Genomic DNA, 57,671 nt, shown 5'->3' on the forward strand with positions numbered 1-57,671 from the left:
GGCAGAATATAACTTGATGGTCGACCAGATGGTTCGTGAAAACATGCCGAGTAGTCAGGTAATTATCACCAAAAACCAAGTGTTCATTGCAGAACGTATTTTACGTTCGATCAACTCGGTATTGGTCGGTACGGACAACTCAAACGTGTCGGCGAATGACTTTGGTGCCGATATTGATACCTTTGGTGTGTATTTAAATGCACAGTTAAATGGTAGCTCAGAGCTTGGTGTAGACCGCATCAGTTCAGCAGCATTGCGCGAATCTGTAGACAGCATTAAATCTGATTATGACGCCGTATTGAAATCTGCGGCAGCAACGGTATTGCAAAACGCCAACCAGATTGTTCGTGTACGCCAGGCATCTTCACAAATTTTCTCTCAGTCCGATGCACTTTTAACTTCGCTCAACGATTTATCAAAGAAAGCCGAAGGCGGTTGGGATAACGTTGTTGCTGGTATTGTATTGATTGGTGCTTTGGGTTTACTTGTATTCTCAGCATTACAATTACTTGCATTACGTAGTAATACCGATAAAGAACGTGTAACGCGTCTACAAGACGAATATGACCGTAACCAAAATGCGATTTTACGTTTACTGGATGAGATCGCCGACTTAGCGGATGGTGACCTACGTTCTTATGCAACAGTATCGGAAGACTTTACCGGTGCGATTGCTGACTCGATTAACTTCGCGATTGACCAGTTACGTGACCTTGTATCTCGAATTACCGATACCTCGCAAGAAGTTGCACGTTATACCCAAGATACCCAGAGCATTACCAACCAGTTAGCAGAAGCTTCTGAACATCAGGCGCAAGAAATTGCAGGTGCATCAGCGGCGATGAACGAAATGGCATTGTCAATTGACCAAGTATCTGCCAACGCATCTGAATCTGCTGACGTAGCACAACGTTCGGTACAAATTGCAACCAATGGTGCGCAAGTGGTAAACCGTTCGATCGAAGGTATGGATCATATTCGTGAACAGATTCAAGAGACCTCAAAACGTATTAAACGTTTGGGTGAATCTTCTCAAGAGATTGGTAACATTGTCTCGTTGATTAACGATATTGCCGACCAAACTAACATCTTGGCATTAAACGCAGCGATCCAAGCATCGATGGCGGGTGAAGCAGGTCGTGGTTTCGCGGTCGTAGCCGATGAAGTACAGCGTCTTGCAGAACGTTCTGCATCAGCAACCAAGCAGATTGAAAGCTTAGTAAAAACCATTCAAACAGATACCAACGAAGCGGTAATTTCGATGGAACAAACCACGTCGGAAGTTGTACGTGGTGCGAACTTGGCAAAAGATGCGGGGATTGCACTGGATGAGATTCAAACTGTATCGGGCGATTTGGCAAAACTGATTGAAAGCATTTCGGATGCAGCAAAACTTCAGTCTGCATCTGCCAGTCATATTGCAACTACGATGAATGTCGTACAGGAAATTACTTCACAAACAACAACTGCAACGTTTGATACAGCGCGCTCAGTTTCTGAGTTGGCAAACATGGCTGAATCATTACGTGAATCGGTAACTGACTTTAAGTTACCTGAGTAAACCGAATTGGAAAGGCAGATGGGGGTGTCTGTCTTTCCATTTTTAGAGATGTTGGATATCTCAACAAGGTGATGGCGAAATGTAACTACATCTTGTGTGATAGATAGGCGTAATTTTTACCCACGTTGGTGGATAAAAACGAAAGAAGCAGCTATGAAACAAATATTAAAAACGTTAGTTGAAACGATGACGCTTCCTGAAGACAGTTATCTTGAACAAGATGCAGAGATTCTTGAAATTTTTATTGAAGAATTAGATGAGATCTTTGTTGAGTTAGAACCATTATTAGTTCAATGGACGGAACAACCACATCAGCAAGATGTGCTCACTGATATTCGTCGCCATTTCCATACGCTGAAAGGGTCTGGAAGAATGGTGGGGGCGAAGTCGTCTGGAGAGTTGGCATGGACGGTTGAAGATACTTTAAATCGTGTAATTGCAGGTACGATTAGCTTAAATACCGATATCCAACGCTATATACAAGCAGTTTTCAATCTTTACCGTTTTAAACTGATTCATGATTTTAAAGCAGTTCAAAGTCATCTCATCGATTTCAGACCACTGGTTTTATTGGGACAACAATTACAACAACAGCAAAGTCCTGAGCCAGCATTGGCTGAGTTATTTAAGCTTGCTACTGATCTGACGCATGATGATGTCGTGACGGGTCTTGAATGGGCAGATCTCGAAGCAGTTGAAGAAACTGTTCCTGAAACTATCGCAGTCGAATCTCTTTCAGCTGAGACAACAGTTCATACCGATGATGAGGTTCTGGCGAAGGAAACTTTGGCTATCTTCTTGGAAGAAGCAGAAGAGCATCTTGCCACGATTGATCAATTCTTGGTAAATGACCGTCCAAGTAATGATCACTATAATACGCTGATTCGAGCATTACATACCTTACGTGGTAGCTCTGCCATGGCGCAGGTTGACCATGTGTTTGAGGCTAGCTCAAAAGTTGAGAATCTGTTTAAAACATTATTACAAGAAGAGCTGGATTCAAGCTCAGATGAAACGGCTCTGCTGACACATTATGCTCAATTTGTACGTGATTATTTACATACTTTGAAACAGCAAGCTCCACAGCAGAAATTTGATGAAATCTACCAGACCTTCAATGTTGCTTGGGATAGCTACGATTTCCAACTTGAAGAAAAGAATGGGAACACCGTTCGACCACAAGGTTTAGTCTCTGAGTTACTTGAACTCAATATTAACGATCTATTAGACGTTGAGTTCGATTTTGAAAAACGTGCACGTCAGGAGTTCCCGCAGTATATTCAGTTACTCAGCCAGCAAGCTGAGACCTTGTTGCAGCATACTCATCACCATGCAACCATTGGGATGTATCAATACACCAGTCAGTTGCGTTCTAGCTATCAAGATATTCTTTTTAAACCAAGTCTACTTAATCTTGATTATGCATTTGAGCTTTATCACCAAGTCCATCAACAGTTTATCCAACTGTTTGATACTTTGGCTGCAGGACAGCGTGTTACCTTAAGCAAAGCGCATGAACTTGTTTTAAATGAATTAAGTTCCTTCACTCAGCAAAATGTTGAGTCTCTGGAAACACCTGTTGTTGAAGTGACTGAGGCAGTTGAAGAGACAAATACACTCGAACTCCAAGAGGCAACTACGCCTGTTATTGCGAGCACCGATTTAGCCGCTCAATTTGCTTTAGATAAGCAGCAATTACAGTCAGATGAAGCGAATCGAGATTTTGATCCTGACGTATTAGATATCTTCCTTGAAGAAGCTGACGAATTACTGGGTGGGATTGATACTGATCTGAATACATGGGCTGCGGACTATCAAAACGTCAATGCCTTAAAGAATTTGATGCGCTATTTGCACACCTTAAAAGGTGGTTCAAATATGATTCAAGCGCGTCATATTGGTTTGATTGCGCATGAATTAGAAACCATCTACGAGAAGTTGATCAACCAACAAATTCAAGTAACGCCACAGTTGATTACTGCGATTCGTTCAGTGCAAGATGATATTGCCGATCGTATTCAAACCATTCGTGATCAGCAGGTGGATTATCCATCGACACACACTCTAATTGTGCTCGCCGATTTATCGAAAACAGCTGCTGTGGCAGATCCAGTTGAAACTGAATTGGTACCAGCAACACTACAAGAACCATCCGCTGTAATTGAAGATGTTGCTGAGTCATCAGATTCAATTATGACGGTTGCGCCAGTCCAAACTGAATCTGTGTCAGCAACGATTGATGTCACCACATTCGCTGCTCAGTTGGCTCTGGATAAGCAACAGTTACAATCAAGTGATGCAAACCGCGACTTTGATCCTGACTTGTTGGATATCTTCCTTGAAGAAGCAGATGAGTTGATGGGTGGAATTGATGCAGATCTAAATACATGGACTGCCGATCACCAAAATATTAATGCTTTAAAGAACTTGATGCGTTATTTGCACACCTTAAAAGGTGGTTCAAATATGATTCAAGCGCGTCATATTGGTTTGATTGCGCATGAGTTAGAAACCATCTATGAAAAACTGATCAATCAACAGATTCAGGCAACGCCACAACTGATTGCGATCATTCGTTTAGTCCAAGATGATATTGCAGATCGTATTCAAACCATTCGTGATCAGCAAACAGATTATCCATCAACGCATGTGGTGCAGTTACTACAACAGGCAGATCAAACAGTTGCTCCGGCAACGCTTGAACCAGTTGTTGAGGCTATACCTGTAAGTGTAACTGAAACTGAGCGTGTTGATACTCAGGCAGAAGTATTTGAACTTGTCGAAGCTGAAGCTGAAATTGACCTGCAGCCGATGGCACTTGAAGAGCAAGTCGGCAGTGTTGAAGTCGAAGAAGAAGTGTTGGAAGATACTTCAGCAGCTCAAATCGTTGAGACTGAGACAGTATCGGCTGATGATGATGTTCGCTCTCTGGTTGAACAGACTTTCCTTGAAGAAGCTGAAGAGTTAATAGAGCAGGCACAGGGCTTATTAAAACAATGGTTTGATCAACGCAGTAACCGTAGTTTACTGTTGCAGTTACAGCGTAATGCCCACAGTCTTAAAGGTGGTGCACGTATGGCAGAAATGGATGCGATTGCCATTATTGCCTACCACTTAGAAAATGCATTTGAGCAATTTGGTGTACATCATTTCAACTCGAATGTGTATGACAACCTACTGAACACTGCATTTGCGTGGCTTGAAGATGCAATCTCTAAACGCCAATATGCAAACTTTGATGGCTTAAAACAAAGCTTGGAGAAGATGGAGTTTGTCGACGTTTCGGCGCAACTCCCACAGAAACTTTCTACCAAAGATATCTTTACTCCTGAATATACGATGGAGTTTGTTCAAGGGGATGGCACTGAGCCACCGTCAATGCTGGGTGAATGGGAAACCGCTGAACGCATTGAACAAAATAATGAAATGATCCGTGTTTCTGCTGACGTCATTGAGAAGATGATTGATTTGTCAGGGGAGAATGCGATCAACCGTTCACGTATCGAGATGGACTTAGGTCAGTTGGGCGGTACCTTGACGGAAATGGAACTGGCAATCAAACGTTTGGCGGATCAGTTGCGCCGAATGGAAGGTGAGTTAGAAAGTCAGATTATTGCACGACATGGTGGTGAAAACTCGCGTTATGCCGACTTCGACCCATTGGAAATGGACCAATATTCATCGTTGAACCAATTGTCCAAGTCTTTGGCAGAGTCTGCATCGGATTTGGTTGACTTCAAAACTACGCTGTCTGAAAAGATTCGTGATACCGAAGGTTTGCTGTTACAACAGTCTCGTATTCAAGCTGAAATTCAAGAAAGCTTGATGCGTACTCGCTTGGTACCATTCTCTCGTTTATTGCCGCGTTTACAACGTATTGTGCGTCAAACAGCATCGACCTTAAACCGCCCAACAGAACTGGTGGTGAATAATACAGAAGGTGAATTAGACCGCAGTATTCTTGAACGTTTGGTTGCGCCGTTTGAACATATGTTACGTAATGCGATTGACCACGGCATTGAAGACCGCGAACAGCGTTTACAAGCACAAAAGCCAGAAACTGGACATATTGTGCTGAACATTGGTCGTCAAGGCACAGATGTAGTGGTAACCTTTAGTGATGATGGTAAAGGCATTGATGTTCGTCGCATCAAGGAGAAAGCGTTACAAACAGGTCTGATGACCAAAGACCAGAAACTTGATCAGGAAGAAATTCTACAATTTATCTTCCATCCAGGCTTTAGTACCGCGGCTCAAGTCACTCAAATTTCTGGACGTGGTGTCGGTCTCGACGTTGTACAAAGTGATATTAAAGCCTTAGGTGGTCACGTTAGTGTCGATTCAAGCTTAGGTAAGGGCACAACCTTTACCATTCGCGTACCAACCACGGTGGCAGTGAGCGATGCCTTGATGGTAAAAGCAGGCGATCAACAGTTCGCCTTCCCATTGGCACAGATAGATCGTATTGTGCGTATCTCACCAATGGCCTTAGAACAGTACTTTGATAGTCAAGAAGATTACTTCAGCATTGACCAAGAGCGCTATCGTTTACGTTACTTGTCTGAGTTTGTTGCAGGACAGCCAATTCCACGATTGAGTGGTGTGGTTCATTCCTTACCTGTGCTGCTGATTAAAGGTGCTCAAGGTCAGACCACGGCATTATTGGTTGATCAGTTGATTGGCTCGCGTGGACAGATTGTGGTTAAACCAGTGGGACAACAGTTCTCAAGTATTGGCGTGATTGCAGGTGCAACGATTCTTGGTGATGGTCAGGTTTGTTTGATCTTGGATGGTCAAAACATTGCTCGACAAGCGCAATCAACTGCACGTAGTAAGCAGGCGGATGAGACCTATACTAAGCAGCGTTATGACGAACGTCGCTTGATTATGATTGTCGATGACTCGGTGACGGTACGTAAGGTGACTTCACGTCTATTAGAACGTCAAGGCTATGATGTTGTGACCGCGAAAGATGGTGTCGATGCAATTGAACAGCTTGAGACGGTTAAGCCAGACTTGATGTTGTTGGATATCGAGATGCCACGTATGGATGGTTTCGAGGTTTCGAATCTGGTACGACATCATGAAATTCACCGTGACTTGCCAATTATCATGATTACATCGCGTACTGGTGAGAAGCATCGTGAACGTGCATTATCATTGGGTGTAAACCAATATATGGGTAAACCATTCCAAGAAGAGGCGCTCTTGGAAAATATTGAAAGCTTACTTGCGGTGCGCTAAGAGGTGAAAAATAATGGCTAAGAAAAGCGCAAACTCAGCACTGGGACAGATTGACCAGCAAGAGTTACAACATTTAATTACGGTCTCAACCGGATTTATTGATGCATATATTATTCAATGTCATCAAAAAGTACCGATGCTGTTACCACAAAATATTGTGCTATCAGCAATGGATACTCAAACCAATGTTGATCATATTGAATGGCATGATCTAAAACTTCCAGTCTATGCCGTGAATGATCCAAAACAAAAACAAGGGGTTGCATTGGTGATTGAAGGTGATGACGTTTCTGAACGATTTGCCTTGGTCTGCGATGAAATGCCTGAATCGATTCGTGTGCGTATTTCAGAGATTGTGGATGAAGAGCGCGAAACCGATGACGACAAAGTCTTTAAATATGTAAAAATGGGAGAGCATGAATTCTATGTTCCTCATTTGCAAAATATACAAACCCAGCTCGGGTTGTAATAAAAAAAGGAACTCAGATGAGTTCCTTTTTTATTGATCTCTTTTTATTTTTTAGGCAAGCAGCTCGATTAAGATTTGCTCATAAATTTCAGCCAATGGCTCAAGCTCAGCGACATTGACATGCTCATTAATCTGATGAATCGTGGCATTCAACACACCGAGTTCAAGTACTTGCGCACCTGTAGGGGCAATAAAGCGACCATCCGAAGTTCCGCCACTGGTTGAAAGCACAGTATCGACGCCCGTGACATTCTTAATCGCGGTTTTTGCAGCATTCACCAATTCACCGACAGGAGTCAGGAATGGCAAACCAGATAAAGTCCACTGGATGTCGTAATTGAGTTTATGCTGATCTAAGGTCTCAAGTACACGCTGCTTTAGGATGTCCGCAGTCACTTCAGTCGAGTAACGGAAGTTAAAGGTGACTTTTAATGTCCCTGGAATGACGTTGGTTGCGCCAGTGCCTGCTTGGATATTTGAAATCTGGAATGAGGTTGCAGGAAAATATTCATTGCCGTTGTCCCAAACTGTTTCACACAATTCATTGATGGCTTTAGACGCAGAATGAATTGGGTTCTCAGCGAGATGTGGATAGGCAACATGACCTTGCTTGCCGTGAACAGTGAGTACCGCATTTAGAGAGCCACGACGGCCATTTTTAACGATATCACCCAGTTGATTGGTGCTTGATGGTTCGCCAACCAAGCACCATGTCATTTTTTCATTACGCGCTTCTAATGTTTCAACGACCTTAACTGTACCGTTAATCGATGGACCTTCTTCGTCCGAGGTAATCAGGTAGGCGATTGAACCCTTATGATTAGGATGTTTTGCGACAAAACGTTCAGATGCAACCACCATTGCAGCCAAAGCGGTCTTCATATCTGCAGAACCACGACCATACAACTTACCATCGCGAATACTTGGTAAAAATGGATCAGAATTCCATGCGTCTAAATGGCCAGTGGGTACAACATCGGTATGTCCTGCAAAGCAGAATACTGGATTTTCAGTACCGCGGCGTGCCCATAAATTATCAACATCTTCAAAACGCATGTGTTCGATATTAAAGCCAATCTTTGCCAAGCGTTCTGCCATGATGTTTTGACAATCATGATCTACAGGCGTTACAGAAGGTTGGCGAAGGAGTTGTAAACTAAGTTCAAGCGTATCGGAATGGTTCATGCGAGATGTAGCTAAATCTGGTGAAATGTGAACCGATATAATAGGGGAATATGCAGCAGAAAGGTATGGGAAAATAAACCTTATCTAGGTTTAGATAAGGTTTTGGTAAGTTGCTTTCAGGGATTACATTTTATCTTGTGTTTTCTCCGCAGTTTGTGTGACTTTATCACCTGCCTTAGACACATCTTTACCAATACCTTTAAATGTATTACAGCCAGTTAAAACAAAAGCAGTCATGATTGAAGCAACTAAAATTTTTTTCATCATCGTCTCCATTTCAATTTAATTATGATGTACTTAAGAGGCTAAAAAAGTTAACAGAAAATGACTATGTGGGTTTGATGGTAGATGTGTTATAAAATGTTAATTTGTAGAATAATAATTCACTTTATTTCATAAATAAAAGTGAAGGCTGGCGAAACATATAATAAGAAGATGTTGGCTGGTCCTGATAATACAAACCATTGCTCCACCAGACTGCGGTTTGTGATGAGGGCTTTAGATCAGGGCAGAGCCATTCATGCCGTTGTAGGCGGTAATAAGGTGTTTGTGGGATGTGCGTCCCCCAATGTCCTAAACGTCGTGATGTATTGATCCAAGACGGTAGATTTAAGTTGTTTCGCTCTTGGGGTAGATAGAGTTGGCCTTTCATTACTGCAAACTTTCTTTGAATTTGATGATGATTGGCTTCTGAAAACTGAAATTGCCGTTCAGTAAAATGTTTTAACTTTCGCTGTAAAGTATCTTCTCGGTTTAGGCCATACCATTGCGCTAAATCTAATTCATTTTCACCCAGATAATATTTTAGTGCGACTTCCCAATGTTCAATTTCATTTGTTCGTGTATGGAGTACAACAAAATCGAGTTCACCTAAGGTGACAGCACCTGCAATTTTTTGAATACTATGTCCCAACAGTTGGTAGGGATGATAGTCATCATCCAATAACCAGAACCAGAGTAAATTCTCAAAACGCAAACCGAGACGGGTACTTTTGAGTTGTGCCAGAAAATCAATCAGTGGCTGAGGCTGTTGATCGAGCTGCTTTAATCGCTGTTCATAGTTTTGATAATGAGTGTGCCAAATCGAATCGTGATGAAGCTCAAAATGATGTTTTACATTAAGTTCATTGGGAATTTCAGCCAATATACTCGGGCTGGCAATACAAAATGCTAAATGTCGTACGATTGGGTTATTAAACTGTAACCACGGTTCAAAATAACTGGAAGTGGCAATCAGGTTAGACATGAATTAACTCAATCATTGAAATAATAAGTGAAGTTTAAGAAAGAACGATAAAAACACTTTATACTAGCACGGTTGTAAATCGGTGTTGGTTAATTGCTCAATGAAAACATTATTCTGGCGTAGTTTAGTCGTGATTTTTATTACGTTAGGAATTATTGGGGCAATTCTGCCGGGGATGCCAACCACTGTATTTCTGATTCTTGCGGCATGGGCTGCATCGAAAGGCTGGCCTGAAATGGATGCATGGTTGTTGAATCATCCCAAATATGGACCGACCTTACGCAATTGGCGTGAGCATGGCACTGTTCCCCGCAAGGCAAAATGGATTGCCAGTATCATGATGCTGATCAGTGGTATTTTGATGCTATTTACCAATGCGCCATTTTGGGTAAAAGTTTTTACCGATGTCACCATGTTTATCGTGGCTGTGTGGTTGTGGTTACGCCCCGAGCCTGAGCAGCGTTAAGAAAAGCAACGCTCTTGCGGAATATATTCCTCATGCGCAAGACGAGCGGCTATGCCGCGAGTGGCGAGTTAAGAAAAGCAACGCTCTTGCGAAATGTATTTCTCATGCGCAAAACGAGAACTATATTCGAGTGAAAGTGCTAAGAAAAGCAACGCTTTGCTCGAAGCGCAAGACCTTGCGCCAAATATGGCTCATATGCTGTGAGTGGCAAGGATAAATAAACTTAAAGCACTGCTTTTAGCTTAATCTCAAAGATAAATCATGCTGTTTTGTTTTTTATATTTAAAATCAATGAACAATTAAAACTACTGAAAAGTACAAGAAAAAGATTACGGTCTATGTTGAAATAAAAGTGTTCTATCATCTATCGAGATAAAAATGAGCTATACCCTAGATCAGGCAGATATCGTCATTGATTTAGCAAAACAAACCTTACATTTGCCAAAACATAATAAATTCTATGTGATCTCTTCAGGTAAAAACGGTATTGGCGAACAAGAGAATAGTGGCAAGACTCCACGAGGTTGGCATCAGGTTGCGCAAAAGATTGGTGGTGATGCGCCTAAAAATGCTGTCTTTATTGCTCGCCAACCCACAGGTGAAGTGTATGACCAACAATTAGCCCAACAATTTCCACAACGAGATTGGATATTGTCACGAATTTTATGGTTGGATGGCTTGGAGGAAGGCTTTAATCACGGGGAAGGGCGCGATACCTTTAAGCGCTATATCTATATTCATGGCACACCAGATACCGAACCGATGGGTATTCCAATGTCACATGGGTGTGTTCGTATGAAAAATGATGAAATTCTTGAGCTGTTTGAGCTCGTTTCTGAACAAGCTTTGGTTTATATTTCTGAACAAGCCTTAGAAAATAAAGCGTGAAAATGCAAATAAGTGCTTAAATAAAATACGAAAATATCATTTTTTTGATGGAATGACTTATTTTTTAATCATTCGTACGGTTTTTTCGGAAAAGAGTGGCAAAAGCGTTTGACAGGCTGTAAAGATTCTCTATAATGCACCTCACAAACGATGAAGACGTTAAGGGCGCTTAGCTCAGTTGGTAGAGCGTCTGCCTTACAAGCAGAATGTCGGCGGTTCGATCCCGTCAGCGCCCACCAAGCCTTTACGTTAAAACTCAAGTGCAGCGGTAGTTCAGTTGGTTAGAATATCGGCCTGTCACGCCGAGGGTCGCGGGTTCGAGCCCCGTCCGCTGCGCCACTTAAGTTTTAATAATTGTTTGTCATGATTGCAAAATTATCGTGCAGCGGTAGTTCAGTTGGTTAGAATATCGGCCTGTCACGCCGAGGGTCGCGGGTTCGAGCCCCGTCCGCTGCGCCACTTAAATTTGCAAGAATGAACACCTTGGGATACAAGATGATAATTTTTATCTTGCGTCATAAAGATTGATGGTTAATCAGTTTTTATTCCTTAGGGCGCTTAGCTCAGTTGGTAGAGCGTCTGCCTTACAAGCAGAATGTCGGCGGTTCGATCCCGTCAGCGCCCACCATAATTTGTGACATTTACTTCTTAATAGAAGTAGTACAGTGCAGCGGTAGTTCAGTTGGTTAGAATATCGGCCTGTCACGCCGAGGGTCGCGGGTTCGAGCCCCGTCCGCTGCGCCATTCTCTTGATATCAGTTTAAGAGAATGTTAGTTTTAACAAGTATTTTTATACTTGATCTCTGATTCGAGATGCCATTAGAAAAATCAAAGATTTTTCTCTTGCGCTCAGACAAAGCTTCGCTTTGTTTATCCTCGCTCAGGGCGCTTAGCTCAGTTGGTAGAGCGTCTGCCTTACAAGCAGAATGTCGGCGGTTCGATCCCGTCAGCGCCCACCATATATCTCCCCAAATCTCATATCATTGTAATCCATACAAAGTTATTCTATGATTAGCGTCAATAATGATTCTAATATTGAAGTACTTTATGAGAAACCCTTATCAACGCAAGGCTGCGTCGAAATCTCAAACTACACCTTCTGGTTCTTCACTCAAAGACGCTTACCGTCAGTTCATTCAAAATATTGTTATGCAACGCCACGTGATTGCACTGTATCACGATGGTTGGGCCTTATGCTCAACACCCTCTGGGCAGCATGCGTTATCGGTTTGGCAAAATAAAAGTTTGGCCAAACTATTAATTAAAGACAATTGGGCGCAATACGAAATTCAGGAAATAACTTTACTGGCTTTTATTGAAAAAATGATTCCATTTTTAAAAGAAAATAATACGATCTTATCTCTAGATTTAACCCCAGAGGGAAACAATTTATTGGTTTCCCCTGATTCTTTGTTATTGGATATTAAGAATTTTTTATACCAAATATATTTACAACGTCCAGATGTCTTTGCTGAGTTAAAACTTCCTTTACCACGTGATATTCGTTTGCATAACTCAGCTTCATCCTAGTATTGAAGGGGGAGACCCTCAATCAATATTCATTCAAGATCCAGCCACTCGCATAGGCGAAATATTCTCTTAGCCATGCATTGTAGCGTGTGCTAAGAGGTGTGGTAGCACCGAGCAGGGTAATATCAGTATAGCCCTGTTTCTTGGCAATGGCAGCAGCACGCAAGGTATGAAAATCACTGGTTACGATTGCAATTGGTTGTTGAATGCTAATCTGTTGTGCCTGCAAGAGCTGTTGGCTATTTTTAAGATTCAGCTCGGTGCTGGTGCTTTTATCTTCCAAAATGATTTGTGATGCAGGAACGTGATAGTGTTGTTGTACGTAACGTGACATCACGATAGCTTCGCTGTCTGTTTCACCAAAATCAATCCCTCCTGTCATGACCAATTTGGCTTGTGGTTGAGCCAAAGCAATTGGGGCAGCGCGGTCTAAACGTTTGGCTAGCGTTGCAGATGGTTGTCCTTTCTCCACACCACTACCGAGTACAATAATCGCCCTAACCGCAGGAATGTGCTGAGTTTTGGCATTATTGTCTGATAGATAATCAAAGAAATAGCCTAAGCTCACTAACCAGATCCAGAAACAGAGCCAGCCAAAGCGCCAAATTGAATGCAGGCGGAAATGATAGAAAAAGAAACGTTCAATATGATAGTAGAAATAAGCATAGAGACAGAAAAATAGCCCAAGGAGGAGAGGGAGTACTGTTCCGATGTGAATCTTTTTAAAGGCGATCAGAATTGCGCCATCTAAGAACAGAACTGAACCGATAAGGGCTAAAATAATACGAACCCATGAACTTATTTGCATAATCTTAATTGTGTCGATTTGAACCGTGCTAAGTGTATGCAAAATTCAGAGAAAGGCAAATCCTCTTAATGTCTTATAAAAAAACGAGTGGTTGGCACTCGTTTTTTATAGAAAAGAATTAATAAACGTCTCGGCGATAACGACCAGCTTGTCTTAACTCATCCAGTTTTTCTTCGCTGAGAATATCTGTCAAAGCTTGATCAACACCTGAGGCCATGCCTTCGATACTACCACAGACATAAATCACAGCCCCTTGCTCAATCCACTTGATCAGTTCATCAGCATTGTTGCGTAATATATCCTGAACGTAGATACGCTGTTGTTGATCGCGAGAAAAAGCCAAATCCAGACGTTGTAGTGTCCCCATGTTTAACCAAGCTTGAATGGTTTCTTGGTAGAAGAAATCATGTTCGCGTTGGCGCTCACCAAAGATCAGCCAGTTTGCCGTGTAATTTTGTCGATTACGCTGTTGTAACAGGCTCATCAAACCAGCAATACCTGTACCATTACCAATACAGATAATCGGGCGGTTATCGTCAATTAAATGAAAGGATTCATTGGTCCGAATACGTAAAGCAACCGTTTGCTTAAGCTCTGCAAATTCGGTTAACCAACCAGAACCAAGGCCGAGTTGATCATTTTCATCGCGTTTTTGACGAACAACCAGACGCAGTATTTGTTGCGATGGAATACTGGCAATCGAATATTCACGCGTAGGTAAAGTCGGCAACTGTTCCAGTAAATCTTCAAGCGAACTGAAAGGCTTGATTTCAACCCGCAAATTTTTATCCCAAAGTGCTTGTTCAATATTTTGGTTCAATGATTTAACGATACTGTGGGCTGGGGTTTGGTACTTGATCAAGAAGTTTTGAATTTCAGCAAGGCTATTGGCTGGTTGAATCTCAGCAATATCGCCTGCATGCCATGTCATATCAGAAGCCGAACGCAGTTCGATATTGTAGGCTGCTTGCCCGAGGCTGTCTGGATTGAGCAGGGAGCGTTCGCTTAAGGTCCATTGATCAAATACTTTCTCAATATTCATTGCATGTAGCTCATGCTGGGTTACCACAGACAAGCCCTGATTCCAACGCTGAATATCGTTGGCATTGGCATTATCCACTTCGATCAAATCGAACAATGGTTGTGCTTTGCATTGTTTTAACCATGCATCGACTGCATAGCCGAAGCTGCAATAACTATCAGAGTATTCTTTTGAACCCAGCGCGAGTACAGCATATTGCATTTGGCTAAGATCAAGCTTTTGTTGCATCAGTTTCTTGCTAAAACTTGCGGCCAGATCAGGTGCCTCACCTGTGCCATAGGTACTGATCACAAATAAAACCTGTACTGCTTGTTGCAGGTCTTGCTCAGTCAATTGCTGGATCGGTTTAACCATCGTTGGTTGTTGCGCTTCCTGCAAGCTGGTCGCAGTACGCCATGCCAGTTGTTCAGCTACACCAGTTTGCGTCGCATAAGTGATTAGCCAAGGCTTGGCATTTGGATCAATTTGTTGTGCACTAAGAGACTGACGTGCAGCTAGGGTCAGCTTTTTCTGTTTGCGACGTTTTAGATACAACATCCAACCAGTCACGAAGAATAAAGGCATGGCCAGTGAAGCCAGCATGGCAATAAATTGATAGGTCGAACCAAAAAAGCTGCCGCGATGCACAGGCAACATGCTGCTCATGATTTTTTCGTTGAGCTGCTTGTCTTCATACAATTCAAATTTTTCGAATTTATTGTCTTGATAATTATAGACTGCTTGGTTACGCGCACGTTCATGTTGAGGAATGGCATCGACAAACGAGAGTTCAACTTTTGCATCCGCATTTTTTGGAATATTCAGGGTTAAGCTTGAGTATTCACGGCCAATCTGCGCATTTACCCCAGTCCATGTCTGCGTCAGGATGCTGTTAAGTTGTGCTTTTTCCAGCTCAGGCTGTTTATTTTTGCCACGTTCATTGTTTTGTTGATTACGTTGTGGTTGTTCAACACCCATGACTTTGAACATACCTGCACGCCACCAGTCATAAGACCAATATAAGCCGGTGCATGCAAACAATAGATAGAACACCACCACCCAGGTTCCAACCACTGCATGTAGATCCCAAATAAAATTACGACCTTTCAGTTTTGGCTTAATAAATAACCATTGTTTGATGCTATGTTTCTTTGGAAAGCGCAGATAGATGCCACTCAATACAAAGAAAATCAACATCAGCGTAGATGCCCCAGTAATCTGTGCCCCAAATTCTCCCGCGGTTAAATTACGGTGCAACCGCTGAATAAATTGCAGCGTGTCACGACCTTTAATATCAGGTAGGACCTCAGCGGTATAAGGATTCACCATCATATTATAGCCACGACGTGCACCTTCTTTTTTGATATTGACGGTCGAAGATGCAGTTGGGTCAGAAGCAATGGTAATGCTGTTAATTTCAATCTCGGGTTGCTGCTGATTGAAATGTTGATACAGCTGAGCAGGCGTGAGTTTTGGGGTTTGAGCAACCTCAACAACATAGCTGTCTTGGTTGATCCATTTTAGAATCTGTGGTTCGTATGAGTAGATTGCACCTGTTACCCCCATCAAAGAGAGAATAAGCCCCGCGGTAATCCCTAAAAACCAATGAATTTGGAAGAATGCTTTTTTAAACATGGTCAAAAAATGGAAAGATAATGAAGTTCATGTAAGAAATTATAACCTAAGAATAAGTACATAATATGGATTTTGTAGGTAATGTTGATTTTGATTCTCATTTCTTTCAGTGCAATCTGAATTTTCTTTAAAGCTGTAGAGGTTTACTTAATTTTACCAATAAAACGGACTGGTCTGTATACAGGTGGCTTTTATTGTTTATAATTTAGTTAAATTAAAAATAATGATAAGGATATCTATATGGCTCTAGCTATAATTGTGCAAGGTTGCAAGACAGATCATGGTGGTGTGGTTATACAAGGACACTCAAGTATTTCAATTAATGGTATCGGCATGGCGGGCAAGGGCTATATGGTCGCTTGCCCTAAATGTAAAGGTGTGTTCCCAATTTCTGAAGGCGCAGAAAATTTTATCCTACCTGATGGTAATCCTGTCGCTTTGGCTACGATGAAAACGGCATGTGGTGCAACCCTCCTTCCAAGTTCATTTTTGGTGGTTGTTGACCCAAGCTCACCCTTTGGTTCTCAACTGACGGGGAACCCTAATGATGAAGGTGAAGATACCGTACCACCACCTGAAGATCATACAGGGCGGTTTCAATTGGTTGATCAAAATACAGGACAACCAATTACGAATCGTCGTGTAAGAGTCACTTTAGCTGATGGTACCAGTACGATGTATACAAGTGATGATCAAGGCTTTACTGATTGGATTTATACGCCTTCTGAGCAAGAAATTCATCTCAATTTAGTGGATGAATTGGACAATGGCTGAACAAGGAAAACCTCTTGGAACATTAAAAACGGCACCTGCTCAACTTCAAACAATTAAAGTTGTTGCTATTGGAAATGATCAACTGGACCCACAAGACAAAGAAGTGATCTGTAAGGCAATTTGCTATTGTGATGCCAGACCCAATAAAGGTAAGGCAGGGCATAATCAGTACCAATCATGTGTATCTGAGCGTTTAAAGGAACTAGATCGCTTCTTGGGGCATCATAGCCCTTATAAGCCCGAAGTAAACTATGACATGCATAAAAATCCTCCTGAACCCATCATGGACAAAGGAATTTTAACTAAGGCTCATGACTATCTTCCAGGATGGATTAAAAAATACTGGGAAAAGGACAAAGGCTATCCTTATGAGGCTGGCGAAGGTATGATTCGACGTCCTGATGTTATCATTGTCAAAGACCCGACCAAACCGCCCACACAAGACAATATTAAACAGGTGGTTGAAGTTAAATTTGGCAATGATGTATTTACTGAAAGGCAAAAAAAAGATTATGCAAGAATTGCAGGTGGTGAAAGTAAAGTAAAACAACTAGATGCAAATGAATGTGATTGCGGCAATCAAAAAGATGGCAATGCAACAGAAGTATCGACCGCAGCAGCTTGGGCTGCTGCAATAGCAGGAACACTTTTATTTTTTATTTCCAAAGGCAAAACACCTAAACCTCGTTTTCCACTCCCTAAACCCTCTCCAGCTTGGTGATTTGGACAAAGTTATGCATTTTAAAAATCAAGAAGACTATAAAGTTTGGGCTGACCAACAGGAAAAAGGCGCAATTGGTGGAGGTATTTTCACTCCTCAAGGACCTGAAGATTATGTTGGGGCCATTCCTGCCATTCGTGCTGTGCTTTATTTTAAAGAAGGCTATAGCGATGAAATGCGTGAAGCCATAGTGCAATGCTTTGATGATTATCAAAAAATTGCTAAAAGTCATTTAGCATGGTTATGGCAAGATGAACCACCCAAAGGTGAAAAAGCAACTTCAGCCTATAAAGATACAAAACCATTAACAGATATTTTGAAATCCTACAGCCAAATGAAAGCATTTAATTTGCTATATACCAGTGGCAAAGAAAAATTTGCTACAGGCGCTTGGGAATTTAATGTTGGAGGGGGTAGCAAGTGGCAATCAGAAATGGAAATTTATCAAAGTAATTTAACATTTTCCATGCCAGTCGAATGGGTTGAAGAGAATACAAAATTATTTATTGAGTTATTTATTAACTGCGCGCAACGCTTAAAAGCCAATCATGGTTATGCTGGCTATGCCTGTATCATCTCTAAGATTAGATCTGAGAAAAATGAACCAACCGAAGCCTACTTGTCTCGTAAACTCTGGGCAATGAATGTCGGTAGTCCATTCCTAGAATCAGATCATTTATTAAATGGTATAAAAACAGTCAGTTGGCTTACTGCCATTAACCATGAATGGTTTAATAAAATTCGTGAAGAAAAAGCCCTAAATAGTGAATTACCAATGAGCTGGTTTATTGGGTACGATTATGGGACTGGCATCGTGATTCAAGCAGGCAATCTCCCTTTAAGTGGTTCTGACGAAGTTGACCCTCTGCCTGCACCTTATGTCTTACTCAATCGTATTCTGAAGCCATTACGAGTCGAAAGGATACAGACGCTGCATAGAGGTAATTACGATACAGAAGAAATACCTCTGCTTAAAGGTTATCGAGCCGAAGCATGGATGAAACGTTTTGACATTAAAGATGATCAGAAGCTTGAGTATTTTGGCAAGCTACAATTTGAGCCAAAGTTAAACTCGAAACATGCATTCTTGGATCGGCGTGTTGATTGGGGGTAGGTCTTTGCATTTTAAAAATCAAGAAGATTATAAAGTTTGGGCTGACCAACAGGAAAAAGGCGCAATTGGTGGAGGGATTTTCACTCCACAAGGACCTGAAGATTATGTTGGGGCAATCCCTGCCATTCGTGCCGTCCTTTATTTTAAAGAAGGCTATAGCGATGAAATGCGTGAAGCCATAGTGCAATGCTTTGATGATTATCAAAAAATTGCTAAAAGTCATTTAACATGGTTATGGCAAGATGAACCACCCAAAGGCGAAAAAGCAACTTCAGCCTATAAAGATACAAAACCATTAACAGATATTTTGAAATCCTACAGCCAAATGAAAGCATTTAATTTGCTATATGCCAGCGGAAAGGAGAAATTTGCGACGGGCGCATGGGAGTGTAATATTAGCGGAAAAAGTAAATGGCAAATAGAAAATGGGACATATCAAAGTACCTTAACTTTTTCGATGCCTGTTGAATGGGTAGAAGAAAACACCAAAGTTTTTATTGAGTTATTTATCAACTGTGCTCGACGCTTAAAAGCCAGTCATGGTTATGCGGGCTATGCTTGTATTATTTCTCAAATCCGTGATGACAAGAATGAACCGACAGAAGCCTATTTATCTCGTAAATTTTGGGCAATGGATATCGGGAATCCATTCCTTGACGCAAGTTATTTGCTTAATGGCATAAAAACAGTCAGTTGGCTCACTGCAATTAACAACGAATGGTTTAATAAAATTCGTGAACAAGAAGCCCTAAATAGTGAATTACCAATGAGCTGGTTTATTGGGTACGATTATGGGATTGGCATCGTGATTCAAGCAGGCAATCTCCCTTTAAGCGGTTCTGACGAAGTTGACCCTCTGCCTGCACCTTATGTCTTACTCAATCGTATTCTGAAGCCATTACGAGCCGAAAGGATACAGACGCTGCATAGAGGCAACTACGATACAGAAGAAATACCTCTGCTTAAAGGTTATCGAGCAGAAGCATGGATGAAACGTTTTGACATTAAAGATGATCAGAAGCTTGAGTATTTCGGCAAGCTACAATCTGAGCCAAAGCTAAACTTGAAGCATGCATTCTTAGATCGGCGCATAGACTGGAATAGCTAGCCGATGCATTTTAAAAATAAATAAAATAAAGACCTTATCCTTAAATTTTTCTTTTATGCATCCAGTAAAAAACCTCCCATCAAGGGAGGTTTTTGAATCAATCTTTAATGTTTAGATTGATTTGGCTGCGCCAACTGTTTCATTCAAATGTCTACGTATGGTATTGAACGAGAAATTCTTTGAGTCCATACGTTTTGGCAAAATATAGGCACCTTGTTGTTCTTCACCTTTTGCTTTTACTTTGAAGTTCACCAAAATAAAGTCAGGTGAACTATACCATTCGTAAATGTCTTTCCAGCCAATGGTTGCAGTACCTTCTTGTAGGCCCATTTTTTGGCGCATCACGATACCGTGAGGTTGTACACCTAAACGTAGACCTTTAATTTCCTGTACAGGGAATTCAGTCATCTTGCGTTTAACGTACCATTCTAGACCAAAACGTTTGATCAAATAGAACAGCACCACACTCACAATCACCACCCAACAAATCACGGTTGAGTAGGTTGAATAATATTTAATAAGTCCTGCAGCAACCAATGAAAGCACAACCAGTGCAATCATAATCATCCATGCTTTGCGGCTGAATTTGTTGGTACTACGCCAAATCATCAGTTGAGCTTGACGTTGTTCAGCTTCAGAAACTTCGTAAGGAACAGGTTGTAGCGTATAAGCGTATAGCGTTTTGGCGGTCATAGTATAAAAAATGAGTATATAACTGGGTTTAGTTTAACATCTATTGGCATGCAAAGATATTATGCCAATGGCGAACATCGGTGGCGATTGCATTCACAACAGCCTTTAAAGTGAAGCAAATTCGGTACCATCTTCATTCGGTTCATGGCTCAGACTTTGTTTCAACATACTTAAGCGTGTTAACACACTCAGCATGAGCGAAAGCTGCTGCAAAATAATCAGCGATTTCGGGTCGTTGTCATCATTGCGGCCCAAGCGTTCACGAATGGTTTGCATTAGATTTTGTGCTGATAAATCAGGGACTTCATCTCTGAGCAAGGCACCTTGAATATCATCCAAAGCTTGATCGAGTAAGCTCAGCACTTCCTGATCTTGAATTTGTTCACGATGTGCCCCCAAGGCTGCGATATAACTTAAAAAGGTATGGCTGAGACATAAAAATTCAAAAGCCAAACTTTTTCGGTTCATATCAATATTTGGTTCAGTTGCAATGGTTGAAATCAATGAAGCGACTTCTGCATCGGTATTGTGCGCAGCGCGTCGAACCACTCGGTAGTTCAAGGCATTGTTACGGCCCTGATGATATTGTTCCACCACCTCGGCCAGATATTTACATTGCGCCTGTAAGGAGCGTTGAATTGAGCGGGGCAATCTACGGAACTTCCAGTCTGGCCAGATAAAGCTAACCCCAAACCATGCCAAAGCACAGCCAATCACCGTATCAATAAAACGGGGTAAACCCGCTGCGAATGCAGAGCCATCTAGGTTAAAGTTGATTAAGGCGAGAATGGTAATAAAGGCAGTGGCTTGTGCATATTGTTTACTCCGCAGTTCCAGAAATAGGACACCACTCAGGATCAGCATGACCAATTGACCTTCGATTGAAGGAATAAAATAGATAATCGCTAAACCCACAATAATCCCGATCAGGGTTCCGATGATACGTAGATATAAACGTCGCTTGGTGGCGTTGAAGTTGGGTTGGCAGACAAACAATGCCGTTAATAAAATCCAGTAACCATAAGCAATATTGGTCATCTGGATAAACAGATAACCAATAAAGAGGACGATGGATAAACGCACGGCATGACGGAAGAGTACCGATTCAGGTGTGAGATGCTGTTTCACCCGAACCATGATGTCATTCCAGCCTTTGAGATCATCATCTTTGAGCTGACTTTCTGCATGCTCTGCATCAATCTTTTGCAGATTCCGTTCGGTCTCTAGGTTCTGTAATTGCGCATCAATTGACTTCAGGTTTTGATAGAGCGCAAATAAGGCATTCACCCGTACCTGATCATAATGTCCATCTTCACGCAGTTTTTCTAAGGACAGTCTTAAATTTTCAAAACTGTGTTTAAAGCGCTTGTTATGCACATAACGGGTACGGCTTAAAATGGATTGTGCCAAGTCCTGACAGGCTTTGCCTTGAATAGATAAAATCCGTTGAAAGCGGAATAAGATATCGCTGTGCTGAAAGACCTTTGCCAGCTTTTGATAATCGATATGCGCCGAGTCCGCGCGTTCATGAATATCTTGTGCCACAAAATAATATTGCAGACTGCGCCGAGTATCTTTTTGTCCTCGGTCGCCCTTCAAACGAGTCAATAACGACATACGGAGGTCATTGAAGATCCCCACCAATTTGCCATTTTCCAAGGCGATATCAATCATGCTTTGTTGATAGCTTGATGGCGTCATGTCCACATCAAATAGATTTGACTTAGCAAATAAAAAGCTACCGAGGGCTGAATAGGAAGCTGAAAGTTGATCCTGAACTTTTCGGACAGGGAACAGCAGAAAGCTGATGGTTGAAAGTAAACCATACCAAGCCGCACCGACAACAAGCAGAGCAGGTTGCAGATACCATTGTTCAAATAAATGTACGCCCAACATGGAATAGACCGAAATGACCAGACAACCATAGGCAATGGTGGCATAGCGACGACCTAAAGAACCCAATAAGATCCAGCCGATACAAGAGGCGATTAATCCAATTGCAAAGGCGATCGGATAGGGGAATAACAGTTGAACCGAAGCCGCTGTAATGAAGAACCCAATATAGGTATAAATCAGGTTCATGATGCGCACAGAAAAGCGGTCATCAATATCACTAATGGCTGCTGCAACGACACCGAGTGTTAAGGGAATCGTTGCCAATTGATAATCTAAAAGATAGGGAACAAAAGCAGTCCCCGTAAAGGCGATTAACATACGCACGTTATACATCAATGTGGTGTTATAGGTTGCTTGTCTTAAACGTCCGAACCAAGGATTCAAAGTTTGTCCTTTTTGTATTCTGCAATCAATTTTCTGATTCTTATTATGCACAAATATGTTGAGGATGCTAAGCTTAGAATGGTGATTAACATGAAAAGTAGAGCATTATGCAGGCAGAGCAAACCAATCAGCGTCAATATTCAACAGCATGGATTTTGTTGCTTGCTTTGTTAACCGCATTAGGGCCGCTATCGATTGATATGTACTTACCTGCACTGCCGCAAATGGCAGATGAGTTCGGGGTCAGTACTCAAATGGTTGCCAATACCTTACCCGCTTATTTCTTGGGACTGGCGATTGGACAGTTGATTTATGGACCTGTCAGTGACCGGATTGGCCGTAAAAAGCCTTTATATTTTGGCTTGGCCTTGTATGCAATTGCCAGCTTGGCCTGTGTATTTGCAAGCAATGAGTGGGCTTTGATTGCAGCTCGTATCTTTCAAGCTTTAGGTGGCTGTGTCGGTGTAGTCATGGCGAGAGCAACCATTCGTGATCGTCTGGATATGCATGGCTCTGCACAAGCCTTTTCCAGCATGATGATTGTGATGGGGCTGGCACCGATTCTGGCGCCAATCTTTGGTGCATGGATTCTTAACTTCTTTCCATGGCAAGCAATTTTTATCACTTTATCAATGATCGGGGTGATGTGTTGGCTTTGTGTGCATTTCTTCTTTAAAGAATCTCTACCTGTCGAACGCCGTTTAAAACTCTCGGCTTATCAAGTCACGACCCTTTATGCTGCAATTTTAAAAGATGAAAGTTTCCGTGTGCCGATGTTTGCGGGTTGTTTAACTGGGGCAGCCTTATTCTGCTATATCAGCTCGGCTTCCGAAGTGTTTATGGGACAATATGGTTTGTCGCAGCAACATTTTTCCTATGCCTTTGCTTTAAATGCCGCAGGGATCATGTTGATGTCTTCGCTGAATAAACATTTGAATACCCGAATGGGAATTTTTCAGCGTTTACGCCTTGGTGGTTTAATCCAGTGTTTTGGGGCATTGATTGTACTGTGTGCGGGGCTGATGGCAGATGCACCGTTATTACTTCTAATGTCTGGCTTATTTTTGGTGGTGTCTGGAATTGGTCTAACTGGGCCGAATGCGATGGCTTTGGCGATGTCTCAACAAGGTGCACGTGCAGGTACGGCCAGTGCCATCATGGGCAGTATGCAGTTTGCTTGTGGTTTACTGGCAGGGATTATTTTGAATTTCTTGGTGTGGAAGGCATCTCTCAACATGGGCATCATGATGCTTTTATTTACCAGTGCTGGTTTTTTTGCCATTTTAAAAGTTGGAAAACAACAAAGCAGTCTCTCTGCCTAGAGAAACTGCTTTGTTTACAGGTCTAGTCTAAAAACACTGTGAAGTTCTCAACGGGTTCACGCGGGGTAATAAAAGTATTCACAATATGCTCAGGGTCTGCATGACCTAAAGCCACCGCACAGACCAGTTCTTCATCTTCTGGTGCACCCAAAATATCCAGCACGATTGGATGGAAATGATTCCATGCCGCCTGTGGACATGTGTCTAAGCCACGTGCTTTAGCAGCCACCATGACATTCTGAATCATCATGGCAATATCCATTTTTGAACCGATGCCCATCACTTTATTGACGGTAAAATATAGGGCTACGGGTGCATCAAACAATTGGAAGTTACGCAATTGCTGCGCTGCCATTTTTTCTTTTTCGCCTTTTTGAATGCCCAATAAGCCATACAGTCCCCAACCATTGGCACGACGACGATCAATAAACGGTGAAATCCACGTTGCAGGATAATAGGCAAAGGTTTCTTGATATTGCACTGCCAGTTCTGGTTTTTGTAATAGTTCAATCTGTGCGGCACAGACACGGTCTATCATCTCTGCGCGTTTTTGCCCTGTCACAACATAAACTTTCCATGGCTGAACATTGGTTCCTGAAGGTGCGCGACTGGCAACCGCTAAAATATCTTTAATGGTTTGCGTCTCAATCGGGGTGTCTAAAAATGCACGGACTGAATGGCGAGATGTAATCGCTTCATCTACATAGCGGACGTGTTCCGTGTTCATAAAAACTCCTGATCATGTTGGTTTTGTCGTATCCGCAGACTATAAATCAATAAATAAACTTTAGTGATGATTTTCACGGAAAATTTTAATTGAGTATAAAAAGTGATCACTGAAAAGAAAGAATTAATGTGTCTTGTTACTCATTTTTAAAGTTTTGTGCAGTTTGTGTGAAAAAGAAAACTATTAGTAACATAATGAAATCGAAAAATTATTTTTTTATTGTCATGAAAATGGGTAAAACTCCTTAAATAAAAAGTACACACAATATCCGAAATTTATGCATAATACGCCCTTTTTAAAAATTGATTAGGCTTTCCTTACTGATTGGGTGAGGGGGAATTTTCTATTTACAGATGTATTGAATTTATCCAATTTTACGTCTGTGGGAAATGTTGAAATATACACCATATACAAGGAGCTTCTCATGAGTTTATCTCTCATCCGTAAGCCGTTTATCATGCAAGGTTTAGCACTTACAGTTGCAGCCTTAATGATGAACAACACGCATGCTGCTAGTGAGCAAGAACAGATTCAGCAACTTCGTGATGAAGTAAAGGAATTAAAAGCGTTATTACAGCAATATGTTCCCCAAGCAAAACAACAAAATGACCTTGCACAAGTAAAGGAACATTCTAATTTTAAGGAAACACATCCAGATCACCCTGCAAATGCAGCGGTTGCACCTGCGGTTCCAAAGAAATCACAATTGGTGTTTAACACTGCTTCTGGCGCAGAAGTTAAATTACATGGTTTCTTGCGTGGCGATGCTTCTTATCAAGCCAAAGGTGGTGACGGGATCTTTAACCGTATCAATAAAGTGGATTTAGAAGGCGCTGAAAAGAACAGTGATCGTTTCTATAGCACGGCAACGGTTACGCGTTTAGGGCTTGATTTTAAAGCGCCTGTGGAAGGCGCAGAAGTCGGCGGTAAACTGGAAGTTGACTTCCGTGGTGGTAGCAGCAATGACACCATTCGTATCCGTCATGCTTATTTAACCTTTAATGATTGGTTATTTGGTCAAACCACTTCGACTTTCTTGGCAACAGATTTACAGCCAGAAATGTTAGATTTCAACTCACCACTGGGTATTGGTACTTACCGTACACCAATGGTTCGTTATAGCGGTGCATTGAATCCGAATACACATTATTTCGTTGCCTTAGAAAAAGGCAATGATGATAACCGTGCACCTGCGTTAACTTCAAAATTAAAATATGATTTTGCTGAAGGTCAGGGTACAAGTTCTGCACGTGTGTTACTTACTGAAGCCCGCAGTAAAGCTGCCTATAACAATGACAAACAGCTCAGTGCTGATGATTCAGAATTAGGCTGGGGTGTTGCGCTTGGTGCGAAATATAAGTTCAGCGATGCTTTACAGGCGATGATTGATTACTCGCATGTCAAAGGTGACAGCAAATTCTTGTTGTATACCAACAATGCTTACAACGTAAACCCGAATAATTTTGGTTTAAACCTAAATGAGTTTGATGCGTTGACGCTCGGTGCGACTTATCAAATTAATTCTAAATTACGTAGCACGTTGGCTTATGGCGCCATGTTTGCTGATGATAGCAATGACTTTGCTAAACAAGCGGTGATTGCAAAAGATGCTGCACAGAACAAAACTTTGCAACAAGGTTGGTGGAATATCATGTATTCGCCAGTTACACCGATTACGTTTGGTCTAGAGTATGTCTACGGTGAACGTAAGACCTTTGATGGACAAAAAGGTAAGGATAATCGTGTAGGGGCCATGGCTCGCTATAACTTCTAAGCCACCTATCCAGTAGGTGTAAATCATCCGTGAAAACTGATCGATGAAATAGGCCTTAGTTCTTGCTTAGAACTGTATGCTTTTTATTAAGTTGATTGAGTTTTCACTCATTTTGAGAGTTACTATTTTATGCGTTCCAAAGTGGTGAAAAAACCACCGGTAGAACGAATAAAATAAACGGAAGAAGATATGGAATTTACTTTTAATGGTTTCTATACCCTAATTTCGGCGGTCATCGTCTTGTTATTAGGACGTTTGCTCGTTAATAAAATTGACTTCTTAAAACGCTATAACATTCCTGAGCCTGTGGCTGGTGGTTTGGTTGCCGCGGTACTTTCACTACTTGTACACTCACTTTGGGGTTACAGTATTGTCTTTAGTAGTGAATTACAAACCAGTTTTATGTTGATCTTCTTCGCTTCGATTGGCTTAAGTGCGAATTTCATGAAGCTCAAAGAAGGAGGGATTGGTTTAGTTCTATTCTTGATCTGCGTCGCTTCATTTATTGTGGTGCAGAATGCTGTGGGTATGAGCCTCGCTACTCTATTGGGTATTGATCCTTTAATTGGTTTGATTGCAGGTTCAATCACATTGACCGGTGGTCATGGTACCGCAGGTGCTTGGGGTGAAATTCTTGAGACTCAGCATGGAATTCAAGGTGCGTTGGCTCTAGGTATGGCGAGTGCAACTTTCGGTCTGATTATCGGTGGTATTATCGGTGGTCCATTGGCGAAGTTGTTGATTAACCGTTATAGCCTTGCTCAAGCACAGACCCCAGCTGAAATCAAAAATCGCGATACGCATTTAGATCAACATCCAGACGAGCTAGCACCATTTGAAAATCCACATCAGGTTCGTTTAATTACGGCTGATAATGCGATTACGACTTTGGGTATGTTTGCTGCGTGTTTGGCATTTGCAGAATTCATGACTGGTTTCAGTAAGGGCACTTGGTTCGAGTTACCAACATTTGTTTGGGCACTTGGCGGTGGTGTGATCTTGCGTAATGTCTTAGAAAGCGTATTAAAAGTAGATATCTTTGACCGTGCAATTGATGTGTTTGGTAATGCATCATTATCGCTTTATCTTGCAATGGCATTGCTTTCATTGAAATTATGGCAGTTGGCAGATTTGGCTGGCCCGCTTGTCGTTATTTTAGGTGCGCAAACCATTACGATGGCATTATATGCTGCATTTATTACCTTCCGCGTCATGGGTAAAAACTACGATGCAGCGGTATTGGCGGCAGGTCACTGTGGTTTTGGTATGGGGGCAACACCAACTGCAGTTGCAAACATGCAAGCGATTACCAATATGTATGGACCATCTCATAAAGCCTTCTTGATTGTTCCGCTTTGTGGTGCGTTCTTCGTTGATTTAATTAACGCAACAGTAATTCAATTAATTTTGAAATTCTTTGCCTAAGTCGGATCAAAAGCCCCAAGCGGGGCTTTTTTGATTCATCCATTGTTATCGTATATGTACGGATGTACATAAAATATTTAAAAGCGAATAAGTGATGAATGAAAAATTAAATGACACCCTGATGGCTTGGGTAAGTTTTTTCAATGATCCTTTATGGGACTTTCTCGTTGTTTTCCTGCTTGCAGTCGGTATTTTCTATACTGTTGCAACGAAAGCTGTACAGATTAGAATGTTCTTCCACAGTATCAAGGTGATGAAGAGCAGTCGTACGAAAGGTGAAGAGAAAGATTCACATGGACTTACACCATTTCAGGCTTTTGTAACGGGGTTAGCAAGCCGTGTGGGTGTAGGTAATATTGCGGGTGTTGCAATTGCGATTGCGATTGGTGGACCGGGTGCGGTGTTCTGGATGTGGTTTACTGCGATTCTCGGGATGAGCTCAGCATTTATCGAATCCTCACTCGCACAATTGTTTAAAGTCAGAGACAGTAACAGTAAGCAATTCCGCGGTGGACCGGCTTATTATATTACTCAAGGCTTACGTAGCAAAACCTTTGGTGTGATCTTCGCGCTTGCACTGATCTTTACCTATGGTTTTGTATTTAACTCAGTTCAGATTAATGCGATTGCCAATGCATCTTCACATGCATGGGGTTGGGACAAAGCCAATCTCATCGCTCACTTAGGCGGTGTAGATTTAGAAATCTCATGGGTTGGTCTGGCGCTCGTTGTCTTGGTTGCTCTGGCTATTTTTGGTGGTATTAAGCGTATCGCTAAATTTGCAGAAATGTTTGTACCGTTAAAAGCAGGTCTGTATTTAGCAGTGGCGATGTATATTGCGATCAGCAATTACGAACTTCTTCCAGGTATCTTTAAACTAATCTTCACTGAAGCATTCCAGTTTAATGCAGCAGCGGGTGGTTTCTTTGGTGCAATGATCTCGATGGCAATGATGCAAGGGATTAAGCGTGGTTTGTTCTCAAACGAAGCAGGTATGGGTTCTGCACCGAATGCGGCGGCAGCATCGGATGTAAAACATCCAGTGAACCAAGGTTTGGTTCAAATGCTCGGTGTATTCGTAGATACCTTTATTGTCTGTACCAGTACCGCGATCATTATCTTGGTGTCGGGTGTTTACCATGATGCGGGCTTTGTTGGTGTTGAACTGACCCAACGTGCACTAGAGACACAAGTGGGTAGCTGGGGCGGTGATTTCCTTGCGATCTTATTATTCTTATTCTGTTACTCAGCTGTTCTAGGTAACTATGCTTATGCAGAAAGTAATGTGCAGTTTATTAATAACAATCCGAAAGTGATGTTCATCTTCCGAATCTTTGTATTGGTGATGGTGTATTTCGGTGCGATCGGTAGTGTTCCACTGGTTTGGTCAATGGCTGACTTGTTCATGGGTATCATGGCAACGATTAACTTGATCGCAATCTTGCTGTTAACGCCAATGGCGCGGACTTTGTTAAAAGACTATACCTCGCAGCTTAAGAAAGGTATTAAAGAACCTGAGTTTAAGATTGATAATTATCCAGAGTTGAAGAAAAGAGTCGACTCTGATATTTGGTAATTTGATTTAACTCAAGTTGAGTTATATGAAAAAGCTCCTTTCGAGGAGCTTTTTTTATGAAGTTTTTATGAAAAATACAAAAAATTGATACAGCATTTAGGCTTGGCAAACGCTAAAATTTAGTCAAGAAATATCGTAAAGATGGCAATTGTTGCGTATGAAACAGCTTAGATTATTGGCGCTTGGTCTTTCAATGGCAGTTTTGGCCGGTTGCCAAAGCACATCACATTTGAAACCTGTTATTGAAGATGCCCAAGCTCAAGCTGTAAGCCAACCCTTTAATACCATAAAACAACAGCACAAACGGCCTGTGATTGCATTGGTGTTGGGCAGTGGCGGCGCGCGTGGTTATGCCCATATTGGCGTGATTGAAGTCTTAGAGCAGCAAGGTATTCGTCCAGATTTTATTGTGGGCACCAGTGCTGGCAGTATTGTCGGTTCAATCTATGCCAGTGGTAAAAGTCCTGCCGAATTACGTGATATTGCATTAAAGCTCAAAGCCAATGATGTGCGCGAAGTCAATGTGAGTCTAAAGGGCTTTTTTGATGGCAAAAAAGTGGAAGACTATATCAATGAGCAAGTACATAACATGCCATTAGAAAAACTGAAAATCCCTATGTATGTCGTAGCGACCGAATTAAAAGATGGCACAAGAACCGTATTTAATTATGGCAATACAGGGCAGGCGGTACGGGCTTCAGCATCCATTCCAAGTATGTTTGTCCCGACCAAAATTCATGATGTTGAGTATGTCGATGGTGGTTTGGTCAGCCCAGTACCCGTACAGGTCGCACGTGAACTCGGTGCGGATGTCGTTATCGCCGTGGATATCTTGGCACAACCGATTCATACCGAAACCAGCAATGTCTGGGGCTTGTTCAATCAAAATATCAATATCATGCAAGGGCGCTTGGCCGAAGAAGAGCTGAAAGAGGCCGATATCGTGATTCAGCCTGACCTACGTGAGAAAGCGCATATTTTTGATGTCAAAGGTCGTGAGATGACCATGCAGGCAGGTGTAGATGCTGCCAATGAAAAACTCGCCGAAATTCAATGGGCAATTCAAAGCAAAAGCTTTCCAACGCAAAGTGAGCAACAGGATATTGCCTTAAAAATGAGTACCTCAGCGCCACGCTAAGCCTTTATTTTATGGACCTTGTAATGGACTTAAGTACTTGAGTCCATTTACTAAACTTATATTCAAACAAAAACAAATTGTAAATCATCTACAAAAAGCTATTAAAAAGAGATAAAAACAGGTAAATAACTACAAATCATCAAACTTTTTTATCAGACAGTTTTAAGTTTCAGGTCATAGGATGACCTAGCCAAATGAGTCGCTACATAACAAGGATTGTTAAACAGATGTTTAAGTCTTTCTTTCCCAACCCACGTTTGTTTTTTATTTCCGTCATCGTATGGTTATCCCTCAATATGTTGCTGTGGTACACCGGTGGGCATAGTTGGGGCGAATATCTTGGTTTTGCCAAAAGCTATGCTGATGCGGAACTACCGATCGATGTCAGTCGCTTCTGGGCACCTTCGTTTCTTTGGTTTTATATCTGGTTTTTTATCGCAACAGCATTATTTGCTGTTTTTTGGCGGATATGCTCAGACAATAAATGGCAAGCTTGGTCGATTTGGGGCTCAGCATTTATCTTATTTAATATCTGGTTCAGTGTTCAGGTTGATGTCGTGATCAATGCTTGGTATCAACCTTTTTATAATCTAATTCAGAAAATGGTATCTAGTGGAGGGGGAGAACTTAATCTACTTTATACTGAGATGCTGACTTTTATCTTTATTGCTATGGTCTATGTCACCATCGCGGTCCTGAATTTATTTTTTGTCAGTCATTATATATTCCGCTGGCGTACAGCGATGAATGAATACTATACCCAGTTCTGGGATAGACTCCGTCATATTGAAGGTGCTTCACAACGTGTACAAGAAGACACGATGCGTTTTGCAAAAACTTCAGAAAGTTTAGGAGTCAGTTTTATTGAAGCAATCATGACACTGATTGCCTTTTTGCCAATCTTGTTGCAACTCTCAGTTCATGTAAAGGTTTTGCCAGTCGTTGGAGAAATTCCCCATGCGTTAATGATTGCTGCTTTAGGTTGGGCGATCTTCGGGACAGTTGTTTTGATGTTGGTTGGATATAAGCTTCCTGGTTTAGAGTTTAATAATCAAAAAGTTGAGGCTGCATATCGTAAAGAGTTAGTTTATGGAGAAGATCATGCAAATCGAGCCGATCCTTTGACTCTAAAAGAGCTTTTTAGTAAGGTTCGTTTGAATTATTTTAAACTGTACTTTCATTATACCTATTTTAATTTAGTACGTATTTGGTACCTACAATTAGATAATTTATATGGGATTTTTATACTTGCGCCTTCAATTGCAGCGGGTGCTGTTACTTTAGGAATCATGATGCAAATTCTGAATGTATTCCAACAAGTGAGAAAGTCCTTTCAATACCTGATTACATCATGGCCAACGATTATTGAATTATTATCCATTTATAAGCGTCTTAAAGCTTTTGAAAAAACTTTGGATTAATCGTTTAGTTAGTCAATAAAAAAAGCCTTAGCTCGATGCTAAGGCTTTTTTATTGCCAAAGGTTTTAACTCATTTGTGGTTTTTATGTGAAAAGTGAATATATATTGCAACGAAAATAACTTTATTTGATCAAAGTACTTCACTATAGTCGCTTGATAAAATTAATGATCTTTCATTTCTCTCTTGTATAGCTTAGAACCTAAATCAATAGGATAAATCATGAAACCTATATTGCTCAAAAGTGCATTGGCGCTTGCACTGACTACCTTTAGTGCAAGTGTATGGGCTGACCAAGCAATTCAATCTTCTTCAATGCAAAAAGTTTCAGGCATAGACCAACAGTATATCGACCAAAGCGTGTCTGCCAATGATGACTTTTATAACTATGTGAATGGCACATGGTTGAAAGACACTGAGATTCCCGCAGATAAATCACGTTGGGGTGCATTCAACGAATTACATGAGCTATCGACCAATCAGTTGCATACTATTGTTGAAGCGCTGAGTACAAAAAAATCGGCAACAGGAACAGTAGAGCAAAAAGTTTCCAGCCTATATGCCAGCTTTATGGATGAAAAAACAATTGAAGCGCAGGGCATCACACCGTTAAGGCAAGAATTGGCAGGTGTGGATGCGATTCAAAATAAACAAGACCTTGCTCAATTAATGGGGCATTTCTCACGTATCGGGGTTAGAACGCCGTTTGATATCAGTATTGATCAAGATATGAAACGCTCCGATGTGATGATTGCAGGTCTAGCACAGCGTCGATTGGGTTTACCAGATCGGGATTATTATCTAAAAGATGATCAGAAGTTTGTGGAAACGCGTGCCAAATATCTCAAGCATATTGAACGCATGTTACAACTGTCAGGTGATCAGCAAGCGGCACAGCACGCAAAAGACATTCTCAAGTTGGAAACGGATTTAGCCAAGATCCAGTGGAGCAATGTGCAGAATCGTGATTTATCCAAGCGTTACAATATTTACCGACTCAAAGATTTGAATAAGTTAAGCCGTAACTTTGATTGGGATCGTTACCTCAATACGGTTGGCGTCACAGATAAAATCCAGACCATTCAGGTGCATCAATTAAGCTATTTTAAAGCGCTTGATCCTGTCATCAATAACACCCCTTTAAATGTGTGGAAAGCTTATTTTAAATGGAACTTGATCAGTAATTTTTCACCCTTCTTAAACAAAGCTTTGGTCGATGAGAGCTTTGAATTTTACGGCAAAACCTTAAGAGATGTTGCTGAACAAGAAGTGCGTTGGAAGCGTGGTGTACAAACCGTAAATGCGGTACTGGGCGATGGGCTTGGAAAAATCTATGTGGAGAAACATTTTTCTGCGGATAAAAAGCAGCGTATGGATGCCTTGGTTCAGAACCTAATTCAGGCTTATGATCAAAGCATTAGCCAACTGGACTGGATGAGTCCTGAAACTAAAGTGCAGGCTAAAAAGAAATTGGCCAGTTTGTCGATTAAAGTCGGTTATCCAAACAAATGGCGTGATTATTCAGCACTTGAGATTAAAGACGGTGATTTGATTGGCAATGTGATTCGTGCCAGAGAATTTGAGCATCAAGATGATTTAGATAAGCTCGGTAAGCCTGTGGATCGTGATGAATGGTTTATGACCCCTCAAACCGTGAATGCCTATTACAATCCGTCATCGAATGAAATTGTCTTTCCTGCTGCAATTTTGCAACCACCGTTCTTTAATATCGATGCGGATGATGCGGTGAACTATGGCGGGATTGGCAGTGTGATCGGGCATGAGATCAGTCATGGTTTTGATGATCAGGGCAGCCAGTTTGATGAATTGGGCAATATGCGCAACTGGTGGACCAAGCAAGATCATCAGAAATTTAAAGCCAAAACACAGGCCTTGATTGCCCAATACAATGCCTATGAACCAATCGCTGGCTATCACGTCAATGGTGAACTGACCTTGGGTGAAAATATTGCTGATAACTCGGGTCTATCGATTGCTTATAAAGCGTATCAAATTTCGTTAGCAGGCAAACCTGCGCCTGTGATCGAGGGGCGTACGGGTGAGCAGCGTTTCTATATGGGCTGGGCGCAAGTTTGGCGTGCCAAAACCCGTCAAGCACAAGCAATTGTGTATTTAAAAACAGATCCACATGCACCCGATAAAGTGCGTGCCAATGGTGCTTTAGTCAATCAAGCGCCGTTCTATGATGCTTTCAAGATCAAAGCAGGAGATAAAATGTATTTGGCGCCTGAAAAACGGGTCAGTATTTGGTAATTCGAGATTCAATAAAAAACCTGCATCAAGCAGGTTTTTTATTGCCTGTTTAAAGGAAGGCGATTCCAAGTCCTGCGCCTGCGGCCATGACCCAAAGAGGATGAATCTTTTTAAACATACCGAGAATCGCGGTCACAATTACGATGACGACCAAAAGCAGGTTCTGTGCAGAAGCATCGGCAATCAACCATGCACTGACCAGAACTAAGCCCACAGTAATCGGTTTTAGCGCTTTTTCAAAACGCGCGCGTAACGGATTGGCTTTAAAGCGTTCCCAGAATTTCAGCGCATAAATGGTAATGATGGAAGAGGGGCCAAACTTCGCCAACGAAGTGACTAATAAACCTGCTGGACCTGCGACATGCCAACCGACCAAAGGTACAATCATCATATTCGGACCGGGCGCAGCCTGTGCCATGGCAAACAGCGAACTAAATTGTTCTGCGCTCATCCATTGATGCACGGTCACCACTTGGTGCTGCATTTCAGGCAAGATGGCATTACCTCCACCAAAAGCCAGTAATGAGAGCTGAGTGAATACCATTATAAGTGTCAGCAAAATCATGATTTTTTCACTCCTAAAACCAGCATATTAATGGCCAATAAAATCGCTAAAGTCAGGGCCAAGGGCAGCTTGATCCAGATCATAAATACAAAGGTTAGGCCGATGGTAAAAACGGTCAGATAGCTTTTTAAAATTGGCTTGAGCATCTTAAATCCTGTTGCAAACAGCAAGCCTGCGGCAGCAGCGGCCAAACCTTGAATCATGTGTTTGACAGCGGGGAGGTATTGAAAATGCTCATAGACCTGATAGATGATCAGCACAATTGCTGTCGGGGCAGAGATTAAGCCGAGCACTGAACTGATCGCACCTTTCACGCCTTGGAATTCCATGCCAATGGCAACGGCCATATTGATGATGTTACCGCCTGGCAATAACTGGCAGACACCCAGTAAGTCGGTAAATTTGCCAGCATCAATCCATTTATGTTCTTCAACGATAATGCGATGTGCCAGTGGCAAAACGCCACCAAAACCCATCAGTCCCAATTTCATAAATCCCGTAAAAAGTGCCTTACAATCAGGAGCAGTCGCTAGTGGTTCACTCGCTATTGATAGGGCTTGGGCTTTCATTGGATTACCTTTCTGTTCAACCTTGTGAGCTATAGCATGAAAGATTTGTGGTATATTCACAAATGCTATTTTTGCCGTTATCTATACTTTCAGAGTATGTATGATTGATATTCATAAACTCAATGCATTCGTTGCTGTGGTGGAAGAAAGCAATATTTCTAAAGCAGCGGTTAGACTGCATATGCAACAGCCGCCACTGACCCGATTGATTAAAAGTCTGGAAGAGGAGCTGGATACCGCTTTGCTCAAACGTCTGCCTCGAGGTGTGGAAGTCACCGAAGCAGGTAAGGCTTTATATCAGGAAGCGATTACCATTTTGGCGCATGCTCAGTCGATTCCGAAACGGGTCAAAAACATTGCCCAAGGCTTGGAGGGGCAGATCAATATTGGCTTTACCAACTCCGCAGGCTTGCATCCTTTTTTACCTGCCTTATTACGTCAATTCAGGGAGCAGTTTCCTGCTGTCGCCATTCATTTGGAAGAAGACAGCAGTACCGCCTTAACCGATGCAGTGATCAATGAAAAACTGGATATCGTTTTTCTACGCAAACCTGCGCCGATTCATGCCGCAGTTCAAAGCATTCATGTACTGGATGAGCCCTTGATTGTGGCTTTACCGAGTAATCATCCTTTGGTTGAACAAGAGGGATCAATCCGTTTACTCGATCTAGAGCCGTATGAATTTGTATTGTATCGCCGTATTGCGGGGCAAGACCTGTTTGATAATATTCTGGCAAATTGCTATCAGGCAGGCTTTAACCCCAACATTGTGCAGGAGGCTCCACGTTTAACTTCGAGCCTGAATCTGATTGCGGCGGGGATTGGATTGTCAATTGTCCCCGCGTCGATTCAAGACTTCTGGAATAAGCAGATTGTGTATAAAGCGCTAGAAGCGAAAAAGCCGTGTATCGCCCCGATTTATGCGATTTGTCGTGCCAAAGGCAATAGTGTTCGGGTAGAGCATTTTTTAAATCTACTCAAAGCCAGTCAAGCGGTTTGAAACGGCTCAATGGCTAAAGTGATAGAAGTTTAAAATTGGTCCAAGCAAGTGCTGTTGTGATTTATCCAGCGTTACGATGATTTCTCTAAAATTGAAGGTGTCCTCGTCATGGTATTTCGCCACGCCATGGGTTTTATTGTTGAAGTTCGGAATCTGATAGCTAAAGAAAGCCACTTGTTTAGATGGATGGACCACTGTCACCAATTTTTGTGGGTCTTTATAGCCGCCAAACTCATTTTGAATACTCTCTTTTAACAGGTTGGGAAAGTAAAGCGTGGCATTGGGCATACCACAACCGACACAGAAGGATGAATCGTATAATTCTATGGCCTGTTTTTGATTTGGGCTCATCAGCAGGGCTGAACCCGTACCATTTGCGCCCGCATGTGCCTCCACATCGTGCCAATCTTTAGGCACAAGTACGGCACCAATTTCAGGTAGTGCAACTAATTTAAGTTGCTTGGCCTGATGTGTATCTAGCTTAAAGTCAAAATGGCAGCTTTTTGCAGTACAGCTTTTAAAGTCTTTTAATAGGCCTTCATCGGCAGGATTCAGTGCAGTGACCCCATAAAAGGGAACACGAACATCGTTGGCAAAGGACACTTCACCTAAGGCATAAATTTGATTTTCGACCTTTCGCTCTTGCACTGTATTTGAAAATTTGGGAAAGATCGGCTTAAAGGTGCTGACCTCTGCATGAATTGAAGTGGCTGATAATGTGAATAAAACAGCAGAAATAGTGAGTGATGTTTTCATTTTTAATGTGCATTTTGGGTTGAGTTCAAATTAATATATTGTTTGAGGTGAGTGCATTTGGCAAGGTGATTTATAGAGAGTATTAACAATGCAGTTCAAGCTTAGTTGTAGTGAGTTAGAGTGAAAAATTTTCGATATAGAATACATTTCAACTTATAGTTCACATTTTACTTATATTATTAAATATTGATTAATAATTTGTGTTAATAAGATTAATAATTAACGTGGTGATAAAGAAACAAAATAAAATAGTTCATGACCCAAGCTAATTAGAAGAAATGGTTATGAATACAAATTTAACATTTAAAGCGATCTTAATAGCGGTTGTATTTGGAATGACAGCCTGTGCGTCTATGCCAGGCGGTACATCAGGTGAAAAATATCAATCAACTTATCTACAATCTCATTTAATTAAAGGTAAGACCACTAAAGCGGAAGTGGTTGCGATGTATGGCGAACCTAAAAGTAAGTCTATTGCTTCGGATAAGACTGAATCTTGGTATTTCAATTCTGGAGCATCAAATTCTCCGCTTGGCGCTTTTGCTTCTTCTTCCTCTCAAACTGTTAATACAGGCATGAGTATTCTTAAAAATCGCTTGATGCAGGCAATCCCAAACGGTGGATCGGGAGAAGTGGGTGCAATGGTTCAGTCTGCTAAAATTGATGCGGTAAATACTGCTACAGGTACAGGTGGTAGCAGCAATGGGGCGTCTTTATGGGTTAAGTTTGACAGTAAAGGATATGTAGAAAGTTTTCATACTAGCCAATAATCAATAGAAAAAATTGAATATATAAAACAGGGCTGCTAGAGGTCGTCCTGTTTTAGCTAAATCAAAAGTGGGCGAGTAACTATGCTTGTAGAAGTTATTTTAAGTGTGGGGAGGAGGAGTCAATGAGTTATTTAAATTTTTATAAGAATTTAAAAGTAAGTTATTTAAAGTTAATAGGACAGATATTTGTACCACTTTTATTATTATTCGCACCAGTACCATTATTGTTGATAAATGGGCAGGCATCTGCAAATAATGGGCCTGAAATTGCACCAGGCGTTTATGCTTGTGACGGGGCTGCACAAGCAGGGCCTTGTAATGGTAATTATGATGATGGTTTATCGGAAGGAGGTCCATCAGGTTATTGGGGAGCTGTTGTTACAGATGCGAAGCAACAGGTGTGGTCATCTGCTTGGCGGAGAACATCTGCAACCGCGCAAGGTGCTGCGATGAAAGCATGTGAGAATGGCGGAAATGGAGGTTGTGAATCTTTTGGTGCTTTTAGGGCTCCTAAGGTGATGGCACTTGCTATAGATGTGAATAGGAATCTTTTTTATGATGTAGCCGATTCAGCTGGGAAATCGCAGAAAAAAGTCATGGAAAGATGCCATTCAGAGGGAGATGGACAATGTAAATTTATTGGAGTTTATAAGGCTCAAACGCTTTTGGGACTACTCGAAAAGTAATTTAAACTAAGTTAGAGCTTACCTTTTTCGTTAACACTTCATGTAAGGTAGTAGTCATATTATCTTTCTAAAGATGAGTTCCTAAAGATTGAATACAGAATTTTAAATGAAGAGGGTCGCAGTGGCGTTTTGAGCTGTTCTAGACGTACCTCCAATGCAATCACAGGGATAGGTGTATTTAAGAACTTACCACCTGATATTTTCTTACCGTCTAAGTTGAAAAAGGAACTTGATAAAATCTCTAATCCCATAAAAATATTGAGAAATAAACCATGATGAAGCCAAGCTATCTAGGGTGGGGATTACTCAATTTACAACTGATCATCGGTTTTGCTTATTCTTATGATTATTTTCATAGGCATATTATTGTAGACCATGTTTTAGCTTTTACTTTATCAGTTATTTTTATTGCGAATCTATTTTTCTTTTTTACTAAATTTATTAAAAATTATTCTCTTAGAGCATTTATTGCTATCATTTTCTCTAGCGTTCTAGTCTCTATATTATTTATTCAACTCAATAGAGAGGATGCTAATTTCATTGTGAGTGATGTTTTCCTTTTGATTGGGTATATGATGCTTAGAATGTTGCTCTATATTACAACTCCTATTGCATTGGTGGTTGAATTCTTTTCAAAGAAAAATAATTAAAATTTATTTAAAAACAGTTGTTTGTGTTTATTTGTTTTTTGGTAAAGTTGCTTAATCTGTAGCGTTAAAACGTATATAGTATAAGTAATCATGTCAGTATTCATAATGATTAAAATAATAGTATTAAATTTAGACGGCCTAGAGCATAAGTCTTATGAAAAAGATCCTTTCAGCCTGTTACCTTGTTGCCCTGAGTTCTAGTACCTTTGCCCAAGAGATCAAAGGCATTTCATTCTCGCATGAAGATTGGGAAATTTACTGTAGCAATACAGGCACTTGTCGAGCTGCAGGTTATTACAATCAATATAGTGACGATGAACCTGCCTCATTGTTATTGACCCGTCAGGCAGGTGCACGGCAGCCTGTAAAAGTCGAATTTGCCTTGTCGCGTTTTGAACAACCGTCTATGCCAGCAGCAAAACTTAAAAATATTCATTTTTATGTAAATGGCAAAGACTTTGGACAGGTGTCCGTTGATGGAACAGAGTTCCCATTGATGGGGCAACTCTCTACAAATCAAGCTAATGCCTTATTACAACAATCCAAGAAAAAGACCGAAATCATTTTTAAAAATGCCAATTTAAATTGGAAAATATCAGACACAGGTCTGACAGCCGTATTGCTGAAAATGGATGATTTTCAAAAGCGCGTGGGTACAGTGGGTGCTTTGATTAAAAAAGGTAAAGCGGATGAGTCGAATGTGTTAGCAGCTCAACCCAAATTCACGGTTAAACAAATTAAAACTTCGAGTAAGCCTTATCTGACATTACGACCAACCGACAAACGCTATGCTGCACTCTATCAAAACTTGATGGCGAATCAGCCAGTGCCTAAAAAAGAAGGATTCTGTGAAGGGGCTTATGACGGTAAGCAAACAGCGCCCCAAGCGATTGATCTCTATAAACTAAGCAATAAAAAAGTTTTGGCAGCTACGCTATGTTGGCGAGGTGCATATAACGAAGGTTATGGTGCATGGGTATTGGATGAGTCACTTGCGAATAAAGCCACTTTTGTGACGGAACATTCCTCTGAGTTTTATAACGGGATTCTCAGCAGTTCCCAGAAAGGGCGTGGTATTGGTGATTGTTGGTCGAGTGATGAATGGGTCTGGGATGGGCAGAAGTTTGTACATACGCTAGATCGCTGGACTGGGATGTGTCGAGGTCTTGCTGCGGGTGGGGTGTGGGAGCTTGATCAGATTGAAGCGATTGTTAAGTAATACGGTAAAGATAAAAATAGCCTAAGGAAACACAATGCTTAAACATAAGATGGGTTTATGTGGAATGATTTTAATAGGTGTATCCGCCTATTTCAGTACACCTGTTTTTGCTGCACCCTTACAGATTCTAGACTTTAAAAAGGGGCAACTGAGTGCAACGGAACAGACGCAACTCTGTGAACAAGTCAAAGAGCTATGTCAGCAGCTTACACAATTACAGAGTTTGAAAACGCCAGATCAAACCTTATGGTTATTGTCTGAGGGCAATATTGCCCAGTTTAGTCATTCGAATTCTGGCTTTAAATTATTGAAGCAATGGCAGATTCCATTAGCGCCTGCCGAGGAAATGGCACGATCAAAACAATATATTTACCCTAAACTGTTTCCAATGGATCAAAACCGTTATGCGGTTGCGCTGATTGATAGCTTTTCAGAAATGTATTCGGGTGGTGGGGCAGGAATTGAACGTGCCAGCTTTTATGAGTTAAAGGATTCAGGCAAGACACATCGCTTTATTGAAAACTATCCTTTTAATTTTAGCCGTATGATTCGGGCCTGTTTCTCAGAACAGGATTATGAAAACTCTAAGGGCAAGTGCCATGATGAAGATAGTTTGAGCCTAGATATTCGTCCGATCAAGCCGATGCTTTGGCAATTCCGTTACCGCTACAGTTTGGATGTATCACCTGCATCAGATTCGGGAGAGAAATCATTTAAGGGCAGTCGTAACCTGAATATTGATTTAAATAAAGCACCTGAGCAACCGAATATTCCAGCAGAGTGGGATTATGAAGGTGCAGGTTGAGTGATTTACCATCTTCATGGTTTTTACATTTTGCCAAAGCTTTGAGCGCTTGGGCTTACGCAATTTACAGCGTCATAACAGATGATCTCTTCGGAGCATGGTACAAAGAGAAAGATTGCAATTTGGAACTGTGCTTATGTCTCGTGTTTATACTTCTGCCCGCCGTAAATTTTCTCATTTGAGTCGTTCTGTGTTGATGGCTGCGGCTGTGTTGGGTACAACCCAAGTGGCAATGGCAGGGCCAACAGTCGATCAATTGAGTGATTGTTTGGTGAAAGCGACCACAGCAGCAGATAAAACCACGGTTTTGCAATGGACTTTCACGGCTTTAGCAGCACATCCAGATTTAAAGTCTTTTAGTAATGTCACACCTGAGCAGAAAACCCAGTTGGATCAGAAGTTGGCGCAGGTGTTACAGCGTGTGATTGTGGAGCAGTGTTCGACACAAACCAAAGCAGTGATTCAGGCTGAAGGAATTCAAGCCGTTGGACAGGCTTTTCAGCAGTTAGGTCAGAGCGCAGGGCAGGATATTGTCAAAGATCCAGCGGTTAGACAGCAGTTGCAAGGCACCTTGCGTTATATTGATTTAAATAAATTGGTCACGACTTTTTTAACACCTGATATCTGGAATAAGTTGGGTGTGGTGAGGTAAAAGAAAGAAGTATTGCTTTTAAATACCTCTCCCTAGAGGAGAGGATTGCAATTCATTTAAAAAATAATAGTTTACGATTTTTTCAGATTTTAAGTATTCAATTTCTTATTTTTATTTTAATGGAAGGGGATTTAATACAATTTAAATTTTTGCAATAATTTTAATTTTAAAAAATCTATTAAGTATTGTTAAGGCGGTTTATATGGGGAATTGGAACAAAAGATTGCGGGATTGTTCAATACATTTAAGTAATGCAACTGATAATTATCTAGAGCCTGATCTTTTTCGCATAAATTTTAATAATTTCATGCAAACAGCTCGAACTGTAACTTTTTTAATCCAAAAAGAAAAAAGTGAATTACAGAAACAATTTGATTTCGATGGTTGGTATCAATGCTATCAAAATAAGTGGAGATCAGATTCAATAATGAAGTGGTCTGTGGATACTAGAAATATCATAGAAAAACAGTCAGATATTCCAATGTATTCAAAAATTGAAATAAAATTGGCGATAGGATATTTATCTCAACAAGATATAAGTTTGGATATTGATCAAGAGGAGTTGGTGTTTTTTGGGGTTAAAAAGTTAATAGCATGGGCTAAGAAGTATTTAAATAATTATAAAGATGCGGCAGTTTGGATAGGTAGAAGTTGGCAAGATCCTAAGCTTCAAAGTCATGACTTAGTATCTGCAATGCAATATGTATATTCTCGCCTTTATGAATGTTGTATGGATTTAAATAAAAAGTTAGAACAGAGTTTCAAATTAAAGACTCCAGATGAAGTGATTTCAGAGTTTAATGTTGCTTATACATTTGAATATATTGAGTTAAATACATTTAAATCCCTTTCATTGAAGCAAAAGGTATACGAGCTAGATAGTGGAATAGATTCCTCTAATTTTCTTGAAGAGAGACCATGCCAAGGAGGAAAATTAAGCAAAGAGCTAAAATCCCAATTTTTAGATATAAAATTGCGTTCAAAGTCTATTAACTCCACAAAAGAATTATTAGAATTATACTCAGATATGGCATTATTAAATTTTCGGTGTGATGGGTCAATTCTTCCAGTTGCTCTTTTTTTTGATGCAAATTTTAATTGTATAAAATATTTACCTTATTTGCTAGAAAATCAAGTTGGTAAGTATATTTTTTGGAGGAATTTAGGTGTTTTGGTCAGTGTTTTGAAGCCTACTTATATTATTTTTTCTGATGAGTATTATGTTCGTGATAGACCTAATATAAATGAATATTGGCGTAATACAAATATTCAAGGTGAATACCTGAGCACTCGATTGTTATCTAAATTAAAAGAAGAAGAGTTTGAACTGTGCGAAATTAGATATGCCATTCAAAAGGAACAATTAGTAAATCCTATTCATAAAGACTATTTGGTTTCAGCAATGGATGTTGAAGGAAATAATGAGGCTTTTATGTATGTTCCAATTTTAAAAGAGTTCTAATAAGAAAACCCGCTCTAAAGCGGGTTTTCTTTTGAAATTAGATGAGTTTAACCAATCAATTTCTTCATTAATTCATTCACTTGAGCTGGGTTAGCTTTACCTTTTGCAGCTTTCATAACTTGACCAACCAGACCGTTAAAGGCTTTTTCCTTACCAGACTTGTACTCTTCAACCATTTTTTCATTGGCTGCAAGCACTTCTTTGATAATTGCTTCAATCGCACCTGTATCGGTTTCTTGCTTCAAACCTTTCTCAGCAATAATGTCATCCGCAGATTTTCCTTCTGCTTCCCACATAAAGCCAAACACTTGTTTTGCAATTTTACCGTTAATAGTATTGTCGACAATACGCGCGATCATGCCGCCCAATTGCTCAGCAGAAACAGGAGAGTCCGCCAATTCTAGACCCGCTTTGTTTAAAGCGCCTGAGAATTCACCCATTACCCAGTTTGCAGAGACTTTACCTTGCTTCGCACCGCCCGCAGCAGCCACAACCGCTTCGTAGAACTCCGCTATTTCACGTGACAGCGTCAATACGTGTGCATCGTACTCAGTCACAGCAAAGTCAGCGATAAAGCGTGCACGGCGCGCTTTAGGCAGTTCTGGAAGGGCAGCACGTGCCGCTTCGATCTGCTCGTCGGCAATGATTACTGGCAATAAATCTGGATCTGGGAAGTAGCGATAGTCGTTCGCTTCTTCTTTCGAACGCATTGAACGGGTTTCCATCTTGTTCGGATCGAACAAACGAGTTTCCTGATCGATCGTGCCGCCGTATTCCAAGATTTCCATTTGGCGTTCAATTTCAACATTGATCGCTTGCTCAATGAAACGGAATGAGTTGAGGTTTTTCAACTCGCAACGCGTACCAAAAGGCTGACCTGGACGACGCAGCGATACGTTACAGTCGGCACGGAATGAACCTTCTGCCATGTTACCGTCAGAAATACCTAACCAACGCACGAGCGTGTGAATCGATTTGATATAGGCAACCGCTTCTTCAACTGAACGCATATCTGGCTCAGATACGATTTCAAGCAATGGTGTGCCCGCACGGTTTAAGTCGATACCCGACATACCTTCGAATTGGTCATGGATCGATTTACCTGCATCTTCTTCAAGATGGGCACGGGTCACGCCAATACGCTTCACAGTGCCATCTTCAAGCTGAATGTCGATATGACCCAAGCCCACAATCGGATTGTCCATCTGGCTGATCTGGTAGCCTTTTGGCGAATCTGGGTAGAAATAGTTCTTACGCGCAAACACAGAGGCTTGGTCGATATATGCATCAATCCCCAAACCGAAGCGAATCGCAAGATCAACCACTTCAGCATTCAATACTGGCAACACGCCCGGCATTGCTAAATCAACAAGACTGGCTTGTGTATTTGGGTCTTGACCAAATTCAGTCGATGAACCTGAGAAGATTTTAGACTTGGTTGCCAACTGCGTGTGGATCTCGATCCCGATAACGACTTCCCAACCGTCAATTAACTTTAACTTTTGAGCTTCAGTCATTATGCATTCTCCTCAGCAATTGCCGCACGTTTGGTATGCCAGTCTGTATTTTGTTGATATTGATGCACAATCGACAACAATTGTGATTCTGACCAATAGTTACCAATCAACTGTAAGCCGACAGGCAAGCTGTCTTTATCAAAACCAACAGGTGCGTTAATGGCTGGTAGACCTGCCAAGTTCACTGCAAGGGTATAGATATCGCCTAAATACATTTCAGTCGGGCTGAGGTTTGCACCGATTTTGTAGGCTGTAGTTGGTGCAGATGGCGCAGCAATCACGTCAACATTTTCAAATGCTTTGAGGAAATCTTGCTGAATCAAACGACGTACTTTTTGTGCTTTGACATAGTAGGCATCGTAGTAACCCGCGGAAAGAGCGTAAGTTCCGATCAAGATACGACGTTGTACTTCAGCACCAAAACCTTCTGAACGTGAACGCTTGTACAAGTCCATTAAGTCCACAGGATTTTCACAACGGTAGCCATAACGTACGCCGTCAAAACGTGACAGGTTTGAAGAAGCTTCCGCAGGTGCAATCAAGTAGTAAGTTGGTACATAGGCTTCAGTCATGTTGAGATCAATCTCAACCAAGATCGCGCCCATTTCCTCTAACTTTTTCAACGACTCTTCAACGCGTGCTTTTACATCTGCGTCTAAACCAGCCACATTGAAGTATTGCTTTGGAATACCAATGCGTAGGCCTTTCACTGCCGTACCGTTTAGGTTAGCAACGTAATCGTCCACTGCTTTGTTGATTGAAGTGGAGTCTTTGGCATCATGACCAGCGATCACATTCATCAAGTAAGCACAGTCTTCCGCAGAACGTGCCATTGGACCGCCCTGATCCAGTGATGATGCATAGGCAATCATGCCGAAGCGAGATACACGACCATAAGTCGGTTTTAAGCCGGTTAAGCCGCAGAATGAAGCAGGTTGACGAATTGAGCCACCTGTATCGGTACCTGTTGCGATTGGCGCGAGATCAGCCGCGACAGCTGCTGCTGAACCACCTGATGAACCACCTGGAACATGATCCAGTGCCCAAGGATTCGACGTTGCACCGACATAAGAGTTTTCAGAGGTTGAACCCATGGCGAACTCATCCATGTTCACCTTACCTAAAGTTACAAGACCTGCAGCTTTAGCTTTTGCAACCACAGTTGCATCATAAGGTGAAATGAAGTTATCCAGCATTTTTGAACCGGCAGTGGTTTTAATGCCTTGGGTACAAAAAATATCTTTGTGGGCAAGTGGAATACCTGCCAGCGCGTGTGCATTGCCTGCTTTCAGTGCAGCATCGGCCGCATTTGCTTCAGCAAGAGCCTGTTCTGCGGTGACCGTCACATAACTTTTTACTTTCGGGTCAATTTGGGCAATACGCTTTAAATAATGTTCAGTCAATTCGCGTGATGAAAATTGGGCTTGTTTTAAGCCTTCAGAGAGTTCACGGATTGATAAGCGATGTAAATCTGTCATATGAAAAATTTCTTTACATTCTAAATATAAAATATTGACTAATCGAATAAATCTTATTCAATTACGCGAGGTACGAGGTATAAACCTGCTTCTGTAGCAGGCGCGACCGCTTGATATTCATCACGATGGTTGCTTTCAGTCACAACGTCAGTGCGTAGAGGTTGCGGGTTGTCAAATGGGCTCTTTAAAGGCTCAACATCATCGGTATTAATGCCTTTCAAGCTTTCCATCATGCCAAGGATTTTATTTAAACTTTGAGCATATTCAGCAGATTGCGTGTCATTAAGAGATAAACGGGCAAGGTGTGCAATTTGCGATACCGTTTGCGCATTTAAGTCTGTTGTCTGCTGAGCATCTGATGATGTAGACATAACTTTACCTAATTCAGTATTAAAAAATTTCAAAATATCGTGCGTTATAATAAGCGATTGACTTGTTCAAATCATCACATTTAGTTAAAGTTGCCACCTTGTATTCACACAAAGTTTAATTGAGAACGCCCCCGTGATTCTAAAACGACTAATTGGCTTGTTTTCGCCGGATTTAGCCATTGATTTAGGTACTGCAAATACACTTATTTATGCACCAGGCCGTGGCATTATATTAAATGAACCAACTGTTGTGGCAATTCGCCATAGTGGTTCACAAAAAATTGTTGCCGCTGTAGGTATTGATGCTAAACAAATGTTAGGCCGTACACCAGCGAATATTTCAGCAATTCGTCCGATGAAAGACGGTGTGATTGCTGATTTTGAAGTCACTGAGACCATGTTGAATCAGTTTATCGGCAAAGTGCATGAAAAGCGGTTATTCCCGCCAGCACCGCGTGTCGTTGTCTGCGTACCTTGCAAATCAACACTGGTTGAGCGTCGTGCGATTCGTGAAGCTGTATTTAATGCAGGTGCGCGTGATGTACGTTTAATCGAAGAGCCAATGGCTGCTGCGATTGGCGCAGGTATGCCAGTTGAGCAAGCATGTGGTTCGATGGTGGTCGATGTTGGTGGTGGTACCACTGAAATCGCAATTATTTCATTACAAGGTTGTGTCTACGCTGATTCATTACGTATCGGTGGTGATGTATTTGATGAGCAAATCATCAATTATGTGCGTAAAGCACACGGTTGTGTGATCGGGGAAACAACAGCCGAAGTCATTAAAAAAGAAGTGGGTATGGCTGTTGCTGACGGCAAGACCCTCGAGATTGAAGTTCGTGGTCGTAACTTGGCAGAGGGTGTACCTCGCGCGATTACCGTGACTTCTGATGAAATCACGCAGGCAATTTCTGATCCGTTACAAAGCATTGTAAGCGCTGTAAAATCTGCACTTGAGCAAACACCACCTGAATTGTCTTCGGATATTGCAGAGCGTGGTATTGTGTTGACAGGTGGCGGTGCATTATTGCGTAACCTGGATAAATTACTTGCGCAAGAAACAGGTTTACCTGTGATTGTTGCAGATGATCCTTTAACTTGTGTCACTCGTGGCGGCGGTAAAGTATTAGAGTTCTTTGACAATCCAAACCACGACATGCTTTTCGTTGGTTAAATCATAAGGACTAGGCGGTGCAACCGAATCTTTTTTCAAGACAACCGCCATCTTTTCGCTCATTTGTCATTGCGGTGATTACATGTTTGGTGGTGCTTTTCTTTGATTGGCGCATGCCTTATGTAATTCAACCTGCAAGGGATGTCTTGTACGCCGCGTATAATCCAATTTATGCGCTGGCAAGCTATCCTGTACTGTCGCGAGAATGGCTTAACCAACAAACCAAATCTGAAGCGCAATTGCGACGTGAAAACACCGCAATGCAAGCTGAACTGCTACAAGCACAAGTCCGCCTCCAAAAACTTTCAGAACTCTCTGCGGAAAATAACCGTTTAAGAGGGCTTTTGGATACGCCATTGATTATTGATGGTCGTATGCAGATAGCGGAAGTGATTGGGACTGATGCTGATCCATTACGTCATATTATTATCATTAACCGTGGTTCAGTAGATCATTTAAGTGCGGGACAAACTGTTCTAGACGATAAGGGGATTATGGGGCAGATCATTAATGTCTATCCACATAGTGCCCGTATCATGTTGCTGTCTGATAAAGAGCATTCATTGTCTGTGCGTTTAGAGCGTACCGGAATGCGTGCGATTATTTCGGGTACAGGCGATTTGGGGCAACTCAAAATGGAATATGTACCAACCAGTGCCAATATTCAGGTTGGGGACAAAGTCTTTAGTTCGGGCTTAGGCGAACATTTCCCAGCAGGTTATTTAGTGGGGACTGTGTCTAAAGTCAGTCGTCATACTTCAGGTGAGTTTGCTGAAATTGATGTCACGCCAGCGGCTCAACTTGCCAGTGGTCATCATGTTGTGGTGCTCTTCTCTGAATCCTTAGCGCAGGAGCAACCGTATGCCGATCGCTAAGCTCAATTATGATAAACGCAAAGATCCGCTATGGATGATTATTCTCTCCATCGTGATTGGTTCTGTATTGATGGTTTATCCGATGGCCTATGAGGCCTCGGGTTGGCGACCATCCATCATGCTAATGATTATGCTGTTCTGGATTCTCTATCAGCCTGTTTGGTGTGGTGTCTGGTTTGCTTTTGGCATGGGCCTTTTTGCAGACCTGCTACTCGATGCACCGTTCGGTTTAAATGCACTCAGTTTTGTTGTGATCAGTTTTGGTATTCGCTATTTAATTCGTGAGCGTCGTATTCTCACTTTTGGGAATTCGTGGGTGATTGCGGTGATTGCGATTGTTGCACATATTACTTTTTTGTGGATTAGCCAGACCATTGCAGGTACACATTTTTCGATTGCGCGCCATTGGCAACCTGTTGTGACAAGTGTACTGGCATGGCCATTGGTTTATTATTGCTTACATAAATGGCGCATATAATTCTCGCATCAAGCTCGCCTCGTCGGCAGGAGCTACTACAGCAGTTGGGTTTGGACTTTGAAATCTATCGTCCAGATGTCGATGAGGCGGTGCATGAGGGTGAGACTGTTGAGCATTATGTTGAACGCTTGGCGCGCGAGAAGGCACAAGTCGTTTTAAATAAATATACTGACGCAATTGTGATTGCGGCAGATACCAGTTTAAGTTTTGCTGGGCAGATCATTGGTAAGCCAGAGTCAAAGCAACACGCTTTTTCCATCTGGTCGATGCTTTCTGGGCAATGGCATGATGTCTATTCCGGAATTTGTGTCGCAAGTTCTGCTCAGATTTTGAGTCGTGTGGTGAGAACGCAAGTTGAGTTACAGCAACTCAGCCATGCGGAAATGGAAAAATATTGGGCAACGGGCGAACCGATTGGTAAAGCAGGTGCTTATGCGATACAGGGAATTGCAGCACAATATATTCCACAAATTCGAGGCAGTTATAGCAATGTCGTGGGTTTGCCTTTGCATGAGATCGCACAGTTATTAGAAAGCGTTAAAGCCTAAGTATTTCAATACAGGGAACGACACTTTCGGGTATAAGAATTTTTATAAAATTTTGAGTTTGTTATGGCAGAAGAGTTGCTGATTAACGTCACGCCGATGGAATGTCGTGTGGCATTGATTGAAAATGGAACGGTCAATGAATTATTCGTTGAGCGAACTGTAAAACGTGGGTTAGTGGGTAATATCTACAAAGGTAAAGTGGTCCGTGTACTACCAGGTATGCAAGCAGCCTTTGTCGACATTGGTTTGTCTCGAACCGCCTTTTTGCATATTAACGATATGGTTTGGTCGCGTTCGCAACCGACACCAAACGTTTTTGAGTTGTTACATCCGGGGCAGATGCTCACTGTCCAAGTCATGAAAGATATGTTGGGTACCAAAGGTGCTCGTCTAAGTACCGATCTTTCTATCCCATCGCGCTATCTTGTGCTCATGCCTTATGGCAATCACATTGGTGTATCACAGCGAATTGAGTCTGAAGAAGAGCGAGACCGCCTACGTAGCATCATTGAACATATTCAGGCAGAACATAATTTACCTGGTAGTGTGATTGTTCGTACTGCGGCCGAAGGGGTGGATGAAGCTGCGATTGCACAAGATATGTGTTATCTCAGCAAACTTTGGGAATTTATTCAGCGCAAACAAAAAGAAGCGGCAACGGCTGAACTGATCTTTGAGGAACTGCCTTTACCACAACGTATTATCAGAGATTTAGCCAGTGATGAAACGGCGAAGATCTATGTCGATTCACGCGAGATTCATGGCAAGCTCAGCGAGTTTGTCGATGAGTTTGTTCCGACGATTCAAAATCGCTTAATTCATTATCCGGGTGAAAAACCACTTTTCGATTTGTATAACGTCGAAGAAGATATTCAAAAAGCGTTGCAGACCCGTGTCGCACTCAAGTCTGGCGGCTATCTGATGATAGATCAGACCGAAGCGATGACCACGATTGATGTCAATACAGGCTCATATGTGGGTGGGCGCAGCCTAGAAGACACGGTATTTAAAACCAATATGGAAGCTACTCAAGTAATCGCAAGACAACTGCGTCTGCGTAATTTGGGGGGGATTCTGATTATTGATTTTATTGATATGCAGGAAGCTGAGCATCGTGAAGAAGTGATGCGTCAGTTTGAACGAATGCTGGAACGCGATCATGCCAAGACTAAAATCACCCAAGTTTCGGAGCTGGGTTTAGTTGAAATGACACGTAAACGGACTCGTGAATCATTGGAGCATTTGCTTTGTGAATCGTGTCCAACCTGCCAAGGGCGGGGCTATGTGAAGACAGCAGAGACAGTATGTTACGAGATATTTCGAGAGATCATGCGTTATGCGCGTGCATTTGATTCCAAGGGTGGCTTTACTGTCGTTGCGCATCCAGCCGTGATAGATCGGCTATTAACAGCAGAAGCCCCAGCTGTCGCGGATTTAGAACATTTTGTAAATCGAGTAATCAAATTCCAAGTGGAAAATCTATATACGCAAGAGCAATATGATATCATTTTGACCTAAAGTTGTAACAAGATTTCGCTTAAGCCTTGTTACAACTGAAATTTTACTTTCTATCATGAATTTTAAATACTAGAACCATAAAATGAGCCATAGGTACTTTTGAGTCCCTTAGCAAATAATATGAGGTATATAACGATGAATGTGAGTGAAAGATTAGTGAATCACGGTTTCAAGCATGTTTTAGACAGTAACCCTGTAAATACATGTTATATGGTAGATAGCCAAGGTAAAGAAGTTCAGATTACTACGGCGATGATTCGTTCAGCCTGCCATCAACTGCTACAACGTTGTCGAACAATTAAAAAATAAGGGGCTATTCGAAGCCCCTTAATTTTTTTCTACCATTAATTCGCAACTTTCTGCTGTGGTAAGTTTTGAATGGCTTGTTCAAAACGTTGAATTTCTTCTTCTAAATGGGTTAGTAAGTTCTGCATTTTGGGTAATGCATTACGGCATGCGATTAAGCCCACTTCCAGTTTATCCAAATAACTGGTCATGGTGATATTCAGCGCTTGGCCATCCATCACAATCGATGCAGGGTAGAGCGCATCTAACTTTGCACCATTCCAATATAAAGGTTCGCGCGGACCTGGTACGTTTGAGATGACAAGGTTAAAGGCTTGACGCTTAGGCAACATCCCAGAAGCAATATTTAAGCCCGCTGGACCATACACAACTGCACTATAATTCAAAATCTCATTGGCAGTCATACGGCTAAAACGTTGCTTTGAGTTCTGTACGCTACGACGAATAACTTCTAAACGCTCAATTGGGTCTTCAATATGGGTCGCAAGATTTGCCAAAATCATGGTAATACGATTGCTGACATCAGAATCGTCGGTACGCAGTGATGCTGGAACCATCGCAATTAAAGGTTTCTTTGGCAAGCTGTTATGGCTGATCAGGTATTCACGTAAAGCACCTGAACATACCGCTAGAATCACGTCATTGAGCGTTACACCCAAAGATTTGGCAATCCGACGGAAACGACCGAGTTCAAAGGATTGTGCGGCAAAACGACGTGAAGAACTCACGCGCTGATTCAGAATTGAAGGCGGTGCCTGAAAGGTCGAGACATAATCTGGATTTTTGCCCATCTCTTTAAAAATGGTTTGTGACAGCTCTTGCATAACTTTAGGGGCAACTTCAAGCTGAGATTTAATCCCTTCCATCACCCCTTTGATTTTGCTGACAGTCGGCGGCTTTGGTGCTTTTAAACGCTTGGTCCGTTTACCTTCAACACACCAAAGTGGCACTACATGCTTTTCATTTGGATCTTGCGAAAGTGATTTTTCAATCAGACGCATACCTGCGACGCCGTCCACCATGGCATGGTGAATTTTGAAATACATGGCAAAACGGTTGCCTTCAATGCCTTCAATAATGTCGCAGGTCCAAAGAGGCTTAGCGCGATCAATCAAGGAACTATGCTGCTGTGAAATATAAACCAGTAATTCACGGATACGCCCAGGATTTGGCAGAGCAATATGGCGGAAGTGGTGATCCAGATCAAATTCGCTGTCTTCACCCCAGAACAAACCATTCAGTTGATTGTTAAATGGTGGGACAGGAATACTTTTTGATTGGCGAATTTCATTGACGAGATCATGCACAAACGTGGGTGATGCATTCTCTGGAAGCTCGAATAAAAACAATCCACCTACATGCATAGGCTGTTGTCTTTTCTCTAGCGAGAGAAAGATAAAATCAATGGGGTGTAGTGGGCGCATAGCAGATCTAGCCTCTCATCGCATTTTTTTCTAAGATACTCTCGAAGAGCTCTTATTAGAATTATTGGAACCGTTCTGCGCAGTATATACTGTTTGTTCTGGTTAAAATATGACTTTAGACAGGCGAGTCAGGAAAAATAAAACCACTGACGAATCAGTGGTTTTATTTTAATGAGGGATTTGATTTAGTGATTGAGATGCAAACCGCATTCGCGGTGTTCTTCACCTTTAGTCGGATCAAAATAATCTTCATTATCAGGTAAATTATGCTTTTGCATGTATTCCCATAGGTCTTTTGAGGTCCATTTTAATAGTGGCGCAACTTTGATCAGACCATCTGGATTAATACTTACAGGATCCATTTCTGCACGGACAGCTGTGTCTGTTGCACGTAAAGCGGTAAACCAAACTTTGGGTGCAGTTTCACGTAAGGCACGCTCAAAAGGTTCTAATTTTACTTCGGCAGTAAATGCTTCATGTTTTGGATCATCCAGTGCTGGGACTGGTCCTTCTAATGCTTCGCGATGTGCGCGTGAACGTTTTGGCAAATAAGTCAGAAGATTAAGATTCAAGAGTTTCGTAATTTCATCAACATATTTATAGGTTGTTTCGGTGTTATAGCCATTATCCATCCATACCACTTGGATATCAGGTTTAACACGGGTCAACATATGTAAAATGACAGCTTCAAATGGACGAAAATTAGTTGTCACAATAGCTTTTTCATTTAAGCTTAATGCCCATTCAACTAATTTTTCAGCATCGTTGCCCAATTCGCTATTGATTTGATCCAAGTTTAAAGTCATAACGCGTTGCCTTTTCTTTTCGTCGGTCTTTATCGTATACACGACACACTAGCCCATATAGTAATGTAATTATCTCTGGCCGGATATCTCCGTAAAGCAAATTCTTATTCAAAAAATCTATGGTTAGCGTATGAAAAAAGGGCAATTGCTCAATACATCTCCATGCTAAACTAGCGCAATTTTTAACACATAAGGTACTTGGATAAGCATGGAAATCGTATGCCTAGATCTTGAAGGGGTGTTAGTTCCAGAAATCTGGATTAACTTTGCAAAAAAAACAGGGATTAAAGAACTCGAAGCCACCACACGTGACATTCCAGATTACGATGTGCTGATGACACAACGCTTGAATATCTTGAAACAGCATGGTTTAGGATTGAATGATATTCAAGCCGTGATTGCCGATATGGGGCCATTTGAAGGCGCGAAAGAATTTGTCGAATGGGTACGTACTCATTTCCAATTGATTATTTTGTCCGATACGTTTTATGAGTTTGCGCATCCATTAATGAAGCAATTGGGATGGCCAACCATTTTCTGTCATAAGCTTGAAACTGATGAAAATGGCATGATCACCGCATACAAATTACGCCAACCTGATCAAAAGCGTCAGGCAGTAAAAGCATTGCATGGCTTGAACTTCCGTGTCATTGCAGCAGGTGATTCGTATAACGATACCACGATGCTGGGGGAAGCTGATCATGGTTTCTTATTTGATGCACCCGCTAATGTGATTGCAGAATTTCCACAGTTCCCACCATTGCATGGTTATGAAGCATTAAAACAGGCGATTCGTTCTGTTTCACAACGTGATATTCCAGAGTAATTAATCCTCCCCAGCCCTCCTTTAGAAAAGGAGGGAGCTTCCCCTCTTTAATAAAGAGGGGCTAGGGGAGATTTTTTAGAATTTATAACCAATCTTTAAACCATAGGCAATGGCATCATTATTTTCAAATTCAGCCACATAACCAGGTGTATTGAATTGTGAACCTGACTGTGCTTTGGCATCACCGAGCCAGAAGTATTTCACGCCACCCGCGATAAAGGTTGCAGGCGTAGGGCTATATTGAATACCCACACCGACATTCCAGTAACCTTCAGTTGGGCCTAATGTGGTGACTGGGTTGCCTGCGCCAGAATCCCAACCTACCGAGAGATTACCTGCCCATTGGTCATTGATTTTACGACCGACACCCGCAGTAATCGAGTATTGATCTTCAGTATAGGCAACCAAGTCGAAACCATCTTTTTTACCTGTTGAAGCAACGATTGGAGGCAAGACCGAAGCTGCACCAAATTTATATGGGCGAATGGCGAAGTCTTTCCAATTCACCCAACGTAAATTGGCAAACGCAACTGTGTTTTCCATAATCCCCGTTTGGAAATCAAGATTAACCGATTGAGGGGTGGTGATTTCAGTTGTGCCTGTTGAATGATTGATTTTATTTAAAATCGCATCAAAACCTGCATTGCCTGTCATGCCTGCAATGCCATGCGTTTCATAAGCATTCATCTCATGCTTGATTTTGGCACGATAAGTCAAAGAGGTTTTGAGTGCGATTTCAGGAATTTGATAAGCAACCCCTGCTAACCAACCGACTGCTTCATCACGACCAGTTTTAAAATCATAACCACTATAGGCACTATAGCTCTGACCACGTAATAACACGGTGCTGTCTAAAGTTTGATAAACCGCACCCGCATAAAGGTTCCAGTTTTGTGTTGGTTGATAACCGAATAACAAGTTTAAGTTTTCAGTATCGACAGTAACGGATGTACCACCTTTAAAAGGCAAAGGGCGGCTTTCGATAAAGTTACTTTTGCCTGTATATTCTGCATCCGCCCCATAAGGCTGGTCATAGATCAAACCAATCGAGAATTTATCCGTTGCTTGAATTTTTAGGGCAGCATTTGGCGAGTAATAATGATTCGCCATATTCCCTGTATTGTTTTGAGATGTGTCCTTACCTGATACATTGGGATCAAGAACAGTAAGACCTGCTTCAAAATAGTTATTTGGCTGTAGGAAGGCTGCAATTGATTGACCTGAGCGATCCAGTGCTGCGGCAAATGTTGTCGTTGTAGGAACTAAGCTAAGTAGAAGAGCCGTTTGAATAGCATTCAGCTTCATTAATATGTTCTCTCAAATCACTTTGTAACAGAATGGCGCGAAAAGTATCATAATTTTTATGCGCTTAAATATTTTACAAATGTCAATAAATGAACTGATAAAGTCACGAAAAATGCTTGAGTCCGATAGATTTATCTTGATGCGATTAAAGTAGAAGAGAAGTGTGTGTTTGTTGAACTATTATTTTGATTTTATTGATTAAAGCTATATAAAAAAGGCCATCTTAAGATGGCCTTTTTTAAGATAAATAATTAGAAACGGTAACCAAGTTTCAGACCGTATGCGATTGCTTTATTATCTTCAAATTCAGCAACATATTTATCACCGCCTGCTTGAGCACCAGTTTGCGCTTTCGCATCACCTAACCAAAAGTATTTTACACCACCAGAAATAAAGGTTGCAGGAGTAGGGCTATATTGAACGCCTACGCCAACGTTCCAATAACCTTCTGTTGGGCCAAGTGTAGTTACAGGATTGCCTGCACCAGAATCCCAACCTACAGAAACGTTACCCGCCCATTGGTCATTGAGTTTACGACCAACACCAGTTGTTACAGACCATTGATCATCAGAGTATTCAACTAAAGAAAAACCATTTTGACGATTGACTAATGGTCCAACGGCTTCAGCTGCTTTTCCAAATTTGTAAGGAGTGATTGAGAAGTCTTTCCAGTTCACCCAGCGTACGTTTGCAAATGCAACGGTATTCGCCATGATACCTGTTTGGAAATCGAGGTTAACAGATTGTGGTGTTGTAATTTTAGTTTGACCTTCAGCGGAGTTTGCTGCTGCAAAGCCACCGATTGCTTTTGAAATAGCTGGTAATAATGCTGGTGGAACAAGACCACCTAATGCTGGTGCTGCATTAGCTAATGGTGTAGCTAAACTTAAATTTTCACTTGCATTAAACTTATGGTCAACTTCAGAGCGATAAGTAATAGAAGCTTTTAGTGCAATCTCAGGAATTTGAAAAGAAGCCCCTGCTAACCAACCTACAGCGCCATCTTCTTTAATAGTGGCATCATAACCATTGAACACGCTATAAGCTGAACCACGTAAATGCACATTTCCTTTAATTGTTTGGTATACACCACCACCATAGAAGTTAAAGTTTTCAGTTGGTTGGAAGCCGAATATCATAGAAATGTTCTGTGAGTCTACCTCAACAGAAGTATTGCCAGTTGTTGCTCCACCAATAGATGATGTCGTAACAGGTAGTGAACTTAATACGCGATCATTTGGTGATGCAACAAAAACATTATTGCCAGTATATTTTGCATCTGCCCCGAAAGGTTGGTCGTAAATAAGACCAAATGAAATTTTATCAGTGAGTTGCAGTTTTAATGCTGCGCTAGGGAAGTAATAATCATCACCCATGTCGCCAATAGAGCGGTGTGGGGTAGCGCTCTCTCCGCCTTCTTTCCCTTTAACCGTTGGGTCTAAAACTGAAAGTCCAGCTTCAAAATAATTACCTGGTTGTAAAAATGCAGACATAGATTGACCTGAACGGTCTAA

General features: G+C 41.6%; 50 protein-coding genes and 6 tRNA genes (2 of these 56 running past the window's edge). 38 read left to right on the forward strand and 18 right to left on the reverse strand.

Annotated elements, in window-relative coordinates:
* The 3 genes from A7P55_RS04260 to A7P55_RS04270 form a co-directional block, all read left to right on the forward strand.
* Window positions 1-1,561, forward strand: partial view of a methyl-accepting chemotaxis protein gene (locus tag A7P55_RS04260; RefSeq protein ID WP_171551210.1) — the 3' portion only. 524 nt of this gene lie to the left of the window's left edge; the window shows 1,561 of its 2,085 coding nt (coding positions 525-2,085); its start codon lies beyond the left edge, outside the window; its stop codon occupies window positions 1,559-1,561.
* A gap of 153 nt (window positions 1,562-1,714) precedes the next feature.
* Window positions 1,715-6,805 (forward strand): Hpt domain-containing protein, encoded by a 5,091-nt coding sequence (locus tag A7P55_RS04265; RefSeq protein ID WP_171551211.1) that lies wholly within the window; start codon window positions 1,715-1,717, stop codon window positions 6,803-6,805.
* A 13-nt stretch (window positions 6,806-6,818) separates the two neighbouring features.
* The gene (locus A7P55_RS04270) at window positions 6,819-7,274 is read left to right on the forward strand and encodes a hypothetical protein (protein WP_005206060.1); all 456 of its coding nucleotides are present in this window, start codon (window positions 6,819-6,821) and stop codon (window positions 7,272-7,274) included.
* 51 nt (window positions 7,275-7,325) lie between these two features.
* Here A7P55_RS04270 and dapE read toward each other — a convergent pair whose 3' ends face one another.
* From dapE to A7P55_RS04285, 3 genes are all read right to left on the reverse strand, one after another.
* Window positions 7,326-8,459, reverse strand: coding sequence for a succinyl-diaminopimelate desuccinylase (gene dapE / locus A7P55_RS04275; RefSeq protein ID WP_171551212.1), 1,134 nt, complete (start codon window positions 8,457-8,459; stop codon window positions 7,326-7,328).
* 123 nt (window positions 8,460-8,582) lie between these two features.
* On the reverse strand, window positions 8,583-8,726 hold the full coding sequence (locus A7P55_RS04280) for an entericidin A/B family lipoprotein (protein WP_016541456.1): 144 nt from the start codon (window positions 8,724-8,726) through the stop codon (window positions 8,583-8,585).
* 121 nt (window positions 8,727-8,847) lie between these two features.
* Window positions 8,848-9,705: a DUF1853 family protein gene (locus A7P55_RS04285; RefSeq protein WP_171551213.1), complete on the reverse strand. Its 858-nt coding sequence runs from the start codon at window positions 9,703-9,705 to the stop codon at window positions 8,848-8,850.
* Between the two features lie 100 nt (window positions 9,706-9,805).
* Between A7P55_RS04285 and A7P55_RS04290 the strand changes: the two genes are divergently transcribed.
* From A7P55_RS04290 to A7P55_RS04330, 9 genes are all read left to right on the forward strand, one after another.
* The gene (locus A7P55_RS04290; RefSeq protein WP_004802942.1) at window positions 9,806-10,171 is read left to right on the forward strand and encodes a YbaN family protein; all 366 of its coding nucleotides are present in this window, start codon (window positions 9,806-9,808) and stop codon (window positions 10,169-10,171) included.
* A 378-nt stretch (window positions 10,172-10,549) separates the two neighbouring features.
* Window positions 10,550-11,059 carry a cell wall-recycling L,D-carboxypeptidase ElsL gene (gene elsL / locus A7P55_RS04295; RefSeq protein ID WP_171551214.1) on the forward strand — a complete coding sequence of 170 codons (510 nt, stop codon included), beginning with the start codon at window positions 10,550-10,552 and terminating at the stop codon, window positions 11,057-11,059.
* Between the two features lie 163 nt (window positions 11,060-11,222).
* A tRNA-Val gene (locus tag A7P55_RS04300) sits at window positions 11,223-11,298 on the forward strand.
* A gap of 23 nt (window positions 11,299-11,321) precedes the next feature.
* Window positions 11,322-11,398: transfer RNA gene (locus A7P55_RS04305), tRNA-Asp, on the forward strand.
* 43 nt (window positions 11,399-11,441) lie between these two features.
* Window positions 11,442-11,518, forward strand: a tRNA-Asp gene (locus A7P55_RS04310).
* Between the two features lie 93 nt (window positions 11,519-11,611).
* Window positions 11,612-11,687 (forward strand) — tRNA-Val (locus A7P55_RS04315).
* A gap of 39 nt (window positions 11,688-11,726) precedes the next feature.
* Window positions 11,727-11,803: transfer RNA gene (locus tag A7P55_RS04320), tRNA-Asp, on the forward strand.
* A gap of 139 nt (window positions 11,804-11,942) precedes the next feature.
* Window positions 11,943-12,018: transfer RNA gene (locus A7P55_RS04325), tRNA-Val, on the forward strand.
* A gap of 88 nt (window positions 12,019-12,106) precedes the next feature.
* Window positions 12,107-12,589: a DUF2750 domain-containing protein gene (locus A7P55_RS04330; protein WP_171551215.1), complete on the forward strand. Its 483-nt coding sequence runs from the start codon at window positions 12,107-12,109 to the stop codon at window positions 12,587-12,589.
* A gap of 22 nt (window positions 12,590-12,611) precedes the next feature.
* Here A7P55_RS04330 and A7P55_RS04335 read toward each other — a convergent pair whose 3' ends face one another.
* On the reverse strand, window positions 12,612-13,397 hold the full coding sequence (locus A7P55_RS04335) for a YdcF family protein (protein ID WP_171551216.1): 786 nt from the start codon (window positions 13,395-13,397) through the stop codon (window positions 12,612-12,614).
* A 118-nt stretch (window positions 13,398-13,515) separates the two neighbouring features.
* The gene (locus A7P55_RS04340; RefSeq protein WP_171551217.1) at window positions 13,516-16,053 is read right to left on the reverse strand and encodes a sulfite reductase flavoprotein subunit alpha; all 2,538 of its coding nucleotides are present in this window, start codon (window positions 16,051-16,053) and stop codon (window positions 13,516-13,518) included.
* A gap of 240 nt (window positions 16,054-16,293) precedes the next feature.
* On the opposite strand from A7P55_RS04340, the gene A7P55_RS04345 reads away from it, so the two are divergent.
* Genes A7P55_RS04345 through A7P55_RS04360 form a run of 4 tightly spaced genes read left to right on the forward strand, consistent with a single transcriptional unit; the run spans window position 16,294 to window position 19,770 of the window.
* Entirely contained in the window at window positions 16,294-16,827 is a 534-nt protein-coding gene (locus tag A7P55_RS04345) for a PAAR domain-containing protein (protein ID WP_171551218.1), read from the forward strand.
* Window positions 16,820-17,548 carry a VRR-NUC domain-containing protein gene (locus A7P55_RS04350; RefSeq protein WP_171551219.1) on the forward strand — a complete coding sequence of 243 codons (729 nt, stop codon included), beginning with the start codon at window positions 16,820-16,822 and terminating at the stop codon, window positions 17,546-17,548. Before A7P55_RS04345 ends, A7P55_RS04350 begins: the two co-directional genes overlap by 8 nt.
* A 13-nt stretch (window positions 17,549-17,561) precedes the next feature.
* On the forward strand, window positions 17,562-18,662 hold the full coding sequence (locus A7P55_RS04355; RefSeq protein ID WP_171551220.1) for a type VI immunity family protein: 1,101 nt from the start codon (window positions 17,562-17,564) through the stop codon (window positions 18,660-18,662).
* A 4-nt stretch (window positions 18,663-18,666) separates the two neighbouring features.
* Window positions 18,667-19,770: a type VI immunity family protein gene (locus tag A7P55_RS04360; protein WP_252727819.1), complete on the forward strand. Its 1,104-nt coding sequence runs from the start codon at window positions 18,667-18,669 to the stop codon at window positions 19,768-19,770.
* A gap of 111 nt (window positions 19,771-19,881) precedes the next feature.
* On the opposite strand, the gene A7P55_RS04365 is transcribed toward A7P55_RS04360, so the two are convergent.
* Window positions 19,882-20,463, reverse strand: a complete 582-nt coding sequence (locus A7P55_RS04365) for a YcxB family protein (protein WP_016541443.1) — start codon at window positions 20,461-20,463, stop codon at window positions 19,882-19,884.
* A gap of 105 nt (window positions 20,464-20,568) precedes the next feature.
* The gene (gene yccS / locus A7P55_RS04370) at window positions 20,569-22,743 is read right to left on the reverse strand and encodes a YccS family putative transporter (protein WP_171551221.1); all 2,175 of its coding nucleotides are present in this window, start codon (window positions 22,741-22,743) and stop codon (window positions 20,569-20,571) included.
* A gap of 107 nt (window positions 22,744-22,850) precedes the next feature.
* Between yccS and A7P55_RS04375 the strand changes: the two genes are divergently transcribed.
* Window positions 22,851-24,065, forward strand: a complete 1,215-nt coding sequence (locus tag A7P55_RS04375; protein WP_171551222.1) for a multidrug effflux MFS transporter — start codon at window positions 22,851-22,853, stop codon at window positions 24,063-24,065.
* Between the two features lie 22 nt (window positions 24,066-24,087).
* Here the strand turns inward: A7P55_RS04375 and A7P55_RS04380 are convergent, their stop codons facing one another.
* Window positions 24,088-24,792, reverse strand: a complete 705-nt coding sequence (locus A7P55_RS04380; RefSeq protein ID WP_171551223.1) for a nitroreductase — start codon at window positions 24,790-24,792, stop codon at window positions 24,088-24,090.
* Window positions 24,793-25,216: 424 nt separating this feature from the next.
* On the opposite strand from A7P55_RS04380, the gene A7P55_RS04385 reads away from it, so the two are divergent.
* From A7P55_RS04385 to A7P55_RS04410, 6 genes are all read left to right on the forward strand, one after another.
* A complete protein-coding gene (locus tag A7P55_RS04385) occupies window positions 25,217-26,566 on the forward strand; it encodes a DcaP family trimeric outer membrane transporter (RefSeq protein ID WP_171551224.1) in 1,350 nt (449 codons plus the stop codon).
* 189 nt (window positions 26,567-26,755) lie between these two features.
* Window positions 26,756-27,991, forward strand: coding sequence for a sodium/glutamate symporter (gltS, locus tag A7P55_RS04390; RefSeq protein WP_171551225.1), 1,236 nt, complete (start codon window positions 26,756-26,758; stop codon window positions 27,989-27,991).
* A 94-nt stretch (window positions 27,992-28,085) separates the two neighbouring features.
* Window positions 28,086-29,567: an alanine/glycine:cation symporter family protein gene (locus A7P55_RS04395; protein WP_171551226.1), complete on the forward strand. Its 1,482-nt coding sequence runs from the start codon at window positions 28,086-28,088 to the stop codon at window positions 29,565-29,567.
* 157 nt (window positions 29,568-29,724) lie between these two features.
* Window positions 29,725-30,705, forward strand: coding sequence for a patatin-like phospholipase family protein (locus tag A7P55_RS04400; protein ID WP_171551227.1), 981 nt, complete (start codon window positions 29,725-29,727; stop codon window positions 30,703-30,705).
* 227 nt (window positions 30,706-30,932) lie between these two features.
* Complete coding sequence (sbmA, locus tag A7P55_RS04405; RefSeq protein WP_171551228.1) at window positions 30,933-32,126, forward strand: peptide antibiotic transporter SbmA; 1,194 nt, start codon at window positions 30,933-30,935, stop codon at window positions 32,124-32,126.
* 219 nt (window positions 32,127-32,345) lie between these two features.
* Window positions 32,346-34,397: a M13 family metallopeptidase gene (locus tag A7P55_RS04410; protein WP_171551229.1), complete on the forward strand. Its 2,052-nt coding sequence runs from the start codon at window positions 32,346-32,348 to the stop codon at window positions 34,395-34,397.
* A 49-nt stretch (window positions 34,398-34,446) separates the two neighbouring features.
* On the opposite strand, the gene A7P55_RS04415 is transcribed toward A7P55_RS04410, so the two are convergent.
* Together A7P55_RS04415 and A7P55_RS04420 are read right to left on the reverse strand one after the other, a co-directional pair.
* A complete protein-coding gene (locus tag A7P55_RS04415) occupies window positions 34,447-34,962 on the reverse strand; it encodes a chromate transporter (protein ID WP_171551230.1) in 516 nt (171 codons plus the stop codon).
* Window positions 34,959-35,531, reverse strand: a complete 573-nt coding sequence (locus A7P55_RS04420; RefSeq protein WP_171551231.1) for a chromate transporter — start codon at window positions 35,529-35,531, stop codon at window positions 34,959-34,961. The genes A7P55_RS04415 and A7P55_RS04420 overlap by 4 nt, the downstream gene beginning before the upstream one ends.
* A gap of 100 nt (window positions 35,532-35,631) precedes the next feature.
* Between A7P55_RS04420 and A7P55_RS04425 the strand changes: the two genes are divergently transcribed.
* The gene (locus A7P55_RS04425) at window positions 35,632-36,531 is read left to right on the forward strand and encodes a LysR family transcriptional regulator (RefSeq protein ID WP_171551232.1); all 900 of its coding nucleotides are present in this window, start codon (window positions 35,632-35,634) and stop codon (window positions 36,529-36,531) included.
* Window positions 36,532-36,537: 6 nt separating this feature from the next.
* On the opposite strand, the gene A7P55_RS04430 is transcribed toward A7P55_RS04425, so the two are convergent.
* The gene (locus A7P55_RS04430; protein WP_171551233.1) at window positions 36,538-37,287 is read right to left on the reverse strand and encodes a DUF4850 domain-containing protein; all 750 of its coding nucleotides are present in this window, start codon (window positions 37,285-37,287) and stop codon (window positions 36,538-36,540) included.
* A 284-nt stretch (window positions 37,288-37,571) separates the two neighbouring features.
* On the opposite strand from A7P55_RS04430, the gene A7P55_RS04435 reads away from it, so the two are divergent.
* The 7 genes from A7P55_RS04435 to A7P55_RS04465 all read left to right on the forward strand — a co-directional run bounded on the left by A7P55_RS04435 (window position 37,572) and on the right by A7P55_RS04465 (window position 43,531).
* On the forward strand, window positions 37,572-38,057 hold the full coding sequence (locus A7P55_RS04435; protein ID WP_171551234.1) for a hypothetical protein: 486 nt from the start codon (window positions 37,572-37,574) through the stop codon (window positions 38,055-38,057).
* A 122-nt stretch (window positions 38,058-38,179) separates the two neighbouring features.
* Entirely contained in the window at window positions 38,180-38,743 is a 564-nt protein-coding gene (locus A7P55_RS04440; protein WP_171551235.1) for a DUF4189 domain-containing protein, read from the forward strand.
* Window positions 38,744-39,015: 272 nt separating this feature from the next.
* Window positions 39,016-39,393 carry a hypothetical protein gene (locus A7P55_RS04445; protein ID WP_171551236.1) on the forward strand — a complete coding sequence of 126 codons (378 nt, stop codon included), beginning with the start codon at window positions 39,016-39,018 and terminating at the stop codon, window positions 39,391-39,393.
* A gap of 154 nt (window positions 39,394-39,547) precedes the next feature.
* The gene (locus tag A7P55_RS04450) at window positions 39,548-40,612 is read left to right on the forward strand and encodes a DUF1176 domain-containing protein (RefSeq protein ID WP_171551237.1); all 1,065 of its coding nucleotides are present in this window, start codon (window positions 39,548-39,550) and stop codon (window positions 40,610-40,612) included.
* A gap of 34 nt (window positions 40,613-40,646) precedes the next feature.
* The gene (locus tag A7P55_RS04455; RefSeq protein WP_171551238.1) at window positions 40,647-41,417 is read left to right on the forward strand and encodes a hypothetical protein; all 771 of its coding nucleotides are present in this window, start codon (window positions 40,647-40,649) and stop codon (window positions 41,415-41,417) included.
* A gap of 136 nt (window positions 41,418-41,553) precedes the next feature.
* A complete protein-coding gene (locus A7P55_RS04460) occupies window positions 41,554-42,069 on the forward strand; it encodes a hypothetical protein (RefSeq protein ID WP_216077966.1) in 516 nt (171 codons plus the stop codon).
* 202 nt (window positions 42,070-42,271) lie between these two features.
* Window positions 42,272-43,531 (forward strand): hypothetical protein, encoded by a 1,260-nt coding sequence (locus A7P55_RS04465; protein ID WP_171551239.1) that lies wholly within the window; start codon window positions 42,272-42,274, stop codon window positions 43,529-43,531.
* Window positions 43,532-43,578: 47 nt separating this feature from the next.
* On the opposite strand, the gene gatB is transcribed toward A7P55_RS04465, so the two are convergent.
* Genes gatB through gatC form a run of 3 tightly spaced genes read right to left on the reverse strand, consistent with a single transcriptional unit; the run spans window position 43,579 to window position 46,897 of the window.
* The gene (gatB, locus tag A7P55_RS04470) at window positions 43,579-45,048 is read right to left on the reverse strand and encodes an Asp-tRNA(Asn)/Glu-tRNA(Gln) amidotransferase subunit GatB (protein WP_171551240.1); all 1,470 of its coding nucleotides are present in this window, start codon (window positions 45,046-45,048) and stop codon (window positions 43,579-43,581) included.
* Window positions 45,048-46,526 carry an Asp-tRNA(Asn)/Glu-tRNA(Gln) amidotransferase subunit GatA gene (gene gatA / locus A7P55_RS04475; RefSeq protein WP_171551241.1) on the reverse strand — a complete coding sequence of 493 codons (1,479 nt, stop codon included), beginning with the start codon at window positions 46,524-46,526 and terminating at the stop codon, window positions 45,048-45,050. The genes gatB and gatA overlap by 1 nt, the downstream gene beginning before the upstream one ends.
* A 53-nt stretch (window positions 46,527-46,579) precedes the next feature.
* Window positions 46,580-46,897, reverse strand: a complete 318-nt coding sequence (gatC, locus tag A7P55_RS04480; protein ID WP_171551242.1) for an Asp-tRNA(Asn)/Glu-tRNA(Gln) amidotransferase subunit GatC — start codon at window positions 46,895-46,897, stop codon at window positions 46,580-46,582.
* Between the two features lie 133 nt (window positions 46,898-47,030).
* Here gatC and A7P55_RS04485 point away from each other — a divergent pair, with 133 nt between their 5' ends.
* From A7P55_RS04485 to A7P55_RS04510, 6 genes are all read left to right on the forward strand, one after another.
* Window positions 47,031-48,071 (forward strand): rod shape-determining protein, encoded by a 1,041-nt coding sequence (locus A7P55_RS04485; protein WP_004652309.1) that lies wholly within the window; start codon window positions 47,031-47,033, stop codon window positions 48,069-48,071.
* 17 nt (window positions 48,072-48,088) lie between these two features.
* Window positions 48,089-48,946 carry a rod shape-determining protein MreC gene (gene mreC, locus A7P55_RS04490; protein WP_004802987.1) on the forward strand — a complete coding sequence of 286 codons (858 nt, stop codon included), beginning with the start codon at window positions 48,089-48,091 and terminating at the stop codon, window positions 48,944-48,946.
* On the forward strand, window positions 48,933-49,424 hold the full coding sequence (gene mreD / locus A7P55_RS04495) for a rod shape-determining protein MreD (RefSeq protein ID WP_171551243.1): 492 nt from the start codon (window positions 48,933-48,935) through the stop codon (window positions 49,422-49,424). Before mreC ends, mreD begins: the two co-directional genes overlap by 14 nt.
* The gene (locus A7P55_RS04500; protein ID WP_005206018.1) at window positions 49,412-49,972 is read left to right on the forward strand and encodes a Maf-like protein; all 561 of its coding nucleotides are present in this window, start codon (window positions 49,412-49,414) and stop codon (window positions 49,970-49,972) included. The genes mreD and A7P55_RS04500 overlap by 13 nt, the downstream gene beginning before the upstream one ends.
* A 63-nt stretch (window positions 49,973-50,035) precedes the next feature.
* Window positions 50,036-51,490 carry a ribonuclease G gene (rng, locus tag A7P55_RS04505; RefSeq protein WP_004802994.1) on the forward strand — a complete coding sequence of 485 codons (1,455 nt, stop codon included), beginning with the start codon at window positions 50,036-50,038 and terminating at the stop codon, window positions 51,488-51,490.
* 135 nt (window positions 51,491-51,625) lie between these two features.
* Entirely contained in the window at window positions 51,626-51,799 is a 174-nt protein-coding gene (locus tag A7P55_RS04510) for a PA1571 family protein (RefSeq protein ID WP_004775299.1), read from the forward strand.
* Between the two features lie 35 nt (window positions 51,800-51,834).
* Here A7P55_RS04510 and A7P55_RS04515 read toward each other — a convergent pair whose 3' ends face one another.
* Together A7P55_RS04515 and A7P55_RS04520 are read right to left on the reverse strand one after the other, a co-directional pair.
* Window positions 51,835-53,220: a wax ester/triacylglycerol synthase family O-acyltransferase gene (locus tag A7P55_RS04515; protein WP_171551244.1), complete on the reverse strand. Its 1,386-nt coding sequence runs from the start codon at window positions 53,218-53,220 to the stop codon at window positions 51,835-51,837.
* Between the two features lie 185 nt (window positions 53,221-53,405).
* Window positions 53,406-54,026 (reverse strand): phosphoadenosine phosphosulfate reductase family protein, encoded by a 621-nt coding sequence (locus tag A7P55_RS04520; protein WP_016651090.1) that lies wholly within the window; start codon window positions 54,024-54,026, stop codon window positions 53,406-53,408.
* Between the two features lie 208 nt (window positions 54,027-54,234).
* On the opposite strand from A7P55_RS04520, the gene thrH reads away from it, so the two are divergent.
* Window positions 54,235-54,852 (forward strand): bifunctional phosphoserine phosphatase/homoserine phosphotransferase ThrH, encoded by a 618-nt coding sequence (gene thrH, locus A7P55_RS04525; protein WP_004652299.1) that lies wholly within the window; start codon window positions 54,235-54,237, stop codon window positions 54,850-54,852.
* A 75-nt stretch (window positions 54,853-54,927) separates the two neighbouring features.
* Here the strand turns inward: thrH and A7P55_RS04530 are convergent, their stop codons facing one another.
* Together A7P55_RS04530 and A7P55_RS04535 are read right to left on the reverse strand one after the other, a co-directional pair.
* Complete coding sequence (locus tag A7P55_RS04530; RefSeq protein WP_171551245.1) at window positions 54,928-56,157, reverse strand: outer membrane protein transport protein; 1,230 nt, start codon at window positions 56,155-56,157, stop codon at window positions 54,928-54,930.
* Between the two features lie 251 nt (window positions 56,158-56,408).
* On the reverse strand, window positions 56,409-57,671 hold the 3' portion of the coding sequence (locus A7P55_RS04535; protein WP_171551246.1) for an outer membrane protein transport protein. 72 nt of this gene lie beyond the right edge of the window; only the last 1,263 of its 1,335 coding nucleotides appear in the window; the start codon falls outside the window, past its right edge; the stop codon is at window positions 56,409-56,411.

Origin of the sequence: Acinetobacter sp. Ac_5812 (genome assembly GCF_013072695.1) — a bacterium.
GTDB lineage: Bacteria > Pseudomonadota > Gammaproteobacteria > Pseudomonadales > Moraxellaceae > Acinetobacter.

Bases quoted from the DNA above. Each gene is read 5' to 3' on its own strand.
- A7P55_RS04265 (WP_171551211.1), top strand. From the start codon at position 1,715: ATGAAACAAATATTAAAAACGTTAGTTGAAACGATGACGCTTCCTGAA.
- A7P55_RS04270 (WP_005206060.1), top strand. From the start codon at position 6,819: ATGGCTAAGAAAAGCGCAAACTCAGCACTGGGACAGATTGACCAGCAA.
- dapE (WP_171551212.1), bottom strand. From the start codon at position 8,459: ATGAACCATTCCGATACGCTTGAACTTAGTTTACAACTCCTTCGCCAA.
- A7P55_RS04280 (WP_016541456.1), bottom strand. From the start codon at position 8,726: ATGATGAAAAAAATTTTAGTTGCTTCAATCATGACTGCTTTTGTTTTA.
- A7P55_RS04285 (WP_171551213.1), bottom strand. From the start codon at position 9,705: ATGTCTAACCTGATTGCCACTTCCAGTTATTTTGAACCGTGGTTACAG.
- A7P55_RS04290 (WP_004802942.1), top strand. From the start codon at position 9,806: ATGAAAACATTATTCTGGCGTAGTTTAGTCGTGATTTTTATTACGTTA.
- elsL (WP_171551214.1), top strand. From the start codon at position 10,550: ATGAGCTATACCCTAGATCAGGCAGATATCGTCATTGATTTAGCAAAA.
- A7P55_RS04330 (WP_171551215.1), top strand. From the start codon at position 12,107: ATGAGAAACCCTTATCAACGCAAGGCTGCGTCGAAATCTCAAACTACA.
- A7P55_RS04335 (WP_171551216.1), bottom strand. From the start codon at position 13,397: ATGCAAATAAGTTCATGGGTTCGTATTATTTTAGCCCTTATCGGTTCA.
- A7P55_RS04340 (WP_171551217.1), bottom strand. From the start codon at position 16,053: ATGTTTAAAAAAGCATTCTTCCAAATTCATTGGTTTTTAGGGATTACC.
- A7P55_RS04345 (WP_171551218.1), top strand. From the start codon at position 16,294: ATGGCTCTAGCTATAATTGTGCAAGGTTGCAAGACAGATCATGGTGGT.
- A7P55_RS04350 (WP_171551219.1), top strand. From the start codon at position 16,820: ATGGCTGAACAAGGAAAACCTCTTGGAACATTAAAAACGGCACCTGCT.
- A7P55_RS04355 (WP_171551220.1), top strand. From the start codon at position 17,562: ATGCATTTTAAAAATCAAGAAGACTATAAAGTTTGGGCTGACCAACAG.
- A7P55_RS04365 (WP_016541443.1), bottom strand. From the start codon at position 20,463: ATGACCGCCAAAACGCTATACGCTTATACGCTACAACCTGTTCCTTAC.
- A7P55_RS04375 (WP_171551222.1), top strand. From the start codon at position 22,851: ATGCAGGCAGAGCAAACCAATCAGCGTCAATATTCAACAGCATGGATT.
- A7P55_RS04380 (WP_171551223.1), bottom strand. From the start codon at position 24,792: ATGAACACGGAACACGTCCGCTATGTAGATGAAGCGATTACATCTCGC.
- A7P55_RS04385 (WP_171551224.1), top strand. From the start codon at position 25,217: ATGAGTTTATCTCTCATCCGTAAGCCGTTTATCATGCAAGGTTTAGCA.
- gltS (WP_171551225.1), top strand. From the start codon at position 26,756: ATGGAATTTACTTTTAATGGTTTCTATACCCTAATTTCGGCGGTCATC.
- A7P55_RS04395 (WP_171551226.1), top strand. From the start codon at position 28,086: ATGAATGAAAAATTAAATGACACCCTGATGGCTTGGGTAAGTTTTTTC.
- A7P55_RS04400 (WP_171551227.1), top strand. From the start codon at position 29,725: ATGAAACAGCTTAGATTATTGGCGCTTGGTCTTTCAATGGCAGTTTTG.
- sbmA (WP_171551228.1), top strand. From the start codon at position 30,933: ATGTTTAAGTCTTTCTTTCCCAACCCACGTTTGTTTTTTATTTCCGTC.
- A7P55_RS04410 (WP_171551229.1), top strand. From the start codon at position 32,346: ATGAAACCTATATTGCTCAAAAGTGCATTGGCGCTTGCACTGACTACC.
- A7P55_RS04415 (WP_171551230.1), bottom strand. From the start codon at position 34,962: ATGATTTTGCTGACACTTATAATGGTATTCACTCAGCTCTCATTACTG.
- A7P55_RS04420 (WP_171551231.1), bottom strand. From the start codon at position 35,531: ATGAAAGCCCAAGCCCTATCAATAGCGAGTGAACCACTAGCGACTGCT.
- A7P55_RS04425 (WP_171551232.1), top strand. From the start codon at position 35,632: ATGATTGATATTCATAAACTCAATGCATTCGTTGCTGTGGTGGAAGAA.
- A7P55_RS04430 (WP_171551233.1), bottom strand. From the start codon at position 37,287: ATGAAAACATCACTCACTATTTCTGCTGTTTTATTCACATTATCAGCC.
- A7P55_RS04435 (WP_171551234.1), top strand. From the start codon at position 37,572: ATGAATACAAATTTAACATTTAAAGCGATCTTAATAGCGGTTGTATTT.
- A7P55_RS04440 (WP_171551235.1), top strand. From the start codon at position 38,180: ATGAGTTATTTAAATTTTTATAAGAATTTAAAAGTAAGTTATTTAAAG.
- A7P55_RS04445 (WP_171551236.1), top strand. From the start codon at position 39,016: ATGATGAAGCCAAGCTATCTAGGGTGGGGATTACTCAATTTACAACTG.
- A7P55_RS04450 (WP_171551237.1), top strand. From the start codon at position 39,548: ATGAAAAAGATCCTTTCAGCCTGTTACCTTGTTGCCCTGAGTTCTAGT.
- A7P55_RS04455 (WP_171551238.1), top strand. From the start codon at position 40,647: ATGCTTAAACATAAGATGGGTTTATGTGGAATGATTTTAATAGGTGTA.
- A7P55_RS04460 (WP_216077966.1), top strand. From the start codon at position 41,554: ATGTCTCGTGTTTATACTTCTGCCCGCCGTAAATTTTCTCATTTGAGT.
- A7P55_RS04465 (WP_171551239.1), top strand. From the start codon at position 42,272: ATGGGGAATTGGAACAAAAGATTGCGGGATTGTTCAATACATTTAAGT.
- gatB (WP_171551240.1), bottom strand. From the start codon at position 45,048: ATGACTGAAGCTCAAAAGTTAAAGTTAATTGACGGTTGGGAAGTCGTT.
- gatA (WP_171551241.1), bottom strand. From the start codon at position 46,526: ATGACAGATTTACATCGCTTATCAATCCGTGAACTCTCTGAAGGCTTA.
- gatC (WP_171551242.1), bottom strand. From the start codon at position 46,897: ATGTCTACATCATCAGATGCTCAGCAGACAACAGACTTAAATGCGCAA.
- mreD (WP_171551243.1), top strand. From the start codon at position 48,933: ATGCCGATCGCTAAGCTCAATTATGATAAACGCAAAGATCCGCTATGG.
- A7P55_RS04500 (WP_005206018.1), top strand. From the start codon at position 49,412: ATGGCGCATATAATTCTCGCATCAAGCTCGCCTCGTCGGCAGGAGCTA.
- rng (WP_004802994.1), top strand. From the start codon at position 50,036: ATGGCAGAAGAGTTGCTGATTAACGTCACGCCGATGGAATGTCGTGTG.
- A7P55_RS04510 (WP_004775299.1), top strand. From the start codon at position 51,626: ATGAATGTGAGTGAAAGATTAGTGAATCACGGTTTCAAGCATGTTTTA.
- A7P55_RS04515 (WP_171551244.1), bottom strand. From the start codon at position 53,220: ATGCGCCCACTACACCCCATTGATTTTATCTTTCTCTCGCTAGAGAAA.
- A7P55_RS04520 (WP_016651090.1), bottom strand. From the start codon at position 54,026: ATGACTTTAAACTTGGATCAAATCAATAGCGAATTGGGCAACGATGCT.
- thrH (WP_004652299.1), top strand. From the start codon at position 54,235: ATGGAAATCGTATGCCTAGATCTTGAAGGGGTGTTAGTTCCAGAAATC.
- A7P55_RS04530 (WP_171551245.1), bottom strand. From the start codon at position 56,157: ATGAAGCTGAATGCTATTCAAACGGCTCTTCTACTTAGCTTAGTTCCT.